At 64.6% G+C, this 55,922-nt stretch carries 54 protein-coding genes and 3 tRNA genes (2 of these 57 only partly in view); 15 read left to right on the plus strand and 42 right to left on the minus strand.

Annotation, left to right across the window (positions count from 1 at the left end; all coding sequences use genetic code 11):
• Window positions 1–1,149: the 5' portion of a 2-polyprenylphenol 6-hydroxylase gene (ubiB, locus tag CHB97_RS07635; protein ID WP_089287383.1), read on the minus strand. 402 nt of this gene lie to the left of the window's left edge; only the first 1,149 of its 1,551 coding nucleotides appear in the window; its start codon is at window positions 1,147–1,149; its stop codon lies off the left edge, out of view.
• Between the two features lie 12 nt (window positions 1,150–1,161).
• Entirely contained in the window at window positions 1,162–1,968 is an 807-nt protein-coding gene (ubiE, locus tag CHB97_RS07640; protein ID WP_089287384.1) for a bifunctional demethylmenaquinone methyltransferase/2-methoxy-6-polyprenyl-1,4-benzoquinol methylase UbiE, read from the minus strand.
• Window positions 1,969–2,035: 67 nt separating this feature from the next.
• On the opposite strand from ubiE, the gene treA reads away from it, so the two are divergent.
• Window positions 2,036–3,703, plus strand: coding sequence for an alpha,alpha-trehalase TreA (gene treA / locus CHB97_RS07645; RefSeq protein WP_256387120.1), 1,668 nt, complete (start codon window positions 2,036–2,038; stop codon window positions 3,701–3,703).
• 135 nt (window positions 3,704–3,838) lie between these two features.
• Here treA and CHB97_RS07650 read toward each other — a convergent pair whose 3' ends face one another.
• From CHB97_RS07650 to CHB97_RS07660, 3 genes are all read right to left on the minus strand, one after another.
• Complete coding sequence (locus tag CHB97_RS07650; protein WP_089287386.1) at window positions 3,839–5,002, minus strand: glycosyltransferase family 2 protein; 1,164 nt, start codon at window positions 5,000–5,002, stop codon at window positions 3,839–3,841.
• Between the two features lie 796 nt (window positions 5,003–5,798).
• A complete protein-coding gene (locus tag CHB97_RS07655) occupies window positions 5,799–7,106 on the minus strand; it encodes a HAMP domain-containing sensor histidine kinase (RefSeq protein WP_089287387.1) in 1,308 nt (435 codons plus the stop codon).
• Window positions 7,103–7,792 (minus strand): response regulator transcription factor, encoded by a 690-nt coding sequence (locus tag CHB97_RS07660; protein ID WP_089287388.1) that lies wholly within the window; start codon window positions 7,790–7,792, stop codon window positions 7,103–7,105. The genes CHB97_RS07655 and CHB97_RS07660 overlap by 4 nt, the downstream gene beginning before the upstream one ends.
• Window positions 7,793–8,046: 254 nt before the next feature.
• Here CHB97_RS07660 and CHB97_RS07665 point away from each other — a divergent pair, with 254 nt between their 5' ends.
• Window positions 8,047–8,556 (plus strand): hypothetical protein, encoded by a 510-nt coding sequence (locus CHB97_RS07665; RefSeq protein WP_089287389.1) that lies wholly within the window; start codon window positions 8,047–8,049, stop codon window positions 8,554–8,556.
• Between the two features lie 100 nt (window positions 8,557–8,656).
• Window positions 8,657–11,740, plus strand: a complete 3,084-nt coding sequence (locus CHB97_RS07670) for a CHAT domain-containing tetratricopeptide repeat protein (RefSeq protein WP_160105652.1) — start codon at window positions 8,657–8,659, stop codon at window positions 11,738–11,740.
• A gap of 18 nt (window positions 11,741–11,758) precedes the next feature.
• Here CHB97_RS07670 and CHB97_RS07675 read toward each other — a convergent pair whose 3' ends face one another.
• The 9 genes from CHB97_RS07675 to CHB97_RS07715 all read right to left on the minus strand — a co-directional run bounded on the left by CHB97_RS07675 (window position 11,759) and on the right by CHB97_RS07715 (window position 20,078).
• A complete protein-coding gene (locus tag CHB97_RS07675) occupies window positions 11,759–12,058 on the minus strand; it encodes an FHA domain-containing protein (RefSeq protein WP_160105653.1) in 300 nt (99 codons plus the stop codon).
• Window positions 12,059–12,301: 243 nt separating this feature from the next.
• Entirely contained in the window at window positions 12,302–13,150 is an 849-nt protein-coding gene (locus CHB97_RS07680) for an FHA domain-containing protein (RefSeq protein ID WP_160105654.1), read from the minus strand.
• A 206-nt stretch (window positions 13,151–13,356) separates the two neighbouring features.
• On the minus strand, window positions 13,357–14,187 hold the full coding sequence (locus tag CHB97_RS07685) for a PP2C family serine/threonine-protein phosphatase (RefSeq protein WP_160105656.1): 831 nt from the start codon (window positions 14,185–14,187) through the stop codon (window positions 13,357–13,359).
• Window positions 14,184–14,795 (minus strand): FHA domain-containing protein, encoded by a 612-nt coding sequence (locus CHB97_RS07690; RefSeq protein ID WP_200819864.1) that lies wholly within the window; start codon window positions 14,793–14,795, stop codon window positions 14,184–14,186. Before CHB97_RS07690 ends, CHB97_RS07685 begins: the two co-directional genes overlap by 4 nt.
• Window positions 14,796–14,821: 26 nt before the next feature.
• Window positions 14,822–16,093, minus strand: coding sequence for a serine/threonine-protein kinase (locus CHB97_RS07695; RefSeq protein ID WP_160105658.1), 1,272 nt, complete (start codon window positions 16,091–16,093; stop codon window positions 14,822–14,824).
• 5 nt (window positions 16,094–16,098) lie between these two features.
• Window positions 16,099–16,455 carry a hypothetical protein gene (locus CHB97_RS07700; protein ID WP_089287395.1) on the minus strand — a complete coding sequence of 119 codons (357 nt, stop codon included), beginning with the start codon at window positions 16,453–16,455 and terminating at the stop codon, window positions 16,099–16,101.
• A complete protein-coding gene (locus tag CHB97_RS07705; protein ID WP_089287396.1) occupies window positions 16,440–17,231 on the minus strand; it encodes an SH3 domain-containing protein in 792 nt (263 codons plus the stop codon). The genes CHB97_RS07700 and CHB97_RS07705 overlap by 16 nt, the downstream gene beginning before the upstream one ends.
• Window positions 17,232–17,265: 34 nt before the next feature.
• Window positions 17,266–18,588, minus strand: coding sequence for a trypsin-like peptidase domain-containing protein (locus tag CHB97_RS07710; protein ID WP_089287397.1), 1,323 nt, complete (start codon window positions 18,586–18,588; stop codon window positions 17,266–17,268).
• Window positions 18,585–20,078, minus strand: coding sequence for an FHA domain-containing protein (locus CHB97_RS07715; RefSeq protein WP_160105660.1), 1,494 nt, complete (start codon window positions 20,076–20,078; stop codon window positions 18,585–18,587). The genes CHB97_RS07710 and CHB97_RS07715 overlap by 4 nt, the downstream gene beginning before the upstream one ends.
• 215 nt (window positions 20,079–20,293) lie before the next feature.
• Between CHB97_RS07715 and CHB97_RS07720 the strand changes: the two genes are divergently transcribed.
• On the plus strand, window positions 20,294–24,253 hold the full coding sequence (locus tag CHB97_RS07720; RefSeq protein WP_089287399.1) for a Calx-beta domain-containing protein: 3,960 nt from the start codon (window positions 20,294–20,296) through the stop codon (window positions 24,251–24,253).
• Between the two features lie 514 nt (window positions 24,254–24,767).
• Here CHB97_RS07720 and CHB97_RS07725 read toward each other — a convergent pair.
• The 13 genes from CHB97_RS07725 to CHB97_RS26320 all read right to left on the minus strand — a co-directional run bounded on the left by CHB97_RS07725 (window position 24,768) and on the right by CHB97_RS26320 (window position 33,402).
• Window positions 24,768–24,843: transfer RNA gene (locus tag CHB97_RS07725), tRNA-Phe, on the minus strand.
• A gap of 110 nt (window positions 24,844–24,953) precedes the next feature.
• Window positions 24,954–25,172, minus strand: coding sequence for a DNA gyrase inhibitor YacG (locus CHB97_RS07730; protein ID WP_089287400.1), 219 nt, complete (start codon window positions 25,170–25,172; stop codon window positions 24,954–24,956).
• The gene (locus CHB97_RS07735; RefSeq protein ID WP_089287401.1) at window positions 25,165–26,343 is read right to left on the minus strand and encodes a ribonuclease E/G; all 1,179 of its coding nucleotides are present in this window, start codon (window positions 26,341–26,343) and stop codon (window positions 25,165–25,167) included. The genes CHB97_RS07730 and CHB97_RS07735 overlap by 8 nt, the downstream gene beginning before the upstream one ends.
• The gene (locus tag CHB97_RS07740) at window positions 26,343–27,014 is read right to left on the minus strand and encodes a nucleoside triphosphate pyrophosphatase (RefSeq protein ID WP_089287402.1); all 672 of its coding nucleotides are present in this window, start codon (window positions 27,012–27,014) and stop codon (window positions 26,343–26,345) included. Before CHB97_RS07740 ends, CHB97_RS07735 begins: the two co-directional genes overlap by 1 nt.
• 15 nt (window positions 27,015–27,029) lie before the next feature.
• Entirely contained in the window at window positions 27,030–27,248 is a 219-nt protein-coding gene (gene infA / locus CHB97_RS07745) for a translation initiation factor IF-1 (protein WP_028097283.1), read from the minus strand.
• Between the two features lie 150 nt (window positions 27,249–27,398).
• Window positions 27,399–27,839 (minus strand): arsenate reductase ArsC, encoded by a 441-nt coding sequence (locus CHB97_RS07750; RefSeq protein ID WP_089287403.1) that lies wholly within the window; start codon window positions 27,837–27,839, stop codon window positions 27,399–27,401.
• Window positions 27,840–27,846: 7 nt separating this feature from the next.
• Complete coding sequence (locus tag CHB97_RS07755; protein ID WP_089287404.1) at window positions 27,847–28,326, minus strand: UPF0262 family protein; 480 nt, start codon at window positions 28,324–28,326, stop codon at window positions 27,847–27,849.
• A gap of 112 nt (window positions 28,327–28,438) precedes the next feature.
• Window positions 28,439–29,740 carry a histidinol dehydrogenase gene (gene hisD, locus CHB97_RS07760; RefSeq protein WP_089287405.1) on the minus strand — a complete coding sequence of 434 codons (1,302 nt, stop codon included), beginning with the start codon at window positions 29,738–29,740 and terminating at the stop codon, window positions 28,439–28,441.
• Window positions 29,730–30,404 carry an ATP phosphoribosyltransferase gene (hisG, locus tag CHB97_RS07765; RefSeq protein ID WP_371332976.1) on the minus strand — a complete coding sequence of 225 codons (675 nt, stop codon included), beginning with the start codon at window positions 30,402–30,404 and terminating at the stop codon, window positions 29,730–29,732. Before hisG ends, hisD begins: the two co-directional genes overlap by 11 nt.
• A gap of 93 nt (window positions 30,405–30,497) precedes the next feature.
• Complete coding sequence (locus CHB97_RS07770; protein WP_089287406.1) at window positions 30,498–30,947, minus strand: DUF2948 family protein; 450 nt, start codon at window positions 30,945–30,947, stop codon at window positions 30,498–30,500.
• A 293-nt stretch (window positions 30,948–31,240) separates the two neighbouring features.
• The gene (gene murA, locus CHB97_RS07775) at window positions 31,241–32,533 is read right to left on the minus strand and encodes a UDP-N-acetylglucosamine 1-carboxyvinyltransferase (RefSeq protein WP_089287407.1); all 1,293 of its coding nucleotides are present in this window, start codon (window positions 32,531–32,533) and stop codon (window positions 31,241–31,243) included.
• 80 nt (window positions 32,534–32,613) lie between these two features.
• Window positions 32,614–33,168 carry a dCTP deaminase gene (gene dcd, locus CHB97_RS07780; RefSeq protein WP_089287408.1) on the minus strand — a complete coding sequence of 185 codons (555 nt, stop codon included), beginning with the start codon at window positions 33,166–33,168 and terminating at the stop codon, window positions 32,614–32,616.
• A gap of 72 nt (window positions 33,169–33,240) precedes the next feature.
• Window positions 33,241–33,402 carry a hypothetical protein gene (locus CHB97_RS26320; RefSeq protein ID WP_160105662.1) on the minus strand — a complete coding sequence of 54 codons (162 nt, stop codon included), beginning with the start codon at window positions 33,400–33,402 and terminating at the stop codon, window positions 33,241–33,243.
• 176 nt (window positions 33,403–33,578) lie between these two features.
• On the opposite strand from CHB97_RS26320, the gene CHB97_RS07785 reads away from it, so the two are divergent.
• Together CHB97_RS07785 and CHB97_RS07790 are read left to right on the plus strand one after the other, a co-directional pair.
• Window positions 33,579–33,654 (plus strand) — tRNA-Thr (locus CHB97_RS07785).
• 182 nt (window positions 33,655–33,836) lie between these two features.
• Window positions 33,837–33,912, plus strand: a tRNA-Thr gene (locus CHB97_RS07790).
• Window positions 33,913–33,987: 75 nt separating this feature from the next.
• Here the strand turns inward: CHB97_RS07790 and CHB97_RS07795 are convergent.
• A complete protein-coding gene (locus CHB97_RS07795) occupies window positions 33,988–34,902 on the minus strand; it encodes an alpha/beta hydrolase (RefSeq protein WP_089287410.1) in 915 nt (304 codons plus the stop codon).
• Window positions 34,903–35,144: 242 nt separating this feature from the next.
• Between CHB97_RS07795 and CHB97_RS07800 the strand changes: the two genes are divergently transcribed.
• Window positions 35,145–35,384, plus strand: a complete 240-nt coding sequence (locus CHB97_RS07800; protein WP_200819865.1) for a YtxH domain-containing protein — start codon at window positions 35,145–35,147, stop codon at window positions 35,382–35,384.
• A gap of 205 nt (window positions 35,385–35,589) precedes the next feature.
• On the opposite strand, the gene dxs is transcribed toward CHB97_RS07800, so the two are convergent.
• The 8 genes from dxs to wrbA all read right to left on the minus strand — a co-directional run bounded on the left by dxs (window position 35,590) and on the right by wrbA (window position 42,071).
• Window positions 35,590–37,509 carry a 1-deoxy-D-xylulose-5-phosphate synthase gene (gene dxs / locus CHB97_RS07805; protein WP_089287411.1) on the minus strand — a complete coding sequence of 640 codons (1,920 nt, stop codon included), beginning with the start codon at window positions 37,507–37,509 and terminating at the stop codon, window positions 35,590–35,592.
• Window positions 37,510–37,539: 30 nt separating this feature from the next.
• The gene (locus CHB97_RS07810; RefSeq protein ID WP_244559456.1) at window positions 37,540–38,451 is read right to left on the minus strand and encodes a polyprenyl synthetase family protein; all 912 of its coding nucleotides are present in this window, start codon (window positions 38,449–38,451) and stop codon (window positions 37,540–37,542) included.
• Window positions 38,451–38,702, minus strand: a complete 252-nt coding sequence (locus tag CHB97_RS07815) for an exodeoxyribonuclease VII small subunit (RefSeq protein WP_089287742.1) — start codon at window positions 38,700–38,702, stop codon at window positions 38,451–38,453. Before CHB97_RS07815 ends, CHB97_RS07810 begins: the two co-directional genes overlap by 1 nt.
• Before the next feature lie 110 nt (window positions 38,703–38,812).
• On the minus strand, window positions 38,813–39,742 hold the full coding sequence (locus CHB97_RS07820) for a histone deacetylase family protein (protein WP_089287412.1): 930 nt from the start codon (window positions 39,740–39,742) through the stop codon (window positions 38,813–38,815).
• Window positions 39,743–39,871: 129 nt separating this feature from the next.
• On the minus strand, window positions 39,872–40,117 hold the full coding sequence (locus CHB97_RS07825; RefSeq protein ID WP_089287413.1) for a sulfurtransferase TusA family protein: 246 nt from the start codon (window positions 40,115–40,117) through the stop codon (window positions 39,872–39,874).
• 1 nt (window position 40,118) lies between these two features.
• Window positions 40,119–40,529 carry a DUF423 domain-containing protein gene (locus CHB97_RS07830; protein ID WP_200819866.1) on the minus strand — a complete coding sequence of 137 codons (411 nt, stop codon included), beginning with the start codon at window positions 40,527–40,529 and terminating at the stop codon, window positions 40,119–40,121.
• Between the two features lie 141 nt (window positions 40,530–40,670).
• Window positions 40,671–41,381 (minus strand): pirin family protein, encoded by a 711-nt coding sequence (locus tag CHB97_RS07835; RefSeq protein ID WP_089287415.1) that lies wholly within the window; start codon window positions 41,379–41,381, stop codon window positions 40,671–40,673.
• Between the two features lie 87 nt (window positions 41,382–41,468).
• Window positions 41,469–42,071 (minus strand): NAD(P)H:quinone oxidoreductase, encoded by a 603-nt coding sequence (gene wrbA / locus CHB97_RS07840; protein ID WP_089287416.1) that lies wholly within the window; start codon window positions 42,069–42,071, stop codon window positions 41,469–41,471.
• A 154-nt stretch (window positions 42,072–42,225) separates the two neighbouring features.
• Here wrbA and CHB97_RS07845 point away from each other — a divergent pair, with 154 nt between their 5' ends.
• The 4 genes from CHB97_RS07845 to CHB97_RS07860 all read left to right on the plus strand — a co-directional run bounded on the left by CHB97_RS07845 (window position 42,226) and on the right by CHB97_RS07860 (window position 46,687).
• A complete protein-coding gene (locus CHB97_RS07845) occupies window positions 42,226–43,161 on the plus strand; it encodes a LysR family transcriptional regulator (RefSeq protein WP_089287417.1) in 936 nt (311 codons plus the stop codon).
• Window positions 43,162–43,228: 67 nt separating this feature from the next.
• Entirely contained in the window at window positions 43,229–44,500 is a 1,272-nt protein-coding gene (locus CHB97_RS07850; protein ID WP_160105664.1) for a sensor histidine kinase, read from the plus strand.
• A gap of 88 nt (window positions 44,501–44,588) precedes the next feature.
• Window positions 44,589–45,818, plus strand: coding sequence for a putative DNA modification/repair radical SAM protein (locus tag CHB97_RS07855; protein ID WP_089287419.1), 1,230 nt, complete (start codon window positions 44,589–44,591; stop codon window positions 45,816–45,818).
• On the plus strand, window positions 45,818–46,687 hold the full coding sequence (locus CHB97_RS07860) for a TIGR03915 family putative DNA repair protein (protein ID WP_089287420.1): 870 nt from the start codon (window positions 45,818–45,820) through the stop codon (window positions 46,685–46,687). Before CHB97_RS07855 ends, CHB97_RS07860 begins: the two co-directional genes overlap by 1 nt.
• Before the next feature lie 27 nt (window positions 46,688–46,714).
• On the opposite strand, the gene cobT is transcribed toward CHB97_RS07860, so the two are convergent.
• On the minus strand, window positions 46,715–47,737 hold the full coding sequence (gene cobT, locus CHB97_RS07865; RefSeq protein WP_371332997.1) for a nicotinate-nucleotide--dimethylbenzimidazole phosphoribosyltransferase: 1,023 nt from the start codon (window positions 47,735–47,737) through the stop codon (window positions 46,715–46,717).
• Between the two features lie 154 nt (window positions 47,738–47,891).
• Between cobT and cobS the strand changes: the two genes are divergently transcribed.
• The 3 genes from cobS (at window position 47,892) to CHB97_RS07880 (ending at window position 50,254) form a co-directional block, all read left to right on the plus strand.
• Window positions 47,892–48,692, plus strand: coding sequence for an adenosylcobinamide-GDP ribazoletransferase (cobS, locus tag CHB97_RS07870; RefSeq protein WP_089287422.1), 801 nt, complete (start codon window positions 47,892–47,894; stop codon window positions 48,690–48,692).
• Complete coding sequence (locus tag CHB97_RS07875) at window positions 48,689–49,300, plus strand: histidine phosphatase family protein (RefSeq protein ID WP_089287423.1); 612 nt, start codon at window positions 48,689–48,691, stop codon at window positions 49,298–49,300. The genes cobS and CHB97_RS07875 overlap by 4 nt, the downstream gene beginning before the upstream one ends.
• A gap of 276 nt (window positions 49,301–49,576) precedes the next feature.
• Window positions 49,577–50,254: a lipid-binding SYLF domain-containing protein gene (locus tag CHB97_RS07880; RefSeq protein WP_089287424.1), complete on the plus strand. Its 678-nt coding sequence runs from the start codon at window positions 49,577–49,579 to the stop codon at window positions 50,252–50,254.
• 22 nt (window positions 50,255–50,276) lie between these two features.
• Here the strand turns inward: CHB97_RS07880 and CHB97_RS07885 are convergent, their stop codons facing one another.
• Entirely contained in the window at window positions 50,277–50,849 is a 573-nt protein-coding gene (locus CHB97_RS07885) for a PH domain-containing protein (RefSeq protein ID WP_089287425.1), read from the minus strand.
• Window positions 50,850–51,039: 190 nt separating this feature from the next.
• The gene (locus CHB97_RS07890; RefSeq protein ID WP_089287426.1) at window positions 51,040–52,116 is read right to left on the minus strand and encodes a PA0069 family radical SAM protein; all 1,077 of its coding nucleotides are present in this window, start codon (window positions 52,114–52,116) and stop codon (window positions 51,040–51,042) included.
• A gap of 183 nt (window positions 52,117–52,299) precedes the next feature.
• Here CHB97_RS07890 and dgoD point away from each other — a divergent pair, with 183 nt between their 5' ends.
• Complete coding sequence (gene dgoD, locus CHB97_RS07895; RefSeq protein ID WP_089287427.1) at window positions 52,300–53,442, plus strand: galactonate dehydratase; 1,143 nt, start codon at window positions 52,300–52,302, stop codon at window positions 53,440–53,442.
• Window positions 53,443–53,453: 11 nt separating this feature from the next.
• On the opposite strand, the gene CHB97_RS07900 is transcribed toward dgoD, so the two are convergent.
• The 3 genes from CHB97_RS07900 to CHB97_RS07910 form a co-directional block, all read right to left on the minus strand.
• A complete protein-coding gene (locus CHB97_RS07900; RefSeq protein WP_244559457.1) occupies window positions 53,454–53,903 on the minus strand; it encodes an NUDIX hydrolase in 450 nt (149 codons plus the stop codon).
• Between the two features lie 81 nt (window positions 53,904–53,984).
• Complete coding sequence (gene phbB, locus CHB97_RS07905) at window positions 53,985–54,707, minus strand: acetoacetyl-CoA reductase (RefSeq protein WP_089287429.1); 723 nt, start codon at window positions 54,705–54,707, stop codon at window positions 53,985–53,987.
• 87 nt (window positions 54,708–54,794) lie between these two features.
• On the minus strand, window positions 54,795–55,922 hold the 3' portion of the coding sequence (locus tag CHB97_RS07910; RefSeq protein ID WP_089287430.1) for an acetyl-CoA C-acetyltransferase. 48 nt of this gene lie beyond the right edge of the window; only the last 1,128 of its 1,176 coding nucleotides appear in the window; its start codon lies off the right edge, out of view; it ends in the stop codon at window positions 54,795–54,797.

A 55,922-nucleotide genomic window follows, 5' to 3' on the forward strand; every position in this document is an offset into this window, starting at 1 on the left:
GATGGCGAAAAGCTGGGCCAGCAGCCGCCCGATGGAGATATCCGACAGCGGGCGGCCATGCAGCGGCTCCCCGATGGAGCGGCAGGCCTGCTTGAACAGTTCCCGGTCCTGATCGGGGGGCACGAATCCGGCATCGAAATGCACCCGCGCCACCAGATCATAATCCCGGTTCAGGAAGCCGATCAGCATGTCGGCCAGATAAAGCCTGGTCTGGCGGTCGATGCGGCCCATGATGCCGAAATCCACCGCCACCAGCTTGCCCTGCGCCGTGACAAACATATTGCCGGGATGCATGTCGGCATGGAAGAAACCGTCGCGGAACACCTGATTGAAAAAGGCATCCGCCGCCTGCTGCAACAGCTTGTCCGGCTCCAACCCCGCCGCCTTGATCTCCTCCAGCTTATCGATGGAAAAGCCGATGACCCGGGCCTGGGTCATCACCCGCTTGGCGGTGCGATCCCAATCGATGGTCGGCACGTCAAAGGTCGGGTCGCTGGCGAAATTCTCCCCCAGCTCGGAGGCGGCCGCCGCCTCCATCCGCAAATCCATTTCCAGGGCCACGGTGCGGGCGAAGGTTTCCACCACCGCCACCGGCTTCAGCCGTTTCAGGCGCGGTTGCAGGCGCAGGGCCAGCCCGGCCAGCCACATCATCAAATCCAGGTCGCGCTGAAACGCCTGTTCAATGCCGGGGCGCAGCACCTTCACCGCCACCTGGCGCCCATCCGGCGTTTCGGCGAAATGCACCTGGGCGATGCTGGCCGCCGCCACCGCCTGATCATCGAAGCGGGCGAACAGAACATCCATCGGGCGGGCCAGCTCCGCCTCAATGATGGCGCGGGCCTCCGACCCCGGAAAGGCGGGCAACCGGTCGCGCAGCTGCGCCAGATCGGCGGCCACTTCCTCCCCCACCAGATCGGCGCGGATGGACAGCACCTGTCCCAGCTTGATGAAGCTGGGGCCCAGTTCCTGCAAGGCCGCCGCCAGCCGCTGGCCGGGACGACCCGATGCCTTCTTATTGTTGATGGCGCGCATCAGCAGCGCCACCAGCGGCGCGCTGTCGCCGAACAGGTCGGGTTGCAGCGCGCCATGGCGGGCCAAGGTGCGGCCGATGGACACCAGACGCAGCAGATTGCGAGTCAGACGCAGCATGGGATGGGCGCCTTAAACGCGCCAGCCGGAATGGATGCAGGCAATGCCACCCGACAGGTTGCGCGCCCGCGCCTGGGTGAAACCCGCCGCCTCAATCCGGCGGCACAGGGCCTGTTGTTCGGGGAAGCGGCGGATGCTTTCCACCAGATATTGGTAACTGTCGCGGTCACCCGCCACCATCTGGCCCAGCCGGGGCAGCAGGTGGAAGGAATAGCTGTCATAAATATCCCGCAGCACCGGAATCACCACATGGCTGAATTCCAGGCAGAAGAACCGGCCACCGGGTTTCAGCACGCGCCGCGCCTCCCGCAGGGCCTTGTCGATATGGGTGACATTGCGCAGGCCGAAGGCGATCGTATAGGCATCCATCGACCGGCTGGCAAAGGGCAGGTCTTCGGCATTGCCGACCGTCCAGTCAATGCCGCCAACGGCCCCCTGGTCGATGCCCCGGTCACGCCCCACCCGCACCATGGCCTCTGTCAGGTCACAGACGGTGACGGCGGCGGCGGGGGCCTTCTTCTTCAGGCGGAAGGCGATATCGCCAGTACCACCGGCCACATCCAGCAGCGCCTCCCCCTCACGCGGGCGGACCAGATCGACGAAGGCATCCTTCCACAGCCGGTGGATGCCCATCGACATCAGATCATTCATCAGGTCATAGCGACCGGCCACGCTGCCGAACACGCCTTGCACCAGCGGGGCCTTTTCGGTCGGGTCAATCTCCCGGAAGCCGAAGAAACGCCCCTCCTCCCCGGCAGGCGGGCGGGGCGGGGTGGCGCTGGGGCCGGCGGCGGTGTGGTCGGTGCGTGCATCGCTCATGATAGGCGCACCATAGCGGCAAGCCGGCCCGCTGGGAAGCGGGGCAACGCAGGCCGCCCCTGCGCGGATTGGCGCGGGCGGCGGCGGAACCCGTGCGGCCCTTCGCCCGTTACGCCCCGCAGGGTTAAAAAAGGGGATCGCCATGAAACAAAGCCGCCTGCTCATCGTGGTTGCCGCCCTTTGGCTCTGCGCCTTCACCCAAGCGCCCAGCCCCGCCGATCTCTACGGCCCGCTGTTCCAGGCGGTGCAGACCCAGCGGATTTTCGGCGATGGCAAAAGTTTTGTGGATGCGGTGCCCAAGCGCCCGGCCGAAGCGATCATGGCGGATTACCGGGCCAGACCGCCAGCTGATGCCACCGCATTGCGGCGCTTCGTGCTGGATAATTTCACCCTGCCGACCGATATCCCCACGCCGGCGAACAGCCCGGCGGGCGGCAGCGATCCGGGCCCCCTGCTGGATCATATCGCCGCCCTCTGGCCACATCTGACCAGGATGCCGGAAACCCCGCCGCCCGGATCGTCCGCCCTGGTTTTGCCCGCCCCCTATGTGGTGCCGGGCGGCCGGTTCCGCGAGATTTATTACTGGGACAGTTATTTCACCATGCTGGGGCTGATGCGTGACGGCCGAATGGATCTGGTGGCGTCCATGGTGGCGGATTTCGAGCATCTGCTGGAAACCTATGGCCGTATCCCCAACGGCACCCGCAGCTATTATCTCAGCCGTTCGCAACCGCCCTTCTTCGCCCTGATGGTCGATCTGTTGCCGAAGGGAGATGCGGCAACGCAGCAGCGCCATCTGGCCGCCCTGAAAAGGGAACATGATTTCTGGATGCAAGGCAGCGGCTGTCTGACGCCCAAGGCGCATCAGCCCGATGCCTGCCAACGCGTGGTGCGGCTGGCCGATGGCAGCCTGCTGAACCGCTATTGGGACGACCGCGACAGCCCGCGCGATGAATCCTATGCCGAGGATGTGGAAACCGCCCATCAGGCGCCCCACCGCCCAGCCCCGGATGTCTACCGCCATCTGCGGGCCGCCGCCGAAAGCGGCTGGGATTTCAGTTCGCGCTGGCTGGACGACCCGGCAAAGCTGTCCAGCATCCGCACCACCGACATCATCCCGGTCGATCTCAACAGCCTGCTCTGGCAGTTGGAGCGGTCCATTGCCCTGCATTGCGCCCTGCTGGAGGATCGCGCCTGTGCCGATCTGTTCGAACGGCAAGCCGCTGCCCGCCAGGGGGCGATCATTCGCCATCTCTGGCAACCACAGCAGGGGCGCTTTGCCGATTATGACATCATCCAGGGGCGCCCCACTTCGGTGCTTTCCGCCGCCGCCCTGTTCCCCCTTTTCGTCGGGCTGGCCACGCCATCACAGGCCGACGCGGTGGCAGCATTAACAGAACGGGAACTGCTGGCACCGGGCGGCCTGCGCACCACGCAAATCCGCAGCGGCCAGCAATGGGATGCCCCCAATGGTTGGCCGCCGCTGCAATGGGTGGCGGTGGAAGGGCTGGCCCGCTATGGGCACCGGCCCTTGGCGCGAGAGATTGCCCAGCGCTGGATCGGCACCGTGGACAGCACCTATCGCACCACTGGCAAGCTGCTGGAAAAATATAATGTTGAGGAGCGGCTGCCCGGCGGGGGCGGGGAATATCCGCTGCAGGATGGTTTCGGCTGGACCAATGGCGTCACCCGCGCCTTGATCGCCCGTTACCCGGAACTGAATCCCGACCGTTAGACTCCATTGCTATGATCAGAGCCGGCGTCAAACAGGATCGGTCGTATAATACCAATCTCACTTGATCGTGACCGATCCAGGGAGATTTTTGTTCCCTCAGGCGCCGGGCGCTGCCATCCGGCGGGTTGGTATAAATTAGCCGATCAGCTGAGACAGGTTCTGCATTTCCGCCCGCACCCGATCCCGGAAACGCAGAATCGCCCTGTCCTCGACCTCATTAACGTCGTGGCTATAGAAATGGCTGTCGGGACGAATATGCGTCGGGGAACCGGGAAGGGCGGTGGCGATGCCGCGATCGCGCTTTCGTTCCCATTCCTGCCAGGATTTACAGAAATAATGGTTCAGAACCAATCGCTTCGGCTGAAGAACCACATGCCGGTCGGGGTCACCATGGGTGCCGGCCACGGTAAAATTCTCGTCCACCAGAAAGCCCTGCGACAGGCCCGGCGTATGCACCCCCACACGGGCCACCAGATTCGGCCGGGCAATGGTCTTCACTGAACAATTGACAGGATGGGCCCCCTGCGCCCGTTGGGTGAAGCGTTCCATCACCAAGCCATCGCCGGCTTCCCGCCGGCCGCCGGAGCCGAATACCCGCCAGGGCAGCATCAATCCGCCGACCCCCTGATAATCAGCCAGGACGGTATGGATGTCATCGCTACCCAAGGGCAGAATGAATTCATCCAGATCGATAAAAGCAACCCAGCGGGCGCGACCTGACAGCCGCCTCACCCCTTCCTGATAGGCCGGCTCCTGGGGTGTCCGGCCAGGCCGGGTCGGCCATGGAACATGTTCCAGCCAACCCTGGCGGGCCAACCGGGCCAATATCTGGCTGGTCCCGTCGCTGCTGTCATTATCGCAGATCAGAAAATGATCAACGCCGATCACCCGGTGATAGGCCAGCCATTCCAGAAGATAGGGCCCTTCATCCTTGGCGATGGCGCAGATGGCCAGATTGATGGGCACCAGCGCATCCGGCGGCGGCAGCGGTTCATAGCGGAGATTGGGCAGCAGAACTTCAACCGGCGTTCCCAACAGCGGCATCCCTTCCGCCTCCACCCGCAATTGGTGGGACTTTCCGTCCATCACATGGGGGGGCAACACCAGGGTAAAGGCATGGGATCCATCCCCGATGCCGGCATCTTCCAGATCGGGGCGATATTGATCGGCAATGTCGGTTGCCAGCTCAACCCCGTCCAGCAGAATGCGCACCGCGACCCGACGCAGCGGCTGATCCTGATCCCAGACCCAGCCGGCAACATGCCGTCCCCCCAACCTGTCAAAATGACCATAAATCAAGAAATGCGCCTTTCCGGAATGATGGCGGCGGGGGAAGACATATTAATATCACCGCAGGAAAACCTGGATTTCGGGGTTATTCAGAATTTCACGATCAACCGCACGGCCACAGGTTTCATCGGTTCGGCTTGGCGTTCCCTTCCTTCATCACCAAACACCGATGTCCGGGGCCCCGCCCTGCCCCCTTATCTGCACTATAATAAAAAAGCCCTTTGTTGGATATCCCTGCGGTGAAATCCGCGAGCAAAGGCATGGCGTCGCCGCGCCGGTGCCGGGAACAAGGCAAAAATGTGAGATGAGGATCGGTCGAACCGACATACGAGAGAATCCGTCATTATCTCTGGCCGTCAAGGTCGCCAACTTGTTTGGAAATTGTCTGGCGGAACCCATCTGGGCCAGCGGTCATGTGCCGCACAATCAGACGGGACATCTGAACGCAGTCGTCCCGTTCAAAATCTCAAACCTAACCCTTGTCCAAGCAGGGCCGTCCCCACACGGTATGATATACCCAAGCGCCGAATAAATTCGGCAAAATGCTCAAACGCCGCACGGGCTTAGGTATACCCAGTTCCGGGATTCTCCCGTCACTTGGGTATACCAATCCGCCGAAAGGTTGAGCTTTCGGCGGATTGGAGGCCGGCGACCGCCGGCCCGCCGCTTGGTGGCGGCGTAAGCCAAGCTGCCGGAGGCAGCCCCCGGCGCGTGAGGGAACACGAAATCTCCCTGGATCGATCACGATCAAGGGAAATTGGTATGACATGCTATTCCCCTGATTCGGACTATGCCTTCGCCAATATCAGCTGGGCAGCAGAATGGTCACAAGGGTGCCACCACCTAAATCCTCCGCGATGCTCAAATGGCCATTATGCAACTCGACCACTTCTTGGACCAGACAGAGCCCGAGACCCAGCCCATCCTTCCCCTCGGCAGCTGGGCCCCGGCGGAATGGCGTGATACGGCCATCTTTGGCGAATCCGCCGGGAAAGCCCTTCAATCCGGGACCGGTATCGGCCAAAGTCACTTTGGCATGTCCATCCACCATGATCAGGCCAAGGCGCAATGCACCATCTGCCGGGGTGTATTTGATGGCGTTGCTGACAATATTGTGAAGGACCACCATCAAAAGGTCAGGCTGGCCTTCCACCATCACCATGGGCGTGATGGTTTGAGTTAGCTTCAGGTCCTTTTCGGCAATTTCCGTCGCCCAAGATCGGGTCACTTCAATTAGTAGCTGATCAAGGCGGAAGCGGCGTCCCCGTAACATGGAACCGACCCGGTAGCGCGATAGATTCATGATACCGTCGAATGCACGTAGCGCGTCCTCGACCTTTTCATGGACCGGACCCATGGCATCATTGGTCTCCGGCAATTTCAGCATGATTTCGGTCAGGCGGGCCCGCATCTCATGCTTCAACGCGCCTTCCAGCCAGTCGCGCATCCCGACCAGCCGGTCGATATTGTCCAGACAGATGTTGAGCATACCGCCGAGCCGCGACAGCGGGTCATGCCCGCGGGCGGGCGGCACCCGGCTGCCAGTTTCGCCCTGCGCGAGCCGCTGGAAGACCGACAGGATGGCGCTCGCCCGTTGCTGCTCACGCCGGCCCAACCAGACTGCGCCAACCAGCATGACAAAACTGAACAAGATAAATATGCTGCCGAACAGAAGCCCGACATGCCGGATAAACAAGGTCTGGCCTGCGAGGTCGCGCGCAACCAGCATCTCCGCCCCGCCTTCCAGTTTGGCTGTTCGGGCCAGCAATGACCGCCCATTGCCCGCGCCCTGCGGGCCGGGCAGGTCGAAATAAAAATAGCCATCGTCGCCGGCGGCCTCTGGCCAGCTTTGCAGAATGCTGCCAAGCAGGGTCCCATCCGCATCCCGCATGGCATAGAAGGCATCGCCATCCTGTTCACTGCGCATAGCGATGTCGAGGGGGCCGACAAGGGGCACATGCTGGTCGGCACGCTGCAATGCCACAATATCGGCGTCGATCTCCAACCGCGCGCGACTTTCCATGTCCGCCACCAACATTTCCGCGACCAGCAGAAAACCTCCACCGAGCAGGATTGCCAGCAGACCCAGGGCTGACAGGACCAGCCATCTCATGCCCGAGCCGCGCCCTGAAGCATGTCGGGCGTAAGGCGATAGCCAAGATGAGGAACCGTTTCGATCGGGTCGCCGCCTATGGCCCGACGAAGCTCTTGCCGCAGGCGCCGCATGGCGCTGTCCACCATGTCACGGTCCAGTGCCATGCTGGGTGGCCAAGCGCGGCGATGCAGAGCCGCGCGCAGCACGGTTTCCCCGGCCCGCTCCGCCAGCAGATGCAGGATCAGGAAGGATTGCGGGGACAGCACCAATCGGCGACCGCTCCAATAGGCTTGCCGATGTTCTATATCCAGCTCCAAGGCACCGCAGATCAACCAGGAACGGTTGAAATGGGCCCGCAGCACCGCCTGCAGTTCGGCAATCTCGAACGGCTTTGTCATGTAAATGATGGCGCCTGCCTGATACCCGCTTACCCGATCCTCTATCGATGAAAGATGTGACAAAACAATTACCGGAATTTGTATGGCTTCATCACGCAATCTGCGCAGAAATATCAGTCCATCATCCTTTTCTCCTTCAAGGGTGCGGTCGAGAATGATAATTTGATAGGGAGGCTGCGCTTCGCGGACCTCATCTAGACTTGGGTTGATCTGGGTCATCCAGGCGACCTCCCCGCCCAGGGCGCCCACGGCGTGGATGATCCGTTCAGCCCATGACCGGTCATCCTCTAGCAGCAGTACACGCATGGCCCCTCCACACGTAGAAGGCTCAAAGGGTTTCCATACCCATTTGCTATGGTGGTAGACTGTAAGGATAGACGCACATTTTATAAACTGGCCAATTGGTCAGATGCCATGATGGGGTGTTTTGGAATTTTTGGGCAGGCGGGCATTGTCGCCCTCGACGCTGGAGCACATGGTAGGAGGGTATGGGAAGGTCGCTCGCATTGCTCATAACTGGCGCTCTCCTGTGGGCTGGCTCTTCACTTGCGGAGGTGACAGTGCCGGAAACCGAGAAACAGCGTGACGCCTTGGAATTGGTGATGGAGGCGGACCTGTTATTGTCCCGGGGGGAAGGTGTTGCGACCGGACAGGTGCATGACCTGCTGAAACGTGCCGCTGGGCGTGTTTTCGGCCTGGACGGCCTTCCTGTGCAATTGGAAACCCCGGGCGCAGAAACGCCGTCCCTGCGGACGGCCCCCCGTGAAACCGCCGGCATCTTTCGCGGCCGCAGTGCTGGTCCCGGCCGCAGCGAATATTTGTTGCCGGCGGGCGACACTAAGCTGTCCTTTGAAATGATTCCCCTGGAAACCGCTATTCTTTATGTGCGCACGACGGACACGATGGTGCTGAGCCTGCATATCAGGGATGGCGACGGCATAGCATGTGAGCGCGACGGCGCCGTCGTCCGGCAATTGGTCTGCGTTTGGGTGCCGCGCCATGCGATGCAGGAGATCACTATCACCAGCCGCGCCCGCAGCCCGCACCGTGTACAGATTCTGACCAATTGAACGCGGGCAATCATTGTTACCGGACAAATTGACGAGGTGCGAAGCGATGCGATCCAGTCTGTTTTCCCGGTATCTGGCATCTTCGATTCTGTTGGTGGGGATGTCGATGCAGCCCGCCGGTGCGCAGGAGATGCAGGTGTGGCGGCCCGATACGCGACCTGAGGCCGCGTCGGCGGCGGATCAGGTGGCGGCATTGCGGGCCCGCTCGACCCCTGGCAGCACGGATTGGCTGATGTCTCTGGCCGCTGCATCCGACCTTCAGCGTGAGGCCGGTGACCCTACCGGTGCCGTCGCGCTGGCGGATACCGTGATCCACCAAGCGGGGGTGGAAAGTACCGCACCGGCAGCCCTGGTTAGAGCCCTGGTGAGCCGGGCGGGTGCGGCGCGTGACCGGGGAGAGCCGGTTCCGGCGCATGAATGGGGGATGAAGGCGCTGGCGACGGCCGAGCGTTATAACCTTCCAGCCTGGCTTTTGGCCGAGATCCACCTGAACCTGGCAGTTTCCGCCCAGATGCTGCAGAAGATGGACGAGGTTGAAAGCCATCTCGCGGCCGCTGCGTCCCTCTTGCGTGGGCGGGAGGAGCAGGAGCCCTATCTCATGGCGCAACTCTTGGGCGGGCAGGCTGTCACCCTGGTGCTTCGGGGCAAGCCGCTGGATGCTCTGGCGCTGATGGAGCAGTCCGTCGGATGGTTCGAGCGCGCACAGCCCACCGCCACGACAGCGCATTCCATCGCCCTGCAAAATCTCGCGGTCCTGGCCATGCGACTGGAACGGCTGCCGCTGATGGCCACCACGCTGGACCGGATTGCATCCTTCTGCCGGGCGGAGCAGCGGCCCAACCATTGCGATGAGGGTCGGCTGGCCTTGTCCTACGGCCAGTTGGCGATGCGGCGCGAGCAGTTTCCCGAGGCTGAGCGCCATTACATGGAGGCGCTGCGCCTTTGGGGAACTCAGGCGGATGCCAATGCGGAATGGCTCGACCTGCTGATCGCAATTGGCGAGGTGCGGGTGGAAAGCGGTAGAGCCCGCGCCGCCGTGGATATTTTGCGTCAAGCAGTGGAGCGCGCCGCCGCCGCCTTGCCACCGTCCCACCCGCAGCTGCTGGGGGCCCGCGGCCATTATGCAACGGCCCTGTCCGACAGTGGCGATCAGGCGGGCGCCATGGCGCAGTATCGCGAAATGATCCAGGCCCAGCAGGCGGCGTTGGGCGAGGCGGCGACCGGTGTCAGCCGCGCCAACCTCGGCAGCATCCTGTTGGCCCTGCGCGACCCCACGGCGACAGCGGAGCTGCGTCAGGCCTATACGCTTGTGAGTGCCGGCGCAGGGCCGCGGGCCAGAACAACCCTGGTCGCGCGCGCCAACCTGATCCGATCGCTGGTCCGTGACGGGGAAACCACAGAGGCGCTGGGATTGGCCGAGGGGTTGCTGGAGGACGCGGCAGCGGGGCTGGGGCAAAGGCACACGCAATACCCGTTCATCGCCGCCGCCGTCATGGCGGCGTGGAACGCCGGTGGCCGGCGGGATGAGGCGGTGGCGCTGGCTGAACGTATGCTGCCGGTGGCCACGGAGGCCATCACGCTGGGCCGTTCGGAAAGCGTGAGCAACCGGCGCGAACTGGCCGAGTTGGCGGCGAATACGCTGTGGGCCCAAGACAAGGTAACGATGTCCGCGACCCATGAGCGGGTATTTCCTTTCCTGCAGGCGGCGCTCGGTTCAACCACGGACCTTTATTGGTCCCAGGCAGCGATTCGTATGTCGATGCCGGAAACGGCCGTGCTGGCGCGGACGCGGGAGGAGGCACGCCAGCAATTGCGCCTAGCCGACCGCGCACAGCAGAGAGCCCTGGCCGCCCGCCAGCCCGTGGCGACCGATATCGAGCGGCTGTCGCGGGAAGCCGACGACGCGGCGATACGGTTCCAGCAGGCGGATGCGGCGCTGCGGAAGGCCGATCCTCGGCTGGGGCTGCTGTCTGAACTGCCGCCCGTTACACTGTCCCAGGTGCGCCAACATCTGCGGCCAGGGGAAGGGATGCTTCTTCTGGTGCCAGCGACGGAGGCTACCCATGTCTTTCTGGTGACCCGTGACAAGGTCCATTGGCATCGTGCAGACCTGCCGGAGCAAGCACTTTGCACCCGTATCGCGCATGTGCGGCTGGCACTGGATCCGGCCCGGCCCTTGTCTTGCCGGACCACTGCAGTTGAGACGGCCAGCCCGGCGGTGGACGGGCGGATCATGCGGGGCAGCCCTGCGGGCCACGCGTCACGTTTCGACCGCGTGGCCGCACACGCGCTCTATCGTGACTTGCTGGCACCGTTAGAGCCAGATCTGCGGGAGATCAGGCAGTTACAGGTGGTGACCGGTGGCTTCTTGGCCCAGTTACCCCTGGCGACGTTGGTGACAGATCTGCCACCAGGCGACGATGACCGGAGCTGGCGTGCCACCGGCTGGCTGATCCAGCGCCATGCCCTGAGCAACGTGCCCAGCCCTGCGGCCTTCGTATTGGCGCGCGGGCGGCCGCTACCCATTATTTCCGGTGGCATTTTGGCGTTCGGCGCTCCCTGCTTCGCGGGAATTTCGACGGATGGGGTGTGTCTGCCCCCCGATCCCAATGGAACGGGATTGTCCGCGCTGCCAACGCTGCCCGGCAGCCGCCAGGAGGTGAAAGCCCTGGAGGAATTGTCGCCGAAAGGCCGGCTTTATCTTGGCGCGGCGGCCACGGAAGCCGCCTGGAACAGGGGGCCGGGGTCGGCCGGAACCGTGGCGGTTGCGACACATGGCCTGATGGCGGGGGAAGCGGGTGCGGTCGAGCCGACCCTTGCCTTGACCCCGGGTGACGGGGGAGACGGCTATCTGACCGCATCGGAGATCGCGCGCGGCCCGGACCTGTCCGGTCGTATGCTGGTGCTTTCCGGTTGCAATACCGCGACGCCGGGAGGTGATAGCCGTGACAATGCGGCGACGGCATTGGTCCGTGCCTTGTTCGCGGCCGGCGCCCGCGTCGTACTGGCCAGTCAGATACCCGTGCGTGACGACATGGCACCCCGGCTGACCGTGCCGGTGCTGGCGGGTGGCGGCACGCCGGAGGCGCTGCGCGGGGCGATACTGGCGGTCCTGGAGGATCCGGCATTGCCGCCCGATGATCCGCGCCTCTGGGCCGGTTTCGCCCTTTACCGCTCCGAATAGAGGGAGCCCTGCAGGCGGTCAATCGATCCGGACGGTCACCGTCAGCGCACCCAGCCGGAAGGGCTGATCGGTCAGCACCGTCGGCTCGCCCGGCGCGCAGACGGCAGCACCCGCCATCTGGATGCCGTTCCGGGAGCCGAGATCCTCAATCATCAAGTTTCCATCATGAAGCCAGATGCGGGCATGGCGGCGCGACACCGTCGGATCGTCCAGCAGGATCTCCGAGCCGCCGCCCCGACCGATCACCACCCCGGTCAGCCCCAGGCGCATGAGGGGGAACAGATACCGGCGGCTCTCTCCCAGAGGATTTGTCGTCACCAGCACAAGCTGCCGTCCTGCTGGGGACGGTGGCTCCGCGATGGGGGGGGACTGCACGACCGCCAGGGTTCCCGGTGTCGTCCGACATATGCCGGCAAGCCAACGGCGCAATGGCGGAAGCATATCCATGTTCGGACCTCTCCCAGCGGGTTCAAATGGAATGGCCGGCCTTCGGTGCCCAATGGCAGCATGTTGTGCAAGGCCGCAGAGCGGTGCCGGCGCTTGGACGAACTGAAAGACGCTCTACAGGCGCGCCATCATTTGGCGGCGCTTCCACAGTTCCCACAGGACGAGCAGCGATGATCCCAGGATCAGCGTGGCCAGAACGCGGAGCCCGCTGCCCGCTTCCAGCGAGGCCTTCAGCGTGCCGCCGGCCAAATTGGAGAAAAACTCCACGAAGCCGCCCAACGGTGACTGCCGCAAGCTTGTCATCTCGGTGACGATGCTTTCCGCCTCCGTCCGGCTGATGATTAGGCTGGCCACGGCGCCCGCCAGTGCCAGGAGGTCGAAATGGATGGCATAGGCGCGCAAGGGTGCCAATACCCGGCCTGCAACCGCCAGCGCGTAGGCTAGGGGCAGCAGATAGGCAATCGGGCCGATCGTGCTGGTGTCCAGCAGCCGGATCAACTGGGCGGTCCGATCGGACTGCAACTCCCAGACCGGCAGGACCAGTGCCAGGACGGACAGGAAGAACAGGATGATCGCCGGTATTTCGCCGTGAAGGATGACGGGCACCGCGACAGGGCGATTCACGGATGGCACTGATACGCCGACCGGCGCCTGCACTATGTGAGTAGGGGTGCCACCCAGATCCAGGCAAAGTACCTGACCGGCAAATCGGATCTCCGATCCGTCCGTCAGGGGGAGGCGCCCGCTGACCGGGCGGCCGTCCAGCAAGGTGGGGACCCGCGGCGAGAGCGGTTCCAGCAGGTAACGTCCCCGCTCCAGATAGATGATGGCCTGTTCGCGCGAAGTACTGGGGTCGTTATGGATCTCGATCGCGGCCTGGGTGGAGCGGCCGATCATCCAGGGACCGGCGCCGGAAAGCGGGATGCAGCGACTTTGACCCTGGAAGCGGATTTGGGCGGCCATCGCGCGAGACTCCTGTCGTTGGCGTGCGGTTGGTTGCTGCATGACTCATACCAATCGCCCTTGATCGTGACCGACCCAGGGAGATTTCGTGTTCCCTCATGCGCCGGGCGCTGCCATCCGGCAGCTTGGCTTACGCGCCATGTGGCGCGGGCCAGCAGTCGCTGGCCTCCAACCTGCCTAAAGGTCAACCTTTAGGCAGGTTGGTATTAGGAAACAGCGCGCCTCAGCAGCCGGCGCCACCAGCCAATCTTTCCGCCTGTGGCGATCCCCTGGGCACGCATCAGAATGAGGCTGGCATTGTCCTGGTACGGCCGTGCAGAGGACACCACCTTGTCGACCAGTGTCTGGGCACTGGCAGGGCCTGCCAGTGCCGCCAATATTGTGGGGTCGCTCAAGGTGGACAGCCCGTCCGATGCCAAGAGCAGATCGTCCCCGGGTGCCAGCAGTCCTGGACGGAACTGGCAGTCGCACAGGGCGGGCCTCACGGCCCCTATTACGCTGCGCAATGCCGAACGCTTTGGATCCTGAGCGGCCTCGTCATGGCTGATCCTGCCCGCCGCCACCAGCCCCTCCAGGATGGGCACCATGGAATGATCTGCGTTCAACCGGCGGATCGTCCGGGCGCGGCGGTGCAGCAGCAGGCTGTCGCCGACGCTGATCCAAGCCAGGTCGCGCCCACGCACCAGGACCGCAGCAAGGGTCGTGCCCATGGCGGGCGGGCCGCCCTGGGCAATATTGTCGGACAGACCGGTCACGGCCCGTTCCAATCCGTGCTCCAATATCGCCGCCGCCGCCTTGCCATCCGCAGGCATTGTCTGCTCGCGCACGGCCGACAGGAATGTATCGGCGGCAAGATTGGCGGCCTGTTGTCCGCCCTCATGCCCGCCCATGCCATCGCAGACCAGGGCCAAGTGCCACCCGCCGGCCCCTTCCCCCAATGTCGACAGACGCAGGGCATCCTCCTGCCGTTCCCGCGCGCCGAGGAACTGGGCCTGGCTGACCTGCCAGTCCAATCCGGGGGCCTTAAGGCCGCTCAACGTGTTTCCCCTTCGGCCGCCCAGTCGAAATCATCGCCGCAAAGCGGCACGAACCGCAGGCCGGTACGGCCGATATCGATCCGCTCGCCGCCGGTCAGCGGCCGAGGCGAGAGCACCGGAGCGCCATCGACATAGGCCAGGTTGCTGCCGCTGCCTTGCTGGATGAAGAATTTGCGGTTACGCCCATCATAGATGACGGCGCAATGGGCACTGCGCGATATTTCGTCGTCACCGAAATCCAGGCAAACGCGCGCGTCATTCCCTCGCCCGATATTGTTCACACCATAGCCCAATGCCCGGGCCTGGCCCCGGCCAGGACCGTTAACCACGACAAGCCAACCCGTTACCGGGCCGGCGTCGGTGACGGGGGCTGCCTGTGCACCCTCTTGTGCGAAGGTCGGCCGATGCAGCCGGGTCGCCGGCTCACGGTTGCTGTTATTGCCTGTGACTTTTGGCGGCGGCTGGGTGTCGCCCGGACCGACGGTCGGTGCTGTCGCCGGATAGGCCCGATCATTGGTGACCGTGCTTTCGTCGCGGGCACCCGGACGGTGGATTTCCGTCGGGCGGGAAAAGAAGCTGTTACGCATGTCATCCTGGTCGCGGCTCATCGGGTGCCTCCATCGCTGGTCGGAAATTAGGGGGTTCGGGCGCTGCCGCGCGCCTGCGCGGCGTGCCGGCCATCTGGGTGCAGACGCAGATAGACGGCATAGGCTTCTGGGGTGCCGATCCTCACCGCCTTGCTGTAGCTTTCGTCGTCCAAGGCCATCGCCACGGCATCCTGTGGTTGGCCCAATTTAGCATTGGCCTGGTTGGTGCCGCTCGATAGGGCGGGGGTGGGTGTCACCAGTTGCTGACGCCCACCGTCCAGGCCAAGGGTCAGATAGGCGATCAGCGCCGCTCCGACCGCAACGCCGCCGCCGGCCACCAGCAGGGGCAGTCGCCCCAAGCCACCCTCGACAGCGACCCTTTCGGGCGGGGGGCGAGGCGATGGTGGTGAGGGTGGGAGCGCCGGCGGGGTGTCGGTCCTTGTCCGCTCGCCACCCACCAAGACCTTGCGCCAATCTGCGACATTCTGCGGTCGGTCCCGCTCGTTGGGGGAAAGCGCCCAGTCCAGGGCCTTCAGGAAGTCATCGCTGGCCCTTCCCCGCGCCCTCAGCGCCAGCCGGTCCGTCCCGTTCAACCCTGGCCGCTCTGGTGCTTCGGCCGGCGGCTCGCCCATCAGGCAGGTATGCATCACGGCCGCCATGGCATAGATGTCTGTCCACGGCCCTTGATTGCCGCGTGAATAATACTGCTCCATCGGCGCATAGCCGGGGGTCAGAATGGTGGACAAGGGCTGACTGCGCGATCCGATGGCTTGGCGGGCCGCACCGAAATCAATGAAAACCGGCGTTGCGTCGGGCCGGACGATGATGTTCGCTGGTTTGATATCCCGGTGCAGCAGGCCCGTGGCATGGACGGTCGCCAGCCCGTCCAGCAGCGCCAACAACAACGCCCGCAGATCCGCCTCCGGCGGAATGCGCGGACCGGCAAGGGCTGACAAGGGCTGGCCTGGCACAAATTCCATAACGATATAGGCCGTGCCCTGCCGCTGCATGTAGCGGACCACCCGGACCACGTTGGGATGCTCGAAGCGCGCCAGGGCGCGCGCCTCATCGACGAACCGATCCAGGCCCCAATTATATTCCGACAATTTCTCCGCAGCACCGGTATGGGGCGAAACATGCTGGTCACGGCCGCGCCGGGCCAGATGGAAGGGGTAATATTCCTTGATGGCGACCGACCGGTCCAAATGGGCATCCCGCGCGAGATAGGTGATGCCGAACCCCCCGGAGCCCAGCACCTTGTCGATGACATATTCTTCCAGCCGGTGTCCCGGCGGCAAAGTCTGCTCATCATGGCTCATCGGTCTTAAGGCGCATAAAGCGCCACCTCCTCCTCCCACGGGTGCTGCATCATGCCGGCATAGACCAGCACACCATTCTCCCAGCCGCTGAAAGTCAGCTTGGTGATGCCCGGACATTGGCGCGCCAGCACCGATTGGACATTGAACAGCAGGCCCAGGCGCGTACCCGCATCGGACAGGATGCCCGCGCCGGCCTCGATATCGACACGACCGACACTGCTGCAGAATGGTGGCCTGAGATAGATGCCGACACCGGCGGGGATGCCGCCCGGCAGGGTCAGGGGGCGCCGATCGTCTGCCTGCGATGGAGCGGCAGCCAGCGTCAGGACCAGGAGCGTCACGGCGATCAGGCGATGCGCCATGACCCGTCACCCTGCTGGCAAACGGTTACATCCTCGCTGAGATTGCGGTCATGCACCGTCACCTCCTGCCGCACACGCCGGCAGGGCAGTTCGGCTGCCACCATCACCTCGCCGACCTGTCCCGCCGGCGGGGCCATCGCCGGGACGGCAGAGTCCGCCCCGGTTGGGCGAAGAAGATTGTGGAAGACATAGCCGGTGCCGACATCACCATGGCCCAGCAGATACCAATCCTGTCCCTTGACCCGGCCCAGGACCTGCACGGTCTCGCCTTTGGTGAGTTTACCGACAATCTGATAGTCCGTTCCGGGGCCGCCGCGCAGGTTGGCGTTGGCAGTGGCCTGATAGCTGGCATTGATCAGGTCCAGCGGGGGAACTGTGGTGACCCGGTCCTTCAGAACCTTCACCGGTTTGTCCACCCGTTGCGGCGGCGCCTCCGAGAGGACGGTCACGCGGCCGGTGACGCCGGTATCGGGGTTGGAAAAGCTGGCCGGCTGGTTGGTGGCCAGTGCCTGTTCCTGCGCGGCCAGGAGTCGCTGCCGGTCCTGTTCCTCCAACGCCTCGGCGATGCGCGAACCGATCATGTAACCGATCCCGACGCCGCCAGCGATGCAGGCCGCATAGGCGGCCTTGTTCTTGACGCCGCTGCAGGCGACGGCGGCCAGGAGACCTCCGCTGCCACCGGCCAGCACCTTGGTCATTTCCGTCGATTTGCAGCCGGTCAGCACCAGACCCGCCGCCACGCTGACCACCACACCCATCCTTGCGATCTTGCCCATCCCACACACTCCCCTGGCTCAGCTGTTCAGGTGATCATTGCCGCAGGCGCAGACGAACCGGCCCCACGCCCAGTTCGTCCCCCGCCCGCAATTCGGTTTCCACGCCGGGCGGCACGGCCCGGCCATTGACATAGGTGCCGTTGGCGGAGCCCAGATCGACGATCATCAGCGCCGCGCCGCGCAGCATCAGCCGCAGATGCTGGCGCGACACCTTCTCGTGCGACAGGACATGACGGCATTGGGCAGGGTCGCGGCCCAAAATCGCCTTGCCCTCGCGCATCAACCTTGGGTCCAGGGGCAGGCGTATGGCGATCCCCTCCGGTGTGCGGCCTTCCAGCCGCCACGAGGAGCCGGCATCGCCACCTGCCGCGCCGTTGGCACCGGGTGTGGCAGGTCGACCCGCCGGCCCAGCCGGCCGGATGGAGCGCGAAAGCGCATCCACCGCCCGCACCAGCCGTTCGCGCGGGCGACGCAGGACCATGATCAGCAAGCCGCTGGTCAGCACCAGCATGGCGACGACGCCGATCATGCCTGTGCGCAGAACGGTCAACATGTCCTCGCTGCCACCGCAGGTGCCGCTGTCATGGGTGAACGCGATGCCTTTATCGCGCAGGACCCGGATCAGTTCGGCGCTGTGGGAGGCGAAATTCACGCCCTGGGCGGCGATGCCGCCGCCGGTGACACCCCCCTTGCCATCGGGCTGGAGGAATACTTCGCCCGTTCTGGCTCCGGCCGTATTGACCCCGATGACGCGCCCGCATTCATCGAAGAGCGGCCCGCCGCTATTGCCGGGATTGATCTCCGCGCTGTGCTGCACGATGCTGATGGGCCGACCGCCCTTCACCCAGATCTGGTCTGGGGCGAGACGGCTGAATGTGCCCTTGGTCACCGTTGCGACGACGGATTCAAGGGCGCCCAGGCCCCCGCGCGCATCCAGCACATCGGCGGCGCCGGGATAGCCGATGGCCGTCACGTCCCGGCCGCGTTCCGGCAATTGCTCGGTCAGGATGACGGGTGTCTGCGGCAGCCCACCTCCCTCCATGCGCAGGATGGCAAGGTCCAGGTCCGGGCTGCGCCAGACCAGCTTGGCATTGGGGTTGCGGACGGCATCGCGGATATCGCCCCGAAATCCTTCCGGCAGTGCGACAAACAGCCGTCCCCCGTCGATCACGTGATTATTGGTGACCAGATAGCCGTCGCGATTGACCAGAAAGCCTGTGCCGGTGCTCATGGACTTGTCGGACAGGGCCAGGAGGCGGACCACGCTCTCCGTCTTGTCCCCGGCCCTTGCCGGAAGGCCGGCGGCAAGGGACAGCAGCAGGATAAAGGCAATACGGCGGGCAATCACGACGATCATGGCGCACCTCCGGCGATGGAGAAACGCAGGCGCGCGGCCCCCATGACGATCATGGCGCCGTCGGACAGGGCGATTTCCTCTGATGGTGCCAGCGGCGTGCCATCAACCATGGTACCGGCAGCAGAGCCTGCATCGCTGATCATAGGTGTCTCGCCGGCCAGCCGGATCCGCACATGCACCCGGCTGACGCTTGGATCTGTCACCACGATTTGGGCCTGCGCCGGATTGCGTCCGACGAGCAAACCGTCGGGTGCCTGGCGCAATGCCTTGCCGGCGATGCTGGCAGCCAGTGGCGCCCCGTCGGTGCCAACGCCGACCAGCCGGCAATCGGGGAAGGTGGCGGATGCCACCGCCGCTGCCTTCAGAGCCCGCCGACGCCCGCGCTGCAGCAGGATCGCCACGAGCAGCGCGATGACCAGCGCCAAGCCCGCGCCCGCCAGGGCCATGGTGCGCGTGGACAGCAGCCGTTCCTGTCCAGCCAGCTCCGCCTTGCGCTCCTCCAACTGCTTGCCAAGGTTGTTGGCCAGCCCCGCCGCCTGGTCTCTGGCTTCCCGGGTGGCGGCGGCATCCCGCTCCGCCTGTTCCCGCGCGACTTTTTCGGCGGCGGCCTTTCGTTCGGCTTCCTGTCTTTTGCGCGTTTCTGCCGCCGCCTTTTCTTCCGCCTGCCGGCGACCGGCCGCGTCATTGGCGGTGGTAGCGGTGCTGGCGGCAGTGCCTGGGATTGCCGGCGATCCGGTGGCGGTACAGGCCTGCGCTGCCATCGAGGGGGCAAGCCCCTTGTTTCGCAGCCAGCCGGCCAAAGCTTGCGACCCGATGGCCTGGCTGCTGCCCTGCAGGCGGTGGGGCCGCCAAAGGCGATCGATATCGCTGCCTGCGGCAGCGCGCGCGATTCCCTGCACTTCTCCGCAACTGTTCAGGATGGCAGCACCATAGGCGCCACGGCCCAGATCGGCCACGAAAGTGAAGCCCTGGCCGTCCCCATCCGCGACGATGCCGGCGGCATTATGCGGCGGTGCCGCAGGGTCGGGGGTGAACAGGGGAATGCTGGGGCCGAACAGGCGGCGCTGCCGCTCGGGTTCCAGACCATCGCCCCAATAGCCAGCGATGTTGACGGGGGCACGGGCCTGGGGGGGTGACAGGGCCAGGGCGGCGACGCCGCCGCGCCACCCGTCGACACGCAGCAGGGCCAGGTCTGCCGCCGGGTCCTGATCCACCAGGGTGGCAACCAGAACCGTGCCGCCCGCCGCCCGCAGTTCCATGCGGTCGCCTGCGCGCAACAGATGGGCGGCCGTCAGGAAATGGCCGCCGGACGTGATGGCGACGGCGCTGCCCTGGCTGATGAGCCCGTCACCCTTGAACACGAGCAGGCTGGCCGTCGCTGGGTGGCGCGTCTGGCCACCGGCCGTCACGGGCATCAGTGCCAGCGCCACCAGCAGGGCAAGCGCCGCCGATCCGACCTTGGCTTGGTGCGATATCCTGGCGACCATCATCGACCACCGCCTTGTTTGTGCCGCTGATTTCGCCCCTGCTGCGGGCGGAGGCATGGATTGCGATGTTCTCAATAGAGAACGACATTACCGGGACCGTCATCCGACGGGTTCGTCGGATGACGGACACGCGTTGAAGACGCATAGATTTGGCATTGCGCAACCGCCCTGCATGGCGATTAACGCGCCGATCAATACCGCCAGCAAAGGATGTCGTCATGTCGCAGGACCAGATCACCTTGGCCGCGCCAACCGTCGGCCCGCAGATTTCCGTTTCCGGTGGATCGATCACGGAAGGAAACCTTGTCCGCCTCGTTTATACGGTGACCTTGTCGGCACCGGCGGTGGATGCGGTCTCGGTGCGCTACCGCCTGTCAGATACCGGCACAGTGTCCGACAGCGACATGAACTACCCGGTTTGGGACAATGATAACTGGGGCACCTTGACGATTGCGGCTGGGCAGACCCAGGGGACGATCAATATCTCGGTCGCGCATGACGCTGTGGACGAGGTGGATGAGTTCGCCGTGCTGGAACTCTACAACCCGACCGGCGGGCATTTCTTGGATGGATACCCGGTGCTACGCGCCGAGGGCGTGATCCTGGATAATGACGGGCTCGGGTCCAACCTCGCCATGTTTGTCAGCGATCCGGTCATCGTGGAGGGCGATGCCGGCAGCCACGAGGCAGTCTTCACGGTCCGCCTTTCCCGGGCGGCTACCCAGGCATTCACCGCAAGTTATGAGACAATCAGCGGTTCTGCCATTGCCGGATCCGACTTCCAGGCGTCCAGCGGTGTCGTCGCCTTCGCCGTGGGCCAGGATACGGCCACGGTGCGCGTTCCGGTGATCGGCGACGGCGTTGTGGAGGCCACAGAAACCTTCCATCTGCGCGTGACCCCGCCCGCAGGACTGGCCATTGATACCAGCGGCGCCTTCGGTACCACCACCATCATGGATGATGATGCCGGTACCGGGCCCGTGCTCTCGGTCGAGCCGTCGCGTACGACGGAGAACTACGAGAATCGGCTGGGCTTCACCCTGACCCTGTCAGAGGCGCCGCTTGATGCCGTGACGGTGCAATATCGGCTGGTGGGCGGCACGGCGAATGATACGGATATCCAGGGTGGCTATGCCGATTCAGACTATCGCGGCTCCGTCACCTTCGCGCCGGGTCAGACTTCGGCAGCGCTGACCTTCTGGACCAGCGGCAATGACGCGACCGATGAGCGCGATGAGCATGTGATCCTGGAATTGTATGATCCGTCCGGCGCGGCCCTGGCCGGCGGCGGTGTGGTTCTGCGCACGCCTGGCGTAATCCTGGACAATGATGGCAGCGGTTCCAACCTAGCGCTGTTCGTCGCCGATCCGGTGGTGGTGGTGGAAGGTGACAGCGGCCAGCGTGAAGCGCTGTTCGAAGTGCGCCTGTCCCGGCCGGCCACAGAGGCGCTCAGCTTCACCTATGCCACCAAGGATGGCAGTGCGCTTGCCGGCAGCGACTATCAGGCTACCAGCGGCAACCTGTTCTTCGTGCCGGGCCAGGATGTGGCCTATGTCCGCGTTCTGGTTCTGGGTGACACGGTGCTGGAGAGCAGCGAAAGCTTCTTCCTGGCGGTAACGCCTCCGGCGGGCCTGTCCATCGGACTGGTGGGTGCCACGGGGGAAGCCCGCATCCTGGAGGATGATGGCGGCGGTCGGCCCGTCATCTCCGTCGCCGCCCAAACGGCTGTCGAGGATTATAGCGGCGCGATGCGCTTTCATGTCTCCTTGTCCGCAGCGGCGACGGACAGTGTGACGGTTGCCTACAGGATCGTGCCGAAAACCGCGTCCGACCTGGATATCTCGTCGGCCTTCGCCAATCGTGGCGGCACCATCACCTTCGCACCCGGCAGCACCAGCACGGAATTAAGCCTACCCAGCATCCAACTGGCCGGTGACGCGCTGGACGAGGTGGACGAGGCGTTCACCATCGAGCTCTACAATCCCGCTGGCGGCGTTCTGGCTGGCGGTGGCCCAGTCCTGCGGGCCACCGGCATCATCCTTGACGATTACCCGAGCGTCAACTCCAACCTGGCCGTCATCGTCAGCGATCCGGTAATCTTGGAAAGTGGAGCCACAGGCGCCGAGGCAGTGTTCGAGGTCAGGCTGTCACGCCCATCCGAACAGGCATTGAGCTTTAGCTATGCCACGGCGGACGGTAATGCCGCGGCCGGCTTGGACTATCAGGCCACGAGCGGCAGCCTGTCTTTCGCGCCGGGTCAGGAGGTGGCCTATGTCCGCGTACCGATCCTCGGCGACACCATTGCCGAGGCAAGCGAATATTTCTCTCTCGTGGTGACGCCGCCCTCCACCGTGGCCATTGCTAAGGCGGGTGCCGCCGGGCACGCGCTGATCCTGGATGATGATGCCAGTACCAGCCAGCCGGTCCTCACCATCAGCCAGGCGGAAGGTGTGGAGAATTATTCCGGTGCCATGCGCTTCGTTGTCACGCTGTCGCAGCCTGCCCTGGATGCGGTGACGGTGCAGGTGCGCACCAGCCTCGGCACCGCGCTCGACGATGATCTTTCACGCCCGGCCTCTGCTACCCAGAATAATGGAACCCTGACCATCCCCGCCGGGGCTACCTCCGCCAGCTTCACCGTCGGCCTGACCGGCGACGTCACGGACGAACGGGACGAGACCATCCTGGTCACCCTCTCCGACCCGGTCGGCGCGGTGCTGGCCGGCGGGGTGGACAGTCTGCAGGCGGTCGGCGTCATTCTGGATGATGATGGACCCGGTCTCAATATCGCCCTGATTGCCCAGGATCTGACTGTGAAGGAAATGCGGGCCGGCGAGCAGCCCGTCGAAGTGCTGGTCAGCCTGTCGCGGCCGTCGGAAACGGCGCTGACCTTCGATGTCGGCATCGGTCAGGGAACGGCGGCATCGTCCGATTATGTGTTGCACGACCGGCAGGTGACTTTCGCGCCGGGCCAGACCGTGGCCGGCGTCAGCCTGTCGGTACGCGGCGATCTCGTGGTGGAGGGGGTGGAGACCCTGGTTCTCACCTATACGCCGGTGGCCGGGGCCGCCATCGCCGGCACGATGCCCACCAGCACCATCACCATCCAGGATTTCGTGCCGCCTTCCCTATCCGTGGTCACGAATGATGTATCGCAGCAGGAAGGGCGGGCGGGTGCCGTCACCGCTTACAGTTTCACGGTGACGCGCAGCGGCAACATTCTTGAGGATTCCGCGGTTGACTGGTCAGTCACGGGACTCGGCACGAACGCCGCTGACGCAGCTGATTTCGTCGGTGGCGTATTGCCGTCTGGTCGCGTCAGCTTTGCCGCCGGGGTGCGCACGGCAACCGTCACCCTGAATGTGGCGGGCGACGGCGTGGGCGAGGCCGATGAAGGTTTCCGCCTCATCCTGTCCAACCCCTATTCCGCCACGATCACCCAGGCCACGGCCGACGCCGCCATCCTCAATGATGATACTACCTATACGATTTTCTCGTTGGAGGTGTATCGTGCCCTGAATCCGGATGTGGTGGCAGTCTTTGGTAACAATGATGCCGCCATCATCCGGCACTATATTGATTATGGCCGGGGCGAAAACCGGGTCAGCAGCGGGTTTGACCTTGATGCTTATGCAGCGCTGAACCCCGATCTATTCAATGCCTTCGGGGTGGACAGCAGTGCTTTGAGCAACCACTATCTGCGCTTCGGGCGGACGGAGCAGCGGGCCACCTTCGGATTTGATGCCGAAGCCTATGCCGCCCTGAACCCCGACCTGTTCAATGCCTTTGGCCTGGATCAGGGCGCGCTGATTCGTCATTACATCAATAATGGCCAGGCGGAAGGCCGCGTGACCTTGGGCTTTGATGCCGAAGCCTATGCCGCCTTGAACCCCGACCTGTTCAATGCTTACGGCCTGAACCATGCCGCACTGATCAGCCATTATATCAATCATGGCCGGGCAGAGGGCCGGCAGGTGATGGGCTTTGATGTGGATGCCTATGCGGCACTCAACCCCGATCTATTGGATATTTTCGGCTATGATCCAACGGCCCTGATCAACCATTACCAATATGCAGGCAGGGCAGAAGGACGACCGGCTTTCACCAGCAGCACCCCCAGCGCCGCGCTGGCTGAAAACAGCCTGAGCTTGCTTGGGTTGGTGGATGAGGTGGGCTGACCGGCTGCCGACGCCCCCACCACCATGTGGACTTGCCCTGGAAAAGTTGTGACTATCCGTTTTGATCAAGCGGATTTCTGTCGCCATTTTGTTTCTTTTTGCAGCAGGTCAATCTTCAGCCGACTAATGCCAATCTCCCTTGATCGTGACCGATCCAGGGAGATTTTTTGTTCCCTCAGACGCCGGACGCTGCCATCCGGCAGCTTGGCTTACGCGCCCCGAGGTGCTGAGCCGGCGGTCGCCGGCCTCCAATCCGCCAAGGGTCAAACCCTCGGCGGATTGGTATAATATGACGTGCGGAAGGCCGATTCGCTCATGTCTCAGACACCGGAAACCGGATCAAAAAACAGCCTGGAATGGACTGATTTTTTCTGGGAAAAATTCTGGAGGGCCACAGGCCGCCGCTGGAAAATGGCTGAAAGCGTGGGAATTTTCTGGGCGTTCTGGTCAGATTGCCAGAAGGCGGCACCACCGCGTTTCCCATCTAAGTCATTGATTTTATTGGGAAAGGAAGTGGTGCCCAGGGACGGAATCGAACCGCCGACACGGGGATTTTCAATCCCCTGCTCTACCGACTGAGCTACCTGGGCACTATCGCATTTGCTGTCGGCTTTCGCCGTTTCAGCGCCGGTCGGTGTTGGTCGTGCCGTCCGGTGGAGGCGCTTTTAGAGAGTTGGCCGGGGCCTGTAAAGCACTTTTTTTACAGGGTTCGATTTTTTTCATCCGCCTGTTCCGCCTCGTCATCATCCGGGGCCACCGGCACGCGATAGGCTTCCCCCAGCCAGCGGGACAAGTCCACATCGGCGCAGCGCTTGGAACAGAAGGGTTTGAAGGCGGCCACCACCGGGCGGCTGCAGATGGGGCAGGCCGGCTGTTTGCGGGGGCGGGCGGTTGCCAGATCGATAGGATCGTCACTCATCTTCATCATTTCCATCCAGGGCCAGCAGGTCGGCCAGGGCGGGGCCGCGACGCGCCCGCGTCACTTCCACCAGGCCCAGGCGCGACATGCCGTAAACATGGGTGGCCACCGGGTCGGCGGCCACCGCTTCACTCAAGGCTCGCACCACCGCATCGCGGTCGCCGGCGCGGCCCATATTGACGAAATCCACCACCACGATGCCGCCAATATTGCGCAGGCGCAATTGGCGGGCGATTTCCGGGCAGGCATCCAGGTTGGTGGCCAGCGGGTTGCCCCGCTCCCCCCCATTCACATCCACCACGGTCAGCGCCTCGGCCCGGTCGATGACCAGGGAACCGCCATAGGCCAGCGGCACCCGCCGGCCAGCGGCACGGGCAATTTCCCCATCCACATCGCCCTGATCGAACAGGCGACGCCCGTCCCCCGGCTTCCAGGGTTTGACCAGGGCCAGCAGATCGGGGGCATCATCGGCCAGCATTGCCTTCACCGACGCCAGCAGTTCCGCCCCCTCCACCATGATTTCCGCCAAGCCATCGCGCGGCAGTTCCGTCACGGCGCGGCGGAGGGCATCGGGCGGGGGGATCAGGGTGCGGGGGGCCGCCCCACCCAGGGCCAGGCTGGCGGGGCGCCAGCGGGCCAGCAGGGCTTCGGCCTCTGCCAGCACCAGCCCAGGGTCAACCCCCGCCGCCTCCCCGCGCACGATCCAGCCGCCCTGGTTGGGCAGTTCAGCGGCGAACAGGGCGCGCAGGGCATTCACCTGCGGCCCCTTGCCCAGGCGTTTGGACAGGTGCAGCCCATCGCCCAGCGGCGTATAGACCAGGAAACGGCCCGGCAGGGAGATATCGCCCGTCAGGCTGGCGCCCTTGTCGCCATGCGCATCGGCCTTCACCTGCACCAGCACGGATTGGCCGGTGCGCAGCAACTGGCCGATCTTGGCATCGCGGCGGGCGGGCCGCACATCAGCAGCAGAGAGCAGACCGGGCACCCGGTCGCCAAAATCCACAAAGGCGGCATCCAGCCCGGCAGCAATGCGGGTGACGCGGCCCAGCGCCACGGCACCCAGCCAGCCGGGATGGTTCGCATGATCGATGGCAAGATCAGTCAGGATGCCATCGCCCAGCAGGGCACAGCGCGTCAGCGCCCCCCGCCGGTCGATCAGCAGCCGGCGCATCAGCCGGCTTTCGGTGCAGTGGCGGCCGCTGCGGCCAGCGCCAGGGCATCCAGCCCGGCGGCGCGCAGGGTACCCCCCACCTCCGTCAGCGGCAGGCCCACCACATTGCTGTAGCTGCCACCAATCTGCCGCACGAACAGGCTGCCAATCCCCTGGATGGCATAGCCGCCGGCCTTGCCGCGCCAATCACCGGTGGCGATATAGCTTTCAATTTCATGGGCGGACAGGGTGCGGAAAATCACCGCCGTTTCCACCGTGCGGGACCAGACGCGCCCATCGGCACCAATGACGCAAAAGCCGGTATGCACCCGGTGCCGCCGGCCCTGCAGCAGGGTCAGGCATTGCCGCGCCGTGGCGGCATCATCCGCCTTGGGCAGGATGCGCCGGCCCAGCCCCACCACCGTATCGGCAGCCAGCACGATGGCACCCGGATGGCGCGCCGCCGTCACCGCCGCCTTTTCCCGCGCCAGACGCAGGGCATGGGGGGCGGGCAATTCATCCTTCAGGGGGGATTCGTCGATATCCGCCGGATCAACGGCGTCCGGCACCAGCCCGATCTGGGCCAGCAATTCCCGCCGCCGGGGGGAACCGGAGGCCAGCACCAGCTTCGGGCGTCCGGCCAGGGGGCCGGGCCCGTCACCAGCCAGCGCCGGCGTACCTTGCAAGGTCATGAGACAACTTTCCGCTTACTTGAAGCGGAAAGTGATCCGCCCCTTGGTCAGGTCATAGGGCGTCATTTCGACATTGACGCGATCTCCCGCCAGCACGCGGATGCGATTCTTGCGCATCTTGCCGGAGGTATGGGCGAGCACTTCATGTTCGTTGTCGAGCTTGACGCGAAACATCGCGTTGGGCAGCAGTTCCGTCACCGTGCCGGAGAACTCGATCAGATCTTCCTTGGCCATGTCTTCCTGGGTCTTGGCGCTGAAAAACGGCAAATAGGTGATTGCCGCGCGCCACGCGGTCAAGTGTTTTCCACGCACGTCTGCACCCCTCCCCGCCCATGGCAGGGGATGGGGGTTCCAACGGGATAAATTGCAGCGTCCGCCGCTTGCTCAACCGACCGGAAAACGATCCTTCAACCGCTTCAAAATGGTGTCGCGCACCTGCCGATAGGCATCGAGTCGCGCCTCCCGATTGCCTTCCACCAGCGAAGGATCGAACGTGTGCCAGAACTCCACATCACAGGCCATGGTGCGGGTCATTTCCACCGCCTTGTGCTGCGCCTCCGGCGAGAGCGAGATGACCAGATCGAAGCTGTCATCCTGCAACTGGTCGAAAGTCTTGCAATGGTGGCGGGACATGTCGACACCCAGTTCCGCCATCACCGCCGTGACGAACGGGTCGGCGTCGCCTTCGCGCACGCCGGCACTGTCTACATAAAGCGTCTTGCCATGCAGCATCTTCAACAACCCCTCCGCCATGGGGGAGCGGATGGAATTATGCGTGCAGGCAAACAGAACAGAGGAGATGCGGGCGGGGGCGATGGCGGACATGCTGACGTCAGCCCCTGATATGCAGCACGCAGATCAGGGTGAAGATGCGCCGGGCGGTGTTGAAATCCAGCTCCACCTTGCCGGCCAGCCGCTCCCGCAGCAGTTCCGATCCTTCATTATGCAGGCCGCGCCGGCCCATATCGATGGCTTCAATCTGCGAGGGCGATGCCGTCTTGATCGCCTTGTAATAGCTGTCGCAGATCATGAAATAGTCGCGCACGATGGTGCGAAACGGCGTCAGCGGCAGGCTGGTCCGGTTCAGCGGCTGATCATCCTCTGACCTGATGTCAAAGATCAGCCGGTTATCCTCCACCGAGAGGAACAGGCGGAACGGCCCATGATCCGGCATCTCCACCAGGGCAAAGCGATTTTCGTCCAGCAGGTCGAAAATCGCCACGGCCCGTTCATGCTCCACTTCCATATTGTGGCGGAGCACGTGTTTTTCGACCAGTTCAACATGAACGATCCGGTGATGGGGCGCATTCATCGCGTCATGGCCTCCTGATGCATCACCGCTTCTCCCGGTCTGTGCCACCGGTTGGGTCCGGCGGCTTTGGTAAGGGGGCGGGCGGCACTACCGCCCATCCCCTACCCTGCTGTCAGCCGGCCTTGTTGGCAAGCCGGATTGCAACCGACAGGGCGTGCGCGCCCAGCCCTTCGGCCTCTGCCAGGGCCACGGCGGCAGGGCCGATGGCGGCCAGGGCCGCCGGGGAACAGCCCACCAGCGTCGTCCGCTTCATGAAATCCAGCACATTCAGACCGCTGGAGAAGCGGGCTGACCGCGCCGTGGGCAGCACGTGATTCGGCCCCGCGACATAATCGCCAATGGCTTCCGGCGTGTGGCGCCCTAAGAAAATAGCCCCGGCATTGCGTACCTGGGCCGCCAGCGCATCCGGGTCGGCCACGGCCAGTTCCAGATGTTCGGGCGCGATGCGGTCCACCAGCGCCACTGCTTCTTCCAGGCTGGCCACTTTGATGATGGCCCCATGGGCATTCCAGCTTTCGCGCGCAATGGCGGCGCGCGGCAGGGTCGCCAGATGGGTTTCCACCGCCGCCGCCACCGATTCGGCAAAGCCGGCATCATCGGTGATCAGAATCGACTGGGCCGAGGTATCATGTTCCGCTTGGCTCAACAGGTCAGCCGCAATCCAGGCCGGGTCGTTGGCCGCATCAGCCACCACCAGGATTTCCGACGGCCCGGCGATCATGTCGATGCCGACCGTGCCAAAGACCTGCCGCTTGGCGGCGGCGACAAAGGCATTGCCGGGGCCGGTAATCTTGTCCACCGGCGGAATGGTCGCCGTGCCATAGGCCAGCGCCCCCACGGCCTGCGCCCCGCCGATGCGGTAAATCTCCGTCACGCCGGCCAGATGGGCGGCGGCCAGCACCAGCGGGTTCAGCTTGCCATCGGGGGTCGGCACCACCATGGCGATGCGCGGCACGCCCGCCACCTTGGCGGGGATGGCATTCATCAGCACAGAACTGGGATAGGCTGCCGTGCCGCCGGGCACATAGATGCCGACAGCCCCCACCGGGGTCCAGCGGGCACCCAGCCGCACGCCGGCGGCATCGGTGTAGCTGGTGGCCTCCACCGTCTGGCGACGATGAAACGCCTCAATCCGTTCCGCCGCCAGCCGCAGGGCTGCCAGCGTTTCCGGATCACACAGCGCGATGGCGGCGCTGATCTCGTCAGCCGTGATGCGCAGCCGGTCGGCGGTCAGGTCCAGCCGGTCCCAGCGGCGCGTGTATTCCAGCAGGGCGGCGTCACCGCGCAGCCGCACATCGGCCAGAATGGCGGCGACGGCATTGTTCAGGTCTTCCTGAACCTCGCGCTTGGCGCCCAGCAATTCGGTGAAGGCTGCCTCGAACCCGGCATCGGCGGTGGAAAGATTAACCGGCATTGCCAATGGCCTCCTGGAAACGGTCGATCCAGCCCTGGATTTCGCCATGGCGGGTCTTGAACGCGGCACGGTTGACGACAAGGCGGGAGGAGATATCGGCGATATGCTCAATCTCCACCAAGCCATTGGCCTTCAGCGTCACGCCGGTGGAAACCAGATCGACGATGCGGGAGCACAGGCCCAGCGACGGGGCCAGTTCCATGGCACCGTTCAGCTTGATGCATTCCGCCTGCACGCCGCGCGCGGCGAAATGCCGGCGGGTGATTTCCGGGTATTTGGTGGCCACGCGCACATGGCTCCAGCGAGACGGATCATCCGTGGTGGACAGGTCCACCGGCTCGGCCACGGCGATACGGCATTTGCCGATGCCCAGATCCAGCGGGGTATAGAGTTCGGGATAATCGAACTCCATCAGCACATCGCTGCCGCACACGCCCAGATGGGCCGCCCCGAAGGCCACAAAGGTGGCCACGTCGAAGCTGCGCACCCGGATGATCTGCACATGGGGCAGATTGGTGGCAAAGCGCAGGGCGCGGGATTTCGGATTATCGAAATCCGGTTCCGGCTCAATGCCCACATGATGCAACAGGGGCCTCACCTCATCCAGGATACGACCCTTGGGCAGGGCCAGCACCAGCATGTCTTGGGGGGCGGACGGCATCATGTCCTGGACGCTCCAGGTAGGGAAATGGGAGCGACTACATGGCACGCCAAACCGCCCACGTCCAGACGCGGGGGGCGAAAGGCTGGGGTGCGATCAGTTGGATACAGGATGCGCGGGTCGTGCCACGGCGGGCCACGGCTCCCCGATATCGGCCAGCCGTACCTCCAGCCGTTCGACAGACAGGCGGATATCCCCGCCGCCAGCCAGCCGCAGCAGCAGGCTGGCCCCGTCATCGGCCACCTCAATGGCCAGCAGGGAGAGGAACTGGTCCCGTCGGCGCAGATCAAACCCGCGATAGGCGACACGGGTGACACCCAGGAAACGCAGACCGCAATTCACCCGCTCGCCTTCATGGCCGGCATCGGGCGTGGGGCCGGCGGGTGTCCCCTCCCCTTCCCAGCGGAAGCGGTTGGCCACGGCCACAAAACATTGCTCATCGGGCAAATAGGCAATGTCGCCGATGGGCACGATGGCGTCCTGCAGAATGGCCGACAGCACCGCCAGATCCTGGGCATCCATCGCGGCCAAACGCAATCCGGTCATCGCTGCTTCTCTCCGGTGATCAGGGGATGGGGCTTAGATGGGTGGGGGTGGTGGGGATTTTAAGGGGGATTGGGGGTGGTTTAAGTGCCTGAAGCTGTTCAGGCCCACGCCCCCGAAAGGGACAACAAATCCCCTACCATCACTCTACGCGTCTCACTGCCTCCCCCGCGAAAGCGGGGGTCCAGGGGCCAAGGGCACCAAAGCGTTGTTCCTGTGACCCTGGACCCCCGCTTTCGCGGGGGAAGCAGTGGATAGAGGGAGGGCGTCAAGCAGCAAGAGGCTTTATCCCCCCCTCAATCCGCTTCCTTCACCCGTTCCATATCCGCGCCACAGGCGGCCAGCTTATGTTCAATCCGCTCGTACCCGCGATCCAGGTGATAGATGCGGTTGACCACCGTTTCGCCCTGCGCCGCCAGCCCGGCCAGCACCAGCGAGACAGAGGCGCGCAAATCGGTCGCCATCACCGGCGCCCCCGTCAGACGCGGCACGCCGCGCACCAGGGCCGACGAGCCATGGACGGTGATGTTCGCCCCCATGCGCGCCAGTTCCGGCACATGCATGAAGCGATTCTCGAAAATCGTCTCCGTGATCATGGAGGCGCCCTTGGCCACGCACATCAGCGCCATCATCTGCGCCTGCAGATCGGTGGGGAAACCGGGGAACGGCTCCGTCATCACATCCACGCCCACCAGCTCCCCGGCGGTGGCGGAAACCAGCAGGCCGTTTGCCGTCTCTGACACTTTCACATTGGCGGCGGCCAGCGTCTTGGCCACGGCCTTTAGATCGTCCAGCTTGGCGCCCAGCAATTCCAGCTCACCGCCGGTGATGGCGGCGGCCATGGCGAAGGTGCCGGCCTCGATCCGGTCGGGCAGCACGGCATAGGTGGCCCCATGCAGCCGGTCCTTGCCCTTGATCACCAGCCGGTCGGAGCCGATCCCCTCAATCTCCGCCCCCATGGCGATCAGACAGCGGGCCAGATCGCCGATTTCCGGTTCCCGCGCGGCATTTACCAGCACGGTTTCACCCTTGGCCAGGGTGGCCGCCATCATCAGGTTTTCCGTGGCCCCGACGGAGACCTGCGGGAAGACGAATTCCGCCCCCACCAGCCCGCCTTGCGGGGCGCGGGCCAGAATATACCCGCCCTCGATATCAATCTGCGCGCCCATGGCCTGCAGGCCCTTGATATGCAGATCGACCGGACGGGTGCCGATGGCGCAGCCACCGGGCAGGCTGACCTTGGCCTGGCCGAATCGCGCCAGCAGCGGGCCCAGCACCAGCACCGAGGCGCGCATCTTGCGCACCAGATCATAGGGGGCGGTGGTGTTGAAAATCTCGTTGGCGTCCAGTTCCACCGACCGGCCGCTTGAGCCGAAGGCGTCGCGCCCGTTGATATGCACCTCCACCCCATGCTGGGCCAGCAGCCGGTTCATGGTGGTGATATCGGCCAGCAGCGGCAGGTTGGTCAGGGTCAGCTTCTCATCGGTGAGAAGGCAGGCGGCCTGTAGCGGCAGGGCCGCATTCTTGGCACCGCTGACGGGGATCTGACCCTTGAGCGGCTTGCCACCGCGGATGAGGAGCTTGTCCATGGGGGTTCGGTTCTGATGTCTGGTGTGGGCGGGCCGGAATTATCGGCCCGCAAAAAGGCGATAGCAGGGCGGGGGCCGGATCAAATCCGCGCCAGGGTGACGCCGCGCTGCTTCATATATTTGCCAGCCCGGTCGGCATAGGAAATCTCACACGGGCTGGCCCCCTGGAAGAACAGGAACTGGCACAGCCCTTCATTGGCATAGACCTTGGCGGGCAGCGGCGTGGTGTTGGAGATTTCCAGCGTCACATGGCCTTCCCATTCCGGTTCCAGCGGCGTGACATTGACGATCAGGCCGCAGCGGGCATAGGTGCTCTTGCCCAGGCAGACCACCAGCACATCGCGCGGAATGCGGAAATATTCCACCGTGCGGGCCAGCACGAAACTGTTGGGCGGGATGACGCAGACATCGGTCTTGCGATCAACAAAGCTCGTCTCATCGAAGCGCTTGGGATCGACGACAGCATTGTCGACATTGGTGAAAATCTTGAACTCGTCGGCCACGCGCGCGTCATAGCCGTAGGAGGACAGGCCGTAGGAGATGACGCCTTCGCGCTTCTGCGCCTCGATGAACGGCTCGATCATCCCGTTCTTGGTCGCCTGTTCCCGGATCCAGGTATCGGGCATGATCGGCATAATGTCCCCCAATGGCAAAAGGCCCCACATCTTGGGGGCCGCAACAGTTTGTAGCCCAGCGCCCCGCCGGGCTCAAGCAGTGGTGCCGCCCTCATGCCCGTCCCCAGCGGGGGGCGGGTTTGCATCCACATCGTCGCGGGCGCGATTCTGTTCCTTGCGCTTGCGCAGATTATCGCGCAGGGCCTGGGCCAGGCGTTCCTGACGATCATCCTTCTTAGGGGGCACTTTGGTCATGGCGGGGTTGGCTCCTTGAAAACCGGCGGAATTCCAGGCGATTTGACCCGCCGCCGTCAAGGGTGTCAGAAAAAATCCTGCCGCAGCGAATTTTCCGCTTGCGCCGGCGGGCCTGGAGTGGCACATAGCCGCCCACCGCAGCGACGCCAACGTCGACGCGGTTTGAAAATGTCGCTGCTGCCGTAGCTCAGTCGGTAGAGCGCGTCCTTGGTAAGGACGAGGTCGTTGGTTCGATTCCAATCGGCAGCACCATTTTCAAAAACAAAAGCCCGCCAGCCCGGCAACGGACGGCGGGTTTTGTTTTGACGGCGGTTAAGCCCCGCTGTTCGGCCGGATCTGCGCTGGTGATAATTCACTTGCACTTGCCCGCCCCGGATGGCAAATAGCCGCCCACCCCACAGCCGGTATCCGGTTGCGGGCATTGAAATGTCGCTGCTGCCGTAGCTCAGTCGGTAGAGCGCGTCCTTGGTAAGGACGAGGTCGTTGGTTCGATTCCAATCGGCAGCACCATTTCACCGATCAAACAAAAACCCGCCAGCCCGGCAGTGGGCGGCGGGTTTTGTTTTTGGCTTTATGCTTGCCCCCTCACTCGCCGGGCGCCCAGCCAGATAACTGATCCTGGCCATAGAGCCATTGCAGCCCATAGACCAGCCCGATGGGAAAGGTGGTTTCGTGGATGGTGGCGGGGATAACCATATCCTGGACCTGGAACCCCTGGTAGGCGCGCGCCCGCAGCCCCTTGGCCATTTTCTGCTGGTCGCCCACCATGTCGGTTTCCTTATTATAACGCGGGCTGGGCGCCCCTTTCTTCACCCCTTCAAAGGCACCGGTAGCCATGAACAGCCGGGCCTTCAGTTCCTTGTGATTCTTGGCATAGTCGGCTTCCAGCGCCATCAGCGCCTTTTCGGCATACCAGATCGAGGGGCTGGTCAGCAGATAGCTGGAAAAATGCTGCGGCTGGCTGAACAGAATCCACAGGCCCAGCAACCCGCCATAGGATTGGCCAACAAAGGTGCGCCGGGCCGGATCGCTGCGGTAAGTCGCATCGATCAGCGGCAGCACCTGACCGGTGATGAATGCCACATAGGCCTTGCCGCCGCCATTGGGGCCGGGCATGGCCGGATTCTCCCAGGGGGTCAGGTCACGGCGGCGGGCGGCCATGCCGTCTTCGCCCTTGGCATTGGGCAGCCCCACCAGAATGGCCTGTTCCAGCTTGCCGGCATTATGCGGCAGCCGGGTGACGCCAGAGGCGACCTGAAACGTATAATCCCCATCGGTGAGATAGATCACCGGATAGCGCCGCCCGGCATTTTCCGGCGCATCATATTTTGGCGGCAACTTCACATAAATATCGTAGGTGCGGCCGTTGGACTTCGCCGTCAGCGTATGCACGGCGGAGCGTTCCAGCGCCAGCGGCGGGGCTGCCTGTTGGGCCAGGACGGGCATGGGAAAGGACAAGGCGAGAAGCGAAGCGGTGAGCGCCCGACGGGAAAGCAGCATCCGGGAACCTGTCAAAGAGGGATTGAGCACGGGGAAAGAACTGACAATGGATTGTGCGGTTTCTAAGACTTTCCCGTGACGAAGGGCGTAAAAATATCACAAGCTGGGGCCTGCTGCGCCGCACCCCGGCAATCTTCAGCAGCCCCTGGAACAAGCAGCACAGTGCCTCCGTTCTGCTGAGCGTGAAAGGGGTAAGCGGCACGCCGCTGCCCCGATAAGCCTAACCCAAGGGGGACTGTAAGATGATGTTGCGCAAATTCACCCACATCGCCGCCATCCTGATGATCGCCGGCACCCCGCTGGCCCTGACCGCCTGCGACAAGGAAGGCCCGGCCGAACGCGCCGGGGAAAAGATCGACAAAGCTGCAGAAAAGGCCGCCGACAAAATCGAAAACGCCACCGACAAAGCGGCTGAGAAGATGGAGGAGACCAAGGAAAAGGCCGCCGAAAAGATCGACGAGGCGACCGAACAGAAAAAGTAAGTCCCCTTGCGCCGTCACCAGGGCACATACCGGGGTGACGGCGCCCCCATCACAGCCCTGCCCCATCCCGGATAGCGGACTCGCGGGACCGGTGAGGCAAAGCCCGTCAGCCGTCGATCAGCTCAATGCGTAAGCGCTTGCCCACCGCACTGGCCGCCTTTTCCAGGGTCAGCAGGGTGACGGAGCCATTGGCAGGTAAAACCCCTCAAGCCCCCACCACCTTCGCCCCCTGGGCCACGCCCAGCGCCTTCAGGGCCGTATCGACGATGTGGCGGGCGTTCAGGCCGGCTTCATCATACTGCTTCTGCGGGGTGTCATGGTCCTGATAGGTATCGGGCAGCACCATCGGGCGCACCTTGCAGCCGCCATCCAGCAGGCCGCTGCTGGCCAGATGGTGCAGCACATGGCTGCCGAAGCCACCGATGGAGCCTTCCTCCACCGTGATCAGCACCTCATGCTCCCGCACCAGCCGTTCGATCAGCGCCATATCCAGCGGCTTGGCGAAGCGGGCATCGGCCACCGTCGTGGACAGACCGCGCGCGCCCAAATCCTCCGCCGCCTTCAGCGCTTCCTGCAACCGCGTGCCCAGTGACAGGATGGCCACCTTGGCCCCCTGCTGGATCACCCGGCCCTTGCCGATTTCCAGCGGCACGCCCTGTTCGGGCATATCGATGCCCACCCCTTCCCCGCGCGGGTAACGCACGGCGATGGGGCCGGCATCATAGGTGGCGCAGGTGGCGACCATATGCACCAGTTCCGCCTCATCCGCGGCGGCCATCACCACCATGTTGGGCAGGCAGGCCAGATAGGCGATGTCGAAGGCACCGGCATGGGTGGCACCGTCGGCCCCCACCAGACCCGCGCGGTCAATGGCAAAGCGCACCGGCAGGTTCTGCAAGGCCACATCATGCACCAGCTGGTCATAGCCGCGCTGCAGGAAGGTGGAATAGATGGCGCAGAACGGCTTGAACCCTTCCGTCGCCATGCCGGCGGCGAAGGTGACGGCGTGCTGTTCGGCAATTGCCACGTCAAAGCTGCGTTTGGGGAACTGCTTCTGGAACAGGTCCAGCCCGGTGCCCGACGGCATGGCCGCCGTGATGGCGACGATCTTTTCGTCCTTGGCCGCCTCCTTGATCAGGCTGTCGGCAAAAACGCGGGTATAGGAGGGGGCATTGGCCTTGGGCTTGGCCTGGGCCCCGGTGATAACGTCGAACTTGCCAACCGCGTGCAGCTTGTCGGCTGACGCCTCCGCTGGGGCATAGCCCTTGCCCTTCTGGGTGACGACATGCACCAGCACCGGGCCGCCCTGCGGATCGTCCCGCACATTTTCCAGCACGGGCAGCAGATGGTCCAGATTATGCCCGTCGATGGGGCCGACATAGTAGAAGCCCAATTCCTCGAACAGGGTGCCACCCGTCACCATGCCGCGCGCATATTCCTCCGCCCGACGGGCGGCGTTCAACAGCGGACGGGGCAGATGTTCGGCCACCTGCTTGGAGAAATCGCGGAAGCCGCGATAGGACTTGGACGAAATCAGCCGCGACAGATAGCCCGACAGCGCCCCCACCGGCGGAGCGATGGACATGTCATTATCATTCAGGATCACCACCAGCCGCGACTGGGCCGCCCCGGCATTGTTCATCGCCTCATAGGCCATGCCGGCGGACAAGGCACCATCACCGATGACGGCAACCACATTGTTGGTCTTGCCGGCCAGATCGCGCGCCACCGCCATGCCCAACCCGGCAGAGATGGAGGTAGAGCTATGGGCGGTGCCGAACGGGTCGTACTCACTCTCCGACCGTTTGGTGAAGCCCGACAGGCCGCCGCCCATGCGCAGGGTGCGGATACGGTCGCGCCGCCCGGTCAGAATCTTGTGCGGATAGGCTTGGTGGCCCACATCCCAGATCAGCCGGTCGGCGGGCGTGTCAAAGCAGTAATGCAAGGCGACGGTCAGTTCCACCACGCCCAGCCCGGCCCCCAGATGGCCCCCAGTGACGGACACGGCATCGATCGTTTCCGCCCGCAGCTCATCGGCCAGTTGGCGCAGTTGCGACGGCTGCAAACGGCGCAGATCCGCCGGAACCTTCACCTGATCCAGCAGCGGCGTTTTGGATGGGGACATGCCCGCCTCTCTCTAACCCAAGTCTTTTTCTTATGACCGGCGCTCAACGACAAATCGGGCAACCTGGACCAGCATATCGGCCCGATCACCAAAAATATCCAGATGCTGGGCCGCCTGATCGGCAAGCCGGCGTGCCTGATCGCGCGCCCGCTCCACCCCTAAGATAGAGACAAATGTGGCTTTTCCAGCGGCGTCATCTCGCCCCACCGGTTTGCCCACCTCATCCTGCTGACCTTCCACATCCAGCAGATCGTCGGCAATCTGGAAGGCCAGCCCCAGATCGTGGGCATAGGCCTGCAGCGCATGGTGCTGCGGCGCGCCGGCCCGGCCCAGAATGGCCCCAGCGCCGGCGGAAAAGGCGATCATGTCGCCGGTCTTCATCCGCTGCAGGCGGGTGATGGCGCCGATATCAAAGGTCGATGTCTCGGCAATCAGGTCCAGCATCTGGCCGCCGACCATGCCGCGCGGGCCGGCGGCCTTGGCGAGGGCTGCCACCAGCTTGCAGCGGACCTGCGGGTCTTCATGCGTCTCCGGGTCGGCCAGAATTTCGAACGCCTGGGTCAGCAGGGCGTCACCGGCCAGGATGGCCGTCGCCTCGTCAAACTCCAGATGCACTGTCTTGCGCCCGCGCCGCAGGTCGCTGTCATCCATGGCCGGCAGATCGTCATGGATCAGGCTGTAGCAATGGACGAATTCCACCGCCGCCGCCGTGCGCAGGGCGCAGGCGGGGCTGACGCCGAACATGCGGGCACTTTCCATCACCAGGAAGGGGCGCAGCCGCTTGCCACCGCCCAGACAGCCATAGCGCATGGCATCGAACAGGCGCGCCTCCACCGCATCGGCGCGGGGCAGCAGCACCTCGATGGCGGCTTCCACCTGTTCGACGGTATCCGCCATGGCGGCGGTCAATGTCTTGGGCAGCGAGGGCATGGTATCGCTCATCAATCCAGGCGTGCAGGTTCAGCGCCAATGGCGCCATCGGCGGAAATGGTGATGCGATCGACCTTGGCCTGGGCCTCGCGCAGCTTTTGTTCGCAATGGCGCTTCAACAGGGTGCCGCGCTCATAGGATTGGATGGCGTCATCCAGCTTGGCCCGGCCTTCCTCCAGCTGACGGACGATCCGTTCCAGTTCGGCAAGCGCGTCCTCAAAGCTCAAGGCGGCGATATCGGCGGGCAGGTTGGTGTCAGTCATGGCATTCGCATGAAACATTGCGGAACGGCGGACTGTATGTCCCCCGTCCCCGCTGTTCAAGTGCGATGGGTGCGGTGCAAGGCCGCTTTGTGCTGCCATGGGGGAGCCAGCTACACCGTCATCAGGGTTTTAACATGGGCGGCGGTGCTGTTGGCCAGGGCCCGCAGGTCGTACCCGCCCTCCAGCACGGAGACGATGCGGCCCTTGGCGTGGCGATCAGCCACCTCCACCAGCCGGGTCGTCACCCAGACGAAATCATCCTCCGTCAGGTCCAGCCCACCCACCGGGTCACGCATATGGGCATCGAATCCGGCAGAGATCATCAGCAGGTCAGGGCGGAAGGCGTCCAGCGCCGGGATCAGCCTAGTCTGGATAGCATGGCGGAATTCCGGGCTGCCAGACATGGGCGGCAGGCAGGCATTCAGCACATTGCCGAATTCCCCCGTCTCCTTCACCGACCCGGTGCCGGGATAAAGCGGCCATTGATGGGTGGAGGCATAGAAAAGGTCGGGATCATGCTCGCAATAGGTCTGGGTGCCATTGCCGTGATGCACGTCGAAATCGACGATGGCGACGCGCTTGATCTTGTGCGCGGCACGGGCATGGGCGGCCCCCACCGCCACATTGTTGAACAGGCAGAAACCCATGGCCTGATCAGGTTCGGCATGGTGGCCGGGTGGGCGCACGGCGCAAAAGGCGTTGCGCACTTCGCCGGAACAGACGGCATCGACGGCGGCCACCACAGCCCCCGCCGCGTGCAAGGCCGCCTGACCGCTGCCGGGGGAAAGCACCGTGTCACTATCCAGGGAATTATGTCCGCTGGCAGGAACAGCCGCCAGCACGGCGGCGACATGGGCCGGGGGATGCACCCGCTCCAGCTGTTCCCGGCTGGCCGGCGGGGCATCGCGCCGGTCCAGGAACATGAAACTTTCTTCCTCCAGCGCCGACAGCACCACGCGCAGCCGGTCGGCGCATTCGGGGTGGCCGAAGCCGGTATCATGTTCCAGACAGGCGAGATGGGTGAAAAGTGCCGTATTCATCCGCAACCCATTTCCCGAACGTTCCCCTGGGACGGGGGCCGGTCAAGGGTCGCAGAAGCGCCCCCGCCTTCCCCTTCTCATTGTGCAAAACAGCATAAGGGGATGGGACGGCCTTGTCATTGCGCTAAATCAGCCATTGCCCCGGCGGATGGTGAACAGGGTGACCAGTCCGGCGGCATGATCGCCCGCCGGCTGCATCGCCACCAGCTCATGCCCGGCTTCACGGCAGAAGGTCTGGAAATCCTTGATCGCCACCTTGTCGGTGGCCGTCACGGCCAGCACCTGGCCCGGCTGCAGGGCGCGCAGCGCCTTGGCCGCACGCAGCACCGGCATGGGGCAGCGCAACCCGTTGCAATCCAGTTCCTGATCCGCCATCTCAACGCCCCCGGCCAAAGGCGGCAGAGGCAACCAGCAGCCAGCCGATGATGAAGGACAATCCGCCCAACGGGGCCACCGCCCCCATGGCACTCGGCCCCCACCAGCCCAGCGCATACAGCGCGCCGGGGAACAGCACGGACCCGATGGCAAAGGCCAGCCCTGCCGCCAGCAGCCGGCGACCGGCATGGGGCATCAGCCGGTAAAGCAGCACGGTGGCGACCATCGCCACGGCATGGATCAACTGGTAATGGCTGGCCATCTGCCACAGTTCCACGGCGCGGGCATCGCGGATGGCGGACAGCCCATGGCTGGCATAGGCCCCTGCCGCCACGGCAATGGCCCCGAACAGCCCCGCCAGCAGCAACAGGCGGTCGGCGCGGGCATCCTGCGGGGCGGGGTCGGTCATCATGGTTTCCTGGGACAGCAGAGCGTGGCCGCCAATCTAGGCGCTGCGGCGGAACAGGAAAAGGCCGGGGGTTGCGATATTCCGCCACCCCCGGCCTTTTTTAGTCACGCAAGCGCTGGAGCCTGCAACTCAGGAAAACCAAACTCACGCCGTGCGCGGCAGGTCGGCCAGCACCAGTTCGGCCTCTTCCAGCACCTCGATGGTCAGCACCGGCTCATCCCGAATGGCAGCACCATCGCGGGCTTCCAGCACCACACCATTCACCTTCACCTTGCCACGGGCCGGCACCAGATAGGCCAGCCGGTCGCCCAGCTCATGCGTCAGCACGGTGCCCGCCGGCAGGGTGCCACCCAGCAGGGCGGCATCCTGATGGATGTAAAGCGCCCCGCTATCCTTGTCCTGTTCCCGACCAGAGGCCAGCACCACCAGCTTGCCGGCCCGGTCGCCCTTGGGGAACTTGGCAGCTTCCCAGCGGGGCTTCACCCCCTGCTTGTTGGGGATGATCCAGATCTGGAACAGGGTGGTCTCCCCCGGCTCCCGGTTATATTCGGCATGGACGATACCGGTACCGGCCGACATCACCTGCACGTCACCCGCCTCGGTGCGACCCTCATTGCCCAGAAAGTCCTGATGCGTGATGGCGCCCTTGCGGACGTAGGTGATGATTTCCATGTCGCGGTGCGGGTGCGGGTCAAAGCCGGTGCCGCTGTCGATCGTGTCATCGTTCCAGACGCGCAGCGGGCCCCAATGCACCCGCGACGGGTTGTGATAGTTGGCGAAGCTGAAGTGGAAATTGGCGCGCAGCCAGCCATGATTGGCCTTGCCCAAACCGGCGAAAGGACGATGTTCGATCATGATACGTCTCCTGTAGCGGCCCCCGGCGCCGCCCCTGGCAGGCGGCGGAACCGGGTCCATGTGAGAAGGGAGTAAGAGAAACAGAAATTACGCGGTCAGCTTGGCGGCAATCCGGGCAACATGTTCACCCTGGAAGCGCGCGCCGGCCAGTTCGTTGGCAGAGGGCTGGCGGGAACCGTCGCCGCCGGCGATGGTGGTGGCGCCATAGGGGCTGCCGCCCGTCACCTCATCCAGCGTGGTCTGGCCGCCGAAGCTGTAGGGCAGACCCACCACCACCATGCCGTGATGCAGCAGGCTGGTATGGAAGGACAGCAGGGTCGATTCCTGGCCACCATGCTGGCTGGCGGTGGACACAAACGCGCTGCCCACCTTGCCGATCAGCGCACCCTTGGCCCACAGACCGCCGGTCTGGTCCAGGAAGTTGCGCATCTGGGCGGCCATCATGCCGAACCGGGTGGGCGTGCCGAAGATGATGGCGTCATAATCGGCCAGCTCGTCCGGGGTGGCGATGGGGGCGGCCTGGTCCAGCTTGATATGGGCCCGCTTGGCCACCTCATCCGGCACCAGTTCCGGCACGCGCTTCACCACCACCTCGGTGCCCGGCACGCTGCGCGCACCCTCGGCCACGGCGTTGGCCATCGTCTCAACATGGCCATAGCTGGAATAATAGAGAACCAGAACCTTGCTCATCACCATCTCCTGTTTCTGGGCGGGGCCCCGTCGGCTGTGCCGGTCGGTTCGTCCGTCTGTCTGAGGTGAAGATAGGCCGTTGCGGGTTGCCCGTTAATGGCACAAAATCGAACAGGATTGTTGCATCACTCGGGACAATAAGGCGGCACACGGCATGGAACGGTTGGAGGATTTGCGGCTTTTCACCCTGGTGGCGGAGGGGCGCAGCTTCACCCGCGCGGCCGACCGGCTGGGCCTGTCGAAATCAGCCGCCAGCCGCCGCATCGGAGAGCTGGAGACGCGGTTGGGGGCCCGCCTGTTCAACCGCACCACCCGCCATATCAGCCTGACCCAGGTGGGGGAGGGTTTCTATCAGCGGGTCAGCCAGATTCTGGAAGCGCTGGAGGAGGCGGAACGGTCCGTCGCCAGCCAGCACGCCGCCCCGCGCGGGCGGCTGAAACTGGCGGCCCCGATGTCGTTTGGCATCCAGCATCTTTCCAGCGCGGTGGCGGAGTTCATGGAACGCTACCTAGAGGTGGAGGTGGAGATGGAACTGTCCGACCGTTTCGTCGATCTGGTCGATGAAGGGTTCGATCTGGCCGTGCGCATCGGTCGGCTGAAGGACAGTTCGCTGGTGGCGCGCCGGCTCTGCCCGGTGCGCGCCGTGCTCTGCGCCTCGCCCGGATATCTGGCCCGGCGCGGTACGCCGCAGGTGCCGGCCGACCTGCTTCAGCATGATTGCCTGATCTACACCAACAGCTCCACGCCCGAGCAATGGAGCTTCCGTACCGCGCCGGGGGCGGAGGAGACGCGCAGCATCCGCGTCAATGGCCGGCTTTATGCCAATAATGGCGATGCCCTGCGGGAAGCGGCCGTGACCGGTCAGGGGCTGGTGCTGCTGCCCACCTTCATCGTCGGGGAAGCCCTGTCGCGCGGGCGGCTGGTGCCGGTGCTGGACGATTATCTGCTGTCGCAGAGTGCCGTTCACGCCGTCTACCCCGCCAACCGCCATCTCAGCCCAAAGGTGCGGGCCTTTGTAGATTTTCTCGCATCGCGCTTCGGTCCGGTGCCATACTGGGATGCCGGGCTGACCCTGTTGAAAGGGGGGTGAGGCCCGGTAACGGGGAAAACTTCACACAGTTTTCATCGTTTCCTTTCGCGTCATGGTGCTATGTGCCATGACTTTTCCCAAATGGTCGGAACAACCGATGGACCTGGAGGCGATGGTTAAAGCGTCCGATCACATGGGCTTTTCAGCGCGGCGGCTGTTGCAGGAAGCGCCCTGGGTCGGGACGGAAGCCACCTGTGGCCAGGTGGCGCAGATGTTCCAGGACGATCCGACCCTGCCCGCCATTGTGGTGCTGGCCGACAAGGGTGCCCGCATCCCCGCCGGGCTGGCCGACCGCAGCACCTTTCTTTTGCATTTCGCCCAACGCTATGGGCGCGATCTTTATACCAAGCGGCCGGTGCTGCATCTGGGGGATCGCCAGCCGCTGCTGGTGCCGCTGGATGCCGATCTGGCGGAAATCAGCGACAGGATCAGCCGGGAAAAGCCCGATGCCCTGCATCGCGGCTTCATTCTGGTGGATGAAACGGGTGCCTATGCCGGGATCGGGCTGGGCATCGATGTAATGCGCCTGACGGCGGAGCGCACGGCCCAGGCGCTGGAGCAGTTGCGCAGCACCCAGCGCGACCTGATCCAGAGCGAGAAGATGGCCGCCCTTGGCGGGCTGGTGGCCGGCGTGGCGCATGAAATCAATACGCCGCTGGGCGTGGCCGTCACCGCCGTCACCGCCTTTGCGCAGGAGACGCAGAAATTCCGGGAGGCCTATCAGACCGGCAAGCTGCGCCGCAACGACCTGGAAGAATATGTGCAGTCTGCGGGGGAGGCGCTGGGCTTCGTCCAGGGCAATATCACCCGCGCCGCCGATCTGGTGCAGGCCTTCAAGCAGGTGGCGGTGGACCAGACCAGCGACCTGCCCCGCCAGTTCGACCTGGGTGAATATGTGGGTGAGGTGTTGCGCAGTCTGGTGCCGCGCCTGCGCCGCAGCCCGCACTGGCTGGATACCTATCTGCCGACGGGTGTGCAGGTCTATAGCGCGCCCGGTGCCATCGCCCAGATCATCACCAATCTGGTGATGAATGCGCTGACCCATGCCTTCGGGCCGCAACAAGGCGTGATCGCCATCCGCCTGTCCGACGGCCCCCATCCCGACCTGCTGCAGCTTTCCATCAGCGATGATGGCTGCGGCATCCCCGCCGAGAACCTGCCGCATATTTTCGACCCGTTCTTCACCACGAAACGGGACGAGGGGGGGACTGGTCTGGGCCTGCATGTGGTCTATAATCTTGTCACGCAGCGGCTGCGTGGACGGATTGATGTGGAAAGCACCCCCGGCAAGGGCACACGTTTCCAGGTCACCTTCCCCCGGCAATTACCCCGCGAATAAGCGGTTTCGGCCCGCCCAGCACTGGTTTTTTTGTTGACCAAAAAGAACAAAACGTGAATATGTGTCACACAAAGTCCGCGAAAGCACGATGAAGAAGACGCTGAAAGAACGCCTCGCCATCCTGTCGGATGCGGCCAAATATGATGCTTCCTGCGCCTCCAGCGGGACGGAGCGGCGGGATTCCGGGCGCAGTGGCGGGCTGGGATCAACCGAAGGGTCGGGCATCTGCCATGCCTATGCGCCGGACGGGCGCTGCATCTCGCTGCTGAAAATCCTGCTGACGAATTTCTGCATCTATGACTGCGCCTATTGCATCAACCGCTCTTCCAGCAATGTGGAGCGGGCGCGGTTTTCCGTGGAAGAAGTGGTCTGGCTGACGCTGGAATTCTATCGCCGCAACTATATTGAGGGGCTGTTCCTCTCCTCTGGCATCATCCGTTCTTCCGATCACACGATGGAAGAGCTGGTGCGGGTGGCCCGCATTTTGCGCACCGAGCATGGCTTCCGGGGCTATATCCACCTGAAGACCATCCCCGATGCCTCCCCGGCCTTGATTGAGGAGGCGGGGCTTTATGCCGACCGCCTGTCGATCAATATCGAATTGCCGACCGATGCCGGCATCGACAATTTCGCCCCGCAGAAGCACCCGACCCGCATCCGCGCGGCGATGGGCGATCTGCGGCTGAAGATCGATGCGGCGGCGGAGCCCAGCTTCCGGGGCCGGCGCAAGCGCTTTGTGCCCGGCGGGCAAAGCACCCAGATGATTGTCGGCGTGGATGGCGCCAATGATGCCACCATCCTGGCCTCTTCCGCCCGGCTTTACGGCCATTACCGTCTGCGCCGCGTCTATTATTCCGCCTTCAGCCCGATCCCGGATGCCTCCAAGGCACTGCCGCTGATCAAGCCGCCGTTGCTGCGCGAACATCGGCTCTATCAGGCCGATTGGCTTTATCGCTTCTATGGTTTCGCGGTGGAGGAGATCACCCGCACCCGGCCGGATGGCAATCTGGATCTGGAGATTGATCCCAAGCTGGCCTGGGCGCTGGCCAACCGGGAACGGTTCCCCATCGATATCAACCGGGCGGAACGGGAGATGCTGTTGCGCGTGCCGGGACTGGGACCGCGCAGCGTCAACGCCATCCTCTCGGCCCGCGCCCATAAGGCGCTGCGGCTGGAGGATTTGGGCCGGCTGGGCGTGTCGCTGCGCAAGGTCCGCCCCTTCATCGCCGCCCTGGGCTGGACGCCGTTGCGGCTGGTCGACCGGTCGGACCTGCGCGACCTGTTCGCCCCCAAACCCGAACAATTGAGCCTGTTCTGATGCTGACCCTCCTGCTGGACGGGCATGGCGAACTGGCGGAATGGCGGGCGGCCGCCCGCACCCTGCTGCGGGCCAGCGTCCCGCCGGAGCGGGTGGAATGGCGGCAACGGGGAGGTGCGACGGGTGACCTGTTCGGCGGGCAGATGGAGGGCAGCCCCCTGCCCCCGCCCGATCCGCAGGCCCCCGCCGCCACCGTGCCGCGCGCCTTTCTGGAACTGGCCGAGGCGGTGATCTGCCACAGCGATCCCGTCCGCTTCGCCCTGCTCTATCGCTTGCTCTGGCGCTTGCAGGGGGAACGGGCCTTGCTGGAGATGCGGGCCGACGCCGATGTCGTCCAGGCCAACCGGCTGGAAAAATCGGTGCGGCGGGACGCGCATAAGATGAAGGCGTTTGTCCGTTTCAAGGAATTGCCGGATGGCGAAGGGCAACCGCGCCGCCGCTTCCTCGCCTGGTTTGAGCCGGAGCATTTCATCGTCGGCCGCACCGCCGGCTTCTTTCAGCGCCGCTTCACCGATATGGATTGGATCATCGCCACGCCCAAGGGCACATCATCCTGGGATGGGCAGCATCTGCGCTTTGATCCGGCCCCGGCGAACAAGCCGGACCTGCGCGATGCAGCGGACGATCTCTGGCGCACCTATTACGCCCATATCTTCAATCCGGCGCGGCTGAAGGTGCAGGCGATGCAGTCGGAAATGCCCAAGAAATATTGGAAGAACCTGCCGGAAGCCGACCTGATCCCCGACCTGATCGCCGGGGCGGAAGCCCGCGTGCGGGAGATGGCTGCGCGGGCGGCCAGCGACCCGCCGGCCTTCCATCACCGGCTGCGCGCCCGGGAAAAGGCGGCGGGGCGGGAGGGGGACACCTAGCCCGCTCCACGCCCCGCCGCTTTGTCCTCAATGCAGGCTGACCGGCCCGCCGGCTGCCTTTTCCGACACGCCGGCATCGGCGAAGGTGCCCATATTCAGATGACAGGCCAGGGCGGAGCGCAGCAGCGGGATGGCCAGGGCAGCGCCCGATGCCTCCCCCAGCCGCATCCCGAAATCGAACAGGGCCTGCTTGTTAATGGCGGCCAGCAGCCGGGCATGGCCGGGCTCGGCACTCTTATGCGCGACAACGCAATGGTCCAGGGCCTTGGGGTCGGCCTTGTGCAGCACGGCGGCGGCGGCCGTGCAGGCAAAACCATCCAGCAGCACCGGCACACGGGCCAGACGGCAGGCGATGATCGCCCCGACGATGGCGGCCAGTTCCTCCCCGCCCAAGCAGCGCAGTGCTTCGAACGGATCCGTCAGGGCCTGCGGGTTGGCGGCCAGCCCGGCATCGACCACGGCGGCCTTCCGCTTCAGCCCCTCTTCATCCACGCCCGTCCCCGGCCCCACCCAGTCGGCACCGGTGCCACCGAACAGGGCCGCGCAAAGCGCGGCGGCGGAGGTGGTGTTGCCAATACCCATTTCGCCCAGGCACATCAGATGCAGGCCCGGCTCCACCGCCATCATGCCATAGGCGGTGGCACGGGCGCAGCGCGCCTCATCCATGGCCGGGCCATGGGTGAAATCGGCGGTCGGGCGGGCGAGGTCCATTTCATAGACGCGCAGATCGGCATCGGCCGCCGTCGCCAGTTGGTTGACGGCGGCATGGCCATTGATGAAGGCCTGCACCATCTGGGCATTGACCGACGCCGGATAGGCGGACACCCCATGGGCGGCCACGCCATGCGCCCCGGCAAACACGGCGATACGCGGATGGGTCAGTTCCGGCGGGGCCTTGGCCTGCCAGGTGGCCAGCCACTGCACCAGCGTTTCCAGCCGACCCAGCGCGCCGCGCGGCTTCAACAGGTTCTGTTCGCGCTGCAGGGCTGCCGTGGCCGATTCCAGATCCGGCCCCGGCAGTTCCTTCAACACCTTGCGGATATCATCCATCGACGGGGCATCATCGTGATGATGGTGGTGATGGTCATGATCGTGCGGATGGTCGTGATCGGCGGGCATCGAGAATGGTCCTGTGACGGTGGCCCCAAGGGGGACGACGGCAACGGCGCTGGCGGCGCAAGCCACACTCCCGTATACCGATGTGATGGACGATGCAACAAAGCAGCACAGGCCCTCTCCGCTGGCGGAGTTTGTGGCCGCCGTGATTTTCCTGACCCGCCTGCCGATCCGCTGGCGCGGCCCCTGGCCGCCTGAACTGGACCGGCGGGCGCTGGCCTGGTTCCCCATTGTCGGCGCCCTGATCGGCGCTGTCGGCGGGCTGCTTTATTGGGGGCTGACGCTGGCGGGGCTGACGGCCCCCTTGGCCGCCCTGGTGACAGTGGCCGGCCTGTCGCTGCTGACCGGGGCGCTGCACGAGGATGGGCTGGCCGATGTGGCGGACGGGTTTGGCGGCGGGCGCGACCCCGCCGCCAAGCTCTCCATCATGAAGGACAGCCGCGTCGGCACCTATGGCGCGCTGGCGCTGATCCTGGCTGCCTTGGCCCGCATCGGCGCGCTGGCCACCCTGGCCGACCCGCGGCTGGTGGCGCTGGCGCTGATCGGGGCGCATGGCTTCTCCCGCGCGCTGCTGCCGGCCATGAAGCTCTGGCTGCCCGATGCGCGGGCGCAAGGGCTGTCCGCCAGCCAGGGCCGGCCGGACCGGGCGCGCGCCGTCATTGCCATCGTCATCGGCTTTTCCTTTGCCGGCACCACGCTGGGCAAGCTGGGGTTGCAATCCGGCCTGATCGGGTTGGATATCATGGCCCTTTCCGCCCTGACGGTGATCGGGCTGGGCTGGCTGGCCCGTCGGCAGATTGGCGGGGTGACGGGCGATGTGCTGGGGGCCGCCCAGCAACTGGCGGAAATCGCCTTTCTGCTGGGCATTGTCGCTGCCCGCAGCCCATGAGCGCGATGATCACCACCCGCTGGTGGTGGGTGCGCCATGCCCCCATCGCCGTCGCCCCCGGCACCATCGCCGGACAGGCCGATTTGCCGGCCGACCTGTCGGACAGCACCGCGCTTGCCGCCCTGGCCCGGCGCCTGCCGGCCGGTGCGGTGTGGATCGCCACCCCGCTGGCCCGCACCCAGGCCACGGCACGGGCCTTGGGTGCCCCGGAACTGCGGCTGGAGCCGGATTTCAGCGAACAGCATTTCGGCAGCTGGCAGGGCCGCACCCATGGCGCGGTCTGGGCGGAGGAGCGGGCCACGGCAGAGCAATTCTGGGCCGACCCTGCCCACGCCGCCCCGCCAGCGGGGGAGAGTTTCGCCCAGCTCTGCGCCCGCGTGGCCGCCGCTGTGCAGCGCCAGTGCCAGACCCTGGCCGGGCGGGACATTGTGGCCGTGGCCCATGCCGGCCCCATCCGCGCCGCCATCGGTCAGGCCTTGGGCATCACACCGGTGCATTTATTGCCGTTGGCGGTGGATTGCCTGCATCTGACGCGCGTTGATCATATGGCGATGGCGGGCCAGCCGGACGCCTGGCGCCTTGGCGCTGTCAATATTCCGCCCTGTTGAGGCCCATCTGATCATTCAGGCTGTTATACCAAGGGGCATGGGACATGACCCTTGAAGGCCGGCGACCGCCGGCCCGCGCCCCCGTGGGCGCGTAAGCCAAGCTGCCGGAGGCAGCGCCCGGCGTCTGAGGGAGCATACGAATACCAAGAGTCATGATCCATGGCTCTTGGTATTATACATCGTCGTCAGGCTGGCCGCACCTTGTTCAACCGTGTTACCTGACAGACATCCAGAGATTTCGAAAAGACAGGCGACGTGAAGACAGGAGTGGGTTCGATGAAGCGTTTCGCGATGGCCCTGGCGGGTCTGGTGCTGGCGATTTCTGCGCTGGTGCGCCCGGCCTATGCCTTGACCGAGCCTGAATTGATGGTGGAGCGGGCGCGGGTGACGGCGCTGACCCTGCTGACCGACCCGGAATATAGCGACCTGAAGAATCTGGTCGGCCGCGCCCGCGCCGTGCTGATCCTGCCCAATGTCATCCAGGCCGGTTTCTTCATCGGTGGCGGCGGCGGTACGGGCGTCATGGTGGCGCGCGGCGATGATGGCGCCTGGAGCGGCCCGGCCTTCTATACCCTGGCAGAGGCCAGCTTCGGCCTGCAATTCGGTGGTCAGGCTTCCGAAATGATCGTCGTCATCATGACCCAGAAGGGCCTGGACGCGGTGATCGACCGCAAGGTGAAGCTGGGGGCCGACGCCAATGTCGCCATCGGGGAGTTGGGCACCGGCGTCGGCGCCTCCTATGGCGTCGGCCTGTCGTCGGACATCTATGTCTATTCCAAGACCAGCGGCCTGTTCGGCGGCATGGCGCTGGAAGGCTCCGTCATCGCGCCGCGCAGTGAATTCAACGACAAGTTCTATGGCCAGCCGACCGACCCGCGCGCCATCCTGGTCGACCGGCATTTCTATCGGCCCGAAGCCCAGGCCCTGGCCAGCGCCCTGACCCCGGCGCAGTAAGGATCACGGCCCGGCCGCTTTCTCAGGCGGTCGGGCCCAGCTTTTCCTCAATCCGGCGTAAACTGTCGCGGATTTCCAGCAGCACCTGCAGGCTGTCCGTCGCGGCCGGCGGAGTCGCTTCAGGCACCGTTTCGCCCCGGCACGCCGCATCCCGCAGGCGCAGCACCTTTTCCTGAAAGGTCCGGGCATCACGCAGGCCCAGCAGCTTGATGCCGCCGCCCAGCGCCCCGGCCTCGCTGCTGCCGCCCGCCGTTTCCAGCGTCAACCGGGTCAGGCCCAGCATGTTCAGCACCGGCCCCCGCAGCAGGGACATATCCTGGATCTTGTCCAGCGGCACGGCACTTTCCCGCTGAAACAGGATGCCGTGCTGAAAATAAAGCCGCCGGCTGGTCACATGGCAGCGGATGGTCGGGTAATAATGGCTGGCCCACCACCAGGCCGCCGCAAGCGACAGCGGCAGGAGCACCAGCCCCACCACGGTCACGCACAGCAGGAAACTGGCCTGCAAAAACAGATATAGCCGCAGCTTGGGATCGAATTCCGCCACCAGCAGCGGCACATCCTGTCCCTGCGCCTCAACCGCCTGTTCAGCCATGGGTTTTCCCCTTGTTGCCAATGGGGGACAGGATGCACGCAAGCCAGCGCATCCGCCAGCGCCGGCTGATACTCCTTTGCCTCAAACGCCGGCGCCAACATCCGTTGGCTTGGCTTCACGCGGCATGGGCCGCGCGGCGGCAGTCGCCGCCGTGCCGGGTTACGATGCGTTCCACCCATCGTAACCCGGCTCACAACAGGCTCAACTGGTCCCCTGGTGCCGGCGGTACCTGGAAGCGACTGCAATCCAAATCCCAGCGTCGGCCGCTCAGGCCCAGCCGTTTGGCCGCCGCCAGGAAGCGGGCGCGCAGCAGCGCGGCATAGGGGCCAGTTCCCTTCATACGGCTGGCAAAATCCGCCTGATAGAGCGCCCCATCGCGCGACTGGCGCACCAGCGACAGCACCCGGTCGGCCCGATCCGGATAATGCTGGCGCAACCATTCTTCAAACAGCGGGCCGATTTCCAGCGGCAGGCGCAGGAAAATATAGCTGGCACCGCTTGCCCCCGCCCCGGCCGCCGCTTCCAGAATCGCCTCCAGCTCATGGTCATTCAAGGCCGGGATCATCGGGCTGGCCAGCACGGAGACGGGCACCCCCGCCGCTGCCAGTTCGTGCACCGCCGCCAGACGGCGGGCGGGTGTGCTGGCGCGGGGTTCCATATGGCGGGCCAGATCGCGGTTCAGCGTGGTGATGGAGATTGCCACCCGCGCCAACCCCTGGGCCGCCATCGGCGCCAGAATATCCAGATCGCGCAGCACCAGCGCCGACTTGGTGATGATACCGACCGGCTGGTTGAAATCGCGGCAGACCGCCAGCACCGACCGGGTGATCTGCTCGCTGCGTTCAATCGGCTGATAGGGGTCGGTATTGGCGCCGATGGCCAGCGGCCGGCAGACATAGTTCTTCGCCCGCAATTCCCGCGTCAGCAAGGCAGCCGCATCGCGCTTGGCGAACAGCATCGTCTCAAAATCCAGCCCCGGCGACAGGCCCAGATAGGCATGGGTGGGGCGGGCGAAACAATAGACACAGCCATGCTCGCAGCCCCGGAACGGGTTCAGCGACTGGTCGAACGGCACGTCGGGTGACTGGTTGGTGCTGATCACCGTGCGCGCCCTGTCCGGCAGGATGCGGGTGCGCGGGCCGACGGTCTCCGCCTCTCCCTCCCCCCAGCCATCATCCACCGGCACCCGGCGTTCGCGTTCAAAACGGGAGCTTTCATTGCTGATGGCGGCCCGCCCCTTGACCGCCCGCCAGGCCAGTTCATCCATCACGCCGCCCCAAAACAGAACAATACATGAACATATCATCTATGGATGACAAGGCAAACAACCATTCAAAAGCATATTTATATGAGAAATGAATTGCCGAGCGAGGCGGCAAAAGCTAAGAATCCCGGCAGAGGAAACAGCACCCAAAGCGGTGCAACACCACCATGCAGAACGGAAAGCGCCATGAAGATCGCCCGCATTGAACTGTTCCAGGTGCCGCCCCGGTGGCTGTTCGTGCGGGTGGAGACCGATGACGGTCTGGTCGGCTGGGGTGAAGCCAGCCTGGAAGGCCATGCGGAGGCGGTGGAAGGCGCCTTCGAATCGCTGCGCGACCGGTTCATTGGTGCCGATGCCGCCCGGATTGAGGATGTCTGGCAGACCGCCTATCGCCTGGGCTTTTACCGGGGTGGCCCGGTGCTGATGTCGGCCCTGTCGGGGCTGGATCAGGCGCTGTGGGATATCAAGGGCAAGGCGCTGAACACCCCGGTCTGGCAGATGCTGGGCGGCATGGTGCGCGACAAAATCGAATGCTATGCCTGGATCGGCGGCGACCGCCCGGATGAGGTGGCGGAGTCTGCCCGCCTGCGCCGCGACCAGGGCTTCCGCGCCGTGAAGATGAATGCCACGGCGGAGCTGAACTGGCTGGCCACCAGCCGCGATATTGACGGGGTGCTGGCCCGTGCCTCTGCCGTGCAGGCGCAGGGGCTGGATGTCGGGCTGGATTTCCATGGCCGGGTGCATAAGCCGATGGCCAAACAGCTGGCCGCCGCCTTGGAACCGCTGCGCCCGCTTTTCATCGAAGAACCGCTTTTGTCGGAAAATATCGAGGGGCTGGCCCAGCTGGCAGGATTGACCACCCTGCCCATCGCGCTGGGCGAACGGCTTTATAGCCGCTGGGATTTCAAGCCCTTCCTGACCCAGGGGATCGTGGATATCATCCAGCCCGACCTGTCACACGCCGGCGGCATTTCAGAGGTGAAGCGCATCGCCACCATGGCGGAAGCCTATGATGTGGCGCTGGCCCCGCATTGTCCGCTGGGGCCGATCGCCTTTGCCTCCTGTCTGGCGCTGGCCGTCTCCACCCCCAATTTCATCATCGAGGAAATGTCGCTAGGCATCCATTACAATACCGGCGGCTATGACCTGCTGACCTACCTGCGCGACCCGTCGATCTTCGCCTTGACCGACGGCTTCGTCGCCGCCCCCACCGGCCCCGGTCTGGGGGTGGAGATCAACGAAGAACTGGTGCGCGACATGGCCCGCACCCCGCACCGCTGGCGCAACCCCGCTTGGCGCCTGCCGGACGGCAGCTTGGCGGAGTGGTAACAGCCACCCGCTCAGGCCGGCGGCGCCGTGGCCCTGTCACGGCGCGCCTGCCAGGCCAGACGCAACACCTCACGCAGCGGCCCCCAGGCCACCAGATTTTCCCATTCATCGGGCCCGGCCCAGCAGACGGCGCGCGCATCATCGCCGGCCACCGGCTCCCCCGCCCGCCATTCGGCCACCACATCCACGATGGTGTAATGGAACAGCAGGGCGCCGGCGGCATCATGGACGATATTATCCACCGCCGTCAGCACCGACCGGGCCACCGCCTCCACCCCCGTTTCCTCCCGCACCTCCCGGATGGCGGCCTGAAACAGCGTCTCCCCCAGCTCCTGGCTGCCGCCGGGCAGCGACCATTCCCCTTCCCCCGGTGGTTTGCCGCGCTGGATCAGCAGGATCTGATCGCCCTTCCAGACGATGCAGCCGACGCCGACACGGGGATGGGTCAGGGGGATTGGCACGATGCGTCCTCTGTTTAGAATAAAAAACCCCCGCCGATGAAACCGGCGGGGGTCTGACTTTCCAGCGGGAGGCCGCCGGGATCAATACATGTGCTGGCCACCATTGATGGACAGGGTGGAACCGGTGATGAAACCGGCATCATCCGCCACCAGGAACAGCACACCGCGGGCGATTTCCTCCGCCTTGCCCAGACGGCCGACCGGCACCTTGGCGACGATCTTTTCCAGCACGTTGGGCGGCACGGCGCGCACCATGTCCGTGTCGATATAGCCCGGCGCGATGGCGTTCACGGTGATGCCCTTGGCGGCCCCTTCCTGGGCCAGGGCCTTGGTGAAGCCATGGATGCCGGACTTGGCAGCGGCATAGTTCACCTGACCATACTGGCCGGCCTGACCATTGATGGAGCCGATATTGACGATGCGGCCGAAATTGCGGGCGCGCATCCCGTCAATGACGGCGCGGCAGGTGTTGAAGCAGCTGGCCAGATTGGTCTGGATCACCGCGTTCCACTGTTCAAAATTCATCCGGTGCATCACGCCGTCACGGGTGATGCCGGCATTATTGACCAGCACGTCAATGGGGCCCAGCTCCGCCTCGATCTTGGCCACGGACTCATTCACCGCGTTCGGGTCGGACACGTCGAACTTATAGGCGGCAATGCCGGTCCGTTCGGTGAACTGACGGGCAGCCTCGTCATTGCCACCATAATTGGCCGCAACAACATAACCGGCATTCTTCAGCGCGACGGAAATCGCCTCGCCAATGCCGCGCGTACCACCCGTTACCAAAGCCACTCGTGCCATTTGTTTCCCCCGTGGTTGTGAATTGCTTGGATATTAAAAGGGTGGCCCCCCGCCGGCGATCAGGCCGGCAGAGGCCGTTTTTGAAGCTCAGTCGCGCTCCACGCAGAGGGCGACACCCATGCCGCCGCCAATGCACAGGGTCGCCAGACCCTTCTTGGCGTCGCGGCGGGCCATTTCATGCAACAGGGTCACCAGCACGCGGGCACCCGATGCACCGATCGGGTGACCCAGGGCAATGGCGCCGCCATTGACATTCACCTTGGCCGGATCCCAGCCCAGATCCTTGTTCACGGCCAGGGCCTGGGCGGCGAACGCCTCATTCGCCTCAATCAGGTCCAGTTGGTCGATGGACCAGCCAGCCTTGCGCAGCGCTTCGCGCGACGCCGGGATGGGGCCGGTGCCCATGATGGAGGGATCGACGCCGGCGGTAGCCCAGCTGACGATGCGGGCCAGCGGCTGCACGCCGCGCTTGGCGGCATTGTCAGCACGCATCAGCACCAGGGCGGCAGCACCGTCATTGAGGCCAGACGCATTGCCGGCGGTGACGGTACCATCCTTCTTGAAGGCGGGCTTCAGCTTGGCCAGCGTTTCCGCCGTGGTGCCATGCTTGGGATATTCATCGGCATCCACCACCACATCGCCCTTGCGGCTGGCGATGGTGACGGCGGCGATTTCGGCCTTGAAGCGGCCTTCCTTCTGCGCGGCTTCGGCCTTCTGCTGCGAGCCGGCGGCAAAGGCGTCCTGCTCCTCGCGGCTGATCTGGAACTTCTCCGCCACATTCTCGGCGGTGATGCCCATGTGATAGCCGTTGAAGGCATCCCACAGGCCGTCCTTGATCATGGTGTCGACCAGGGCGGCGTCGCCCATCTTGGTGCCACCACGCATATAGATGGCGTGCGGGGACAGCGACATGCTTTCCTGGCCGCCGGCCACCACCACGTCAGTATCCCCCAGCAGCAGCGACTGATAGCCCAGCGCCACCGCGCGCAGGCCGGAACCGCAGATCTGGTTGATGGCGAACGCCGTGCGGCTGGACGGAATACCGGCCGCGATAGCGGCCTGGCGGACCGGATTCTGGCCCAGGCCGGCGGTCAGCACATGGCCCATCACCACTTCGGAGACTTCGGCGGCATCGGTCTGCGCACGGGCCAGCGCCTCGCGGATGGCGACCTCGCCCAGCTTGGCGGCGGGCACGCCCGCAAAGGCGCCGTTGAA

This window comes from Azospirillum sp. RU38E (assembly GCF_900188385.1).
Classification (GTDB): Bacteria; Pseudomonadota; Alphaproteobacteria; order Azospirillales; family Azospirillaceae; genus Niveispirillum.

Excerpts from the sequence above, each read along its gene's own strand:
- ubiE (WP_089287384.1), bottom strand. The coding sequence starts at position 1,968 with ATGAGCGATGCACGCACCGACCACACCGCCGCCGGCCCCAGCGCCACC.
- CHB97_RS07655 (WP_089287387.1), bottom strand. The coding sequence starts at position 7,106 with ATGAGATGGCTGGTCCTGTCAGCCCTGGGTCTGCTGGCAATCCTGCTC.
- CHB97_RS07660 (WP_089287388.1), bottom strand. The coding sequence starts at position 7,792 with ATGCGTGTACTGCTGCTAGAGGATGACCGGTCATGGGCTGAACGGATC.
- CHB97_RS07670 (WP_160105652.1), top strand. The coding sequence starts at position 8,657 with ATGTCGATGCAGCCCGCCGGTGCGCAGGAGATGCAGGTGTGGCGGCCC.
- CHB97_RS07680 (WP_160105654.1), bottom strand. The coding sequence starts at position 13,150 with ATGGCCGCCCAAATCCGCTTCCAGGGTCAAAGTCGCTGCATCCCGCTT.
- CHB97_RS07690 (WP_200819864.1), bottom strand. The coding sequence starts at position 14,795 with ATGAGCCGCGACCAGGATGACATGCGTAACAGCTTCTTTTCCCGCCCG.
- CHB97_RS07695 (WP_160105658.1), bottom strand. The coding sequence starts at position 16,093 with ATGAGCCATGATGAGCAGACTTTGCCGCCGGGACACCGGCTGGAAGAA.
- CHB97_RS07700 (WP_089287395.1), bottom strand. The coding sequence starts at position 16,455 with ATGGCGCATCGCCTGATCGCCGTGACGCTCCTGGTCCTGACGCTGGCT.
- CHB97_RS07705 (WP_089287396.1), bottom strand. The coding sequence starts at position 17,231 with ATGGGCAAGATCGCAAGGATGGGTGTGGTGGTCAGCGTGGCGGCGGGT.
- CHB97_RS07710 (WP_089287397.1), bottom strand. The coding sequence starts at position 18,588 with ATGATCGTCGTGATTGCCCGCCGTATTGCCTTTATCCTGCTGCTGTCC.
- CHB97_RS07715 (WP_160105660.1), bottom strand. The coding sequence starts at position 20,078 with ATGATGGTCGCCAGGATATCGCACCAAGCCAAGGTCGGATCGGCGGCG.
- CHB97_RS07720 (WP_089287399.1), top strand. The coding sequence starts at position 20,294 with ATGTCGCAGGACCAGATCACCTTGGCCGCGCCAACCGTCGGCCCGCAG.
- CHB97_RS07730 (WP_089287400.1), bottom strand. The coding sequence starts at position 25,172 with ATGAGTGACGATCCTATCGATCTGGCAACCGCCCGCCCCCGCAAACAG.
- CHB97_RS07735 (WP_089287401.1), bottom strand. The coding sequence starts at position 26,343 with ATGCGCCGGCTGCTGATCGACCGGCGGGGGGCGCTGACGCGCTGTGCC.
- CHB97_RS07740 (WP_089287402.1), bottom strand. The coding sequence starts at position 27,014 with ATGACCTTGCAAGGTACGCCGGCGCTGGCTGGTGACGGGCCCGGCCCC.
- infA (WP_028097283.1), bottom strand. The coding sequence starts at position 27,248 with ATGGCCAAGGAAGATCTGATCGAGTTCTCCGGCACGGTGACGGAACTG.
- CHB97_RS07750 (WP_089287403.1), bottom strand. The coding sequence starts at position 27,839 with ATGTCCGCCATCGCCCCCGCCCGCATCTCCTCTGTTCTGTTTGCCTGC.
- CHB97_RS07755 (WP_089287404.1), bottom strand. The coding sequence starts at position 28,326 with ATGAATGCGCCCCATCACCGGATCGTTCATGTTGAACTGGTCGAAAAA.
- hisD (WP_089287405.1), bottom strand. The coding sequence starts at position 29,740 with ATGCCGGTTAATCTTTCCACCGCCGATGCCGGGTTCGAGGCAGCCTTC.
- hisG (WP_371332976.1), bottom strand. The coding sequence starts at position 30,404 with ATGATGCCGTCCGCCCCCCAAGACATGCTGGTGCTGGCCCTGCCCAAG.
- CHB97_RS07770 (WP_089287406.1), bottom strand. The coding sequence starts at position 30,947 with ATGACCGGATTGCGTTTGGCCGCGATGGATGCCCAGGATCTGGCGGTG.
- murA (WP_089287407.1), bottom strand. The coding sequence starts at position 32,533 with ATGGACAAGCTCCTCATCCGCGGTGGCAAGCCGCTCAAGGGTCAGATC.
- dcd (WP_089287408.1), bottom strand. The coding sequence starts at position 33,168 with ATGCCGATCATGCCCGATACCTGGATCCGGGAACAGGCGACCAAGAAC.
- CHB97_RS26320 (WP_160105662.1), bottom strand. The coding sequence starts at position 33,402 with ATGACCAAAGTGCCCCCTAAGAAGGATGATCGTCAGGAACGCCTGGCC.
- CHB97_RS07795 (WP_089287410.1), bottom strand. The coding sequence starts at position 34,902 with ATGCTGCTTTCCCGTCGGGCGCTCACCGCTTCGCTTCTCGCCTTGTCC.
- CHB97_RS07800 (WP_200819865.1), top strand. The coding sequence starts at position 35,145 with ATGATGTTGCGCAAATTCACCCACATCGCCGCCATCCTGATGATCGCC.
- dxs (WP_089287411.1), bottom strand. The coding sequence starts at position 37,509 with ATGTCCCCATCCAAAACGCCGCTGCTGGATCAGGTGAAGGTTCCGGCG.
- CHB97_RS07810 (WP_244559456.1), bottom strand. The coding sequence starts at position 38,451 with ATGAGCGATACCATGCCCTCGCTGCCCAAGACATTGACCGCCGCCATG.
- CHB97_RS07815 (WP_089287742.1), bottom strand. The coding sequence starts at position 38,702 with ATGACTGACACCAACCTGCCCGCCGATATCGCCGCCTTGAGCTTTGAG.
- CHB97_RS07820 (WP_089287412.1), bottom strand. The coding sequence starts at position 39,742 with ATGAATACGGCACTTTTCACCCATCTCGCCTGTCTGGAACATGATACC.
- CHB97_RS07825 (WP_089287413.1), bottom strand. The coding sequence starts at position 40,117 with ATGGCGGATCAGGAACTGGATTGCAACGGGTTGCGCTGCCCCATGCCG.
- CHB97_RS07830 (WP_200819866.1), bottom strand. The coding sequence starts at position 40,529 with ATGATGACCGACCCCGCCCCGCAGGATGCCCGCGCCGACCGCCTGTTG.
- CHB97_RS07835 (WP_089287415.1), bottom strand. The coding sequence starts at position 41,381 with ATGATCGAACATCGTCCTTTCGCCGGTTTGGGCAAGGCCAATCATGGC.
- wrbA (WP_089287416.1), bottom strand. The coding sequence starts at position 42,071 with ATGAGCAAGGTTCTGGTTCTCTATTATTCCAGCTATGGCCATGTTGAG.
- CHB97_RS07845 (WP_089287417.1), top strand. The coding sequence starts at position 42,226 with ATGGAACGGTTGGAGGATTTGCGGCTTTTCACCCTGGTGGCGGAGGGG.
- CHB97_RS07850 (WP_160105664.1), top strand. The coding sequence starts at position 43,229 with ATGACTTTTCCCAAATGGTCGGAACAACCGATGGACCTGGAGGCGATG.
- CHB97_RS07855 (WP_089287419.1), top strand. The coding sequence starts at position 44,589 with ATGAAGAAGACGCTGAAAGAACGCCTCGCCATCCTGTCGGATGCGGCC.
- CHB97_RS07860 (WP_089287420.1), top strand. The coding sequence starts at position 45,818 with ATGCTGACCCTCCTGCTGGACGGGCATGGCGAACTGGCGGAATGGCGG.
- cobT (WP_371332997.1), bottom strand. The coding sequence starts at position 47,737 with ATGGATGATATCCGCAAGGTGTTGAAGGAACTGCCGGGGCCGGATCTG.
- cobS (WP_089287422.1), top strand. The coding sequence starts at position 47,892 with ATGGACGATGCAACAAAGCAGCACAGGCCCTCTCCGCTGGCGGAGTTT.
- CHB97_RS07875 (WP_089287423.1), top strand. The coding sequence starts at position 48,689 with ATGAGCGCGATGATCACCACCCGCTGGTGGTGGGTGCGCCATGCCCCC.
- CHB97_RS07880 (WP_089287424.1), top strand. The coding sequence starts at position 49,577 with ATGAAGCGTTTCGCGATGGCCCTGGCGGGTCTGGTGCTGGCGATTTCT.
- CHB97_RS07885 (WP_089287425.1), bottom strand. The coding sequence starts at position 50,849 with ATGGCTGAACAGGCGGTTGAGGCGCAGGGACAGGATGTGCCGCTGCTG.
- CHB97_RS07890 (WP_089287426.1), bottom strand. The coding sequence starts at position 52,116 with ATGGATGAACTGGCCTGGCGGGCGGTCAAGGGGCGGGCCGCCATCAGC.
- dgoD (WP_089287427.1), top strand. The coding sequence starts at position 52,300 with ATGAAGATCGCCCGCATTGAACTGTTCCAGGTGCCGCCCCGGTGGCTG.
- phbB (WP_089287429.1), bottom strand. The coding sequence starts at position 54,707 with ATGGCACGAGTGGCTTTGGTAACGGGTGGTACGCGCGGCATTGGCGAG.